At 72.5% G+C, this 48,278-nt stretch carries 42 protein-coding genes and 2 pseudogenes; 19 read left to right on the top strand and 25 right to left on the bottom strand.

Translation table 11 applies throughout. The features are described from left to right. Positions 1-49 precede the first annotated feature (49 nt). From AC069T_RS22780 to AC069T_RS22750, 7 genes are all read left to right on the top strand, one after another. A complete protein-coding gene (locus AC069T_RS22780; RefSeq protein ID WP_478784473.1) occupies positions 50-1,024 on the top strand; it encodes a hypothetical protein in 975 nt (324 codons plus the stop codon). Then, positions 1,021-2,301: a sensor histidine kinase gene (locus tag AC069T_RS22775; protein ID WP_478784472.1), complete on the top strand. Its 1,281-nt coding sequence runs from the start codon at positions 1,021-1,023 to the stop codon at positions 2,299-2,301. Before AC069T_RS22780 ends, AC069T_RS22775 begins: the two co-directional genes overlap by 4 nt. Then, positions 2,298-2,954, top strand: a complete 657-nt coding sequence (locus AC069T_RS22770; RefSeq protein ID WP_478784471.1) for a response regulator transcription factor — start codon at positions 2,298-2,300, stop codon at positions 2,952-2,954. Before AC069T_RS22775 ends, AC069T_RS22770 begins: the two co-directional genes overlap by 4 nt. A gap of 82 nt (positions 2,955-3,036) precedes the next feature. Then, positions 3,037-4,482: a peptidoglycan D,D-transpeptidase FtsI family protein gene (locus AC069T_RS22765; RefSeq protein ID WP_478784470.1), complete on the top strand. Its 1,446-nt coding sequence runs from the start codon at positions 3,037-3,039 to the stop codon at positions 4,480-4,482. A gap of 292 nt (positions 4,483-4,774) precedes the next feature. Beyond that, positions 4,775-5,341 carry a SigE family RNA polymerase sigma factor gene (locus AC069T_RS22760; RefSeq protein ID WP_478784469.1) on the top strand — a complete coding sequence of 189 codons (567 nt, stop codon included), beginning with the start codon at positions 4,775-4,777 and terminating at the stop codon, positions 5,339-5,341. Continuing rightward, a complete protein-coding gene (locus AC069T_RS22755) occupies positions 5,338-6,189 on the top strand; it encodes a hypothetical protein (protein ID WP_478784468.1) in 852 nt (283 codons plus the stop codon). The genes AC069T_RS22760 and AC069T_RS22755 overlap by 4 nt, the downstream gene beginning before the upstream one ends. A gap of 135 nt (positions 6,190-6,324) precedes the next feature. Next, complete coding sequence (locus AC069T_RS22750) at positions 6,325-7,155, top strand: pectate lyase (protein WP_478784467.1); 831 nt, start codon at positions 6,325-6,327, stop codon at positions 7,153-7,155. Between the two features lie 404 nt (positions 7,156-7,559). Here the strand turns inward: AC069T_RS22750 and AC069T_RS22745 are convergent, their stop codons facing one another. The 3 genes from AC069T_RS22745 to AC069T_RS22735 form a co-directional block, all read right to left on the bottom strand. Continuing rightward, positions 7,560-8,297, bottom strand: a complete 738-nt coding sequence (locus AC069T_RS22745) for an NADPH-dependent F420 reductase (RefSeq protein WP_478784466.1) — start codon at positions 8,295-8,297, stop codon at positions 7,560-7,562. A 113-nt stretch (positions 8,298-8,410) separates the two neighbouring features. Next, the gene (locus AC069T_RS22740; protein ID WP_478784465.1) at positions 8,411-9,004 is read right to left on the bottom strand and encodes a TetR/AcrR family transcriptional regulator; all 594 of its coding nucleotides are present in this window, start codon (positions 9,002-9,004) and stop codon (positions 8,411-8,413) included. A gap of 34 nt (positions 9,005-9,038) precedes the next feature. Then, positions 9,039-9,728 carry an MmyB family transcriptional regulator gene (locus tag AC069T_RS22735; protein ID WP_478784464.1) on the bottom strand — a complete coding sequence of 230 codons (690 nt, stop codon included), beginning with the start codon at positions 9,726-9,728 and terminating at the stop codon, positions 9,039-9,041. Positions 9,729-9,805: 77 nt separating this feature from the next. Here AC069T_RS22735 and AC069T_RS22730 point away from each other — a divergent pair. Further along, positions 9,806-10,086 (top strand): annotated as a pseudogene (locus AC069T_RS22730) (family 43 glycosylhydrolase); the annotation flags it as partial. 114 nt (positions 10,087-10,200) lie between these two features. Here AC069T_RS22730 and AC069T_RS22725 read toward each other — a convergent pair. The 13 genes from AC069T_RS22725 to AC069T_RS22665 form a co-directional block, all read right to left on the bottom strand. Then, positions 10,201-11,319, bottom strand: coding sequence for a pectinesterase family protein (locus tag AC069T_RS22725; RefSeq protein ID WP_478784463.1), 1,119 nt, complete (start codon positions 11,317-11,319; stop codon positions 10,201-10,203). Positions 11,320-11,460: 141 nt separating this feature from the next. Beyond that, positions 11,461-12,789 (bottom strand): pectate lyase family protein, encoded by a 1,329-nt coding sequence (locus AC069T_RS22720; RefSeq protein WP_478784462.1) that lies wholly within the window; start codon positions 12,787-12,789, stop codon positions 11,461-11,463. Positions 12,790-12,807: 18 nt separating this feature from the next. Next, positions 12,808-13,614, bottom strand: coding sequence for a rhamnogalacturonan acetylesterase (locus tag AC069T_RS22715; protein WP_478784461.1), 807 nt, complete (start codon positions 13,612-13,614; stop codon positions 12,808-12,810). A gap of 130 nt (positions 13,615-13,744) precedes the next feature. Further along, positions 13,745-15,097, bottom strand: a complete 1,353-nt coding sequence (locus AC069T_RS22710; protein WP_478784460.1) for an ABC transporter substrate-binding protein — start codon at positions 15,095-15,097, stop codon at positions 13,745-13,747. A gap of 138 nt (positions 15,098-15,235) precedes the next feature. Continuing rightward, the gene (locus AC069T_RS22705; RefSeq protein ID WP_478784459.1) at positions 15,236-17,239 is read right to left on the bottom strand and encodes a pectinesterase family protein; all 2,004 of its coding nucleotides are present in this window, start codon (positions 17,237-17,239) and stop codon (positions 15,236-15,238) included. A 40-nt stretch (positions 17,240-17,279) separates the two neighbouring features. After that, entirely contained in the window at positions 17,280-18,965 is a 1,686-nt protein-coding gene (locus AC069T_RS22700) for a glycoside hydrolase family 43 protein (protein ID WP_478784458.1), read from the bottom strand. Then, on the bottom strand, positions 18,962-19,804 hold the full coding sequence (locus AC069T_RS22695; protein ID WP_478784457.1) for a DUF6807 domain-containing protein: 843 nt from the start codon (positions 19,802-19,804) through the stop codon (positions 18,962-18,964). The genes AC069T_RS22700 and AC069T_RS22695 overlap by 4 nt, the downstream gene beginning before the upstream one ends. Further along, positions 19,801-20,976: a Gfo/Idh/MocA family protein gene (locus AC069T_RS22690; RefSeq protein WP_478784456.1), complete on the bottom strand. Its 1,176-nt coding sequence runs from the start codon at positions 20,974-20,976 to the stop codon at positions 19,801-19,803. The genes AC069T_RS22695 and AC069T_RS22690 overlap by 4 nt, the downstream gene beginning before the upstream one ends. Positions 20,977-21,085: 109 nt before the next feature. After that, positions 21,086-21,988 carry a carbohydrate ABC transporter permease gene (locus AC069T_RS22685; RefSeq protein WP_478784455.1) on the bottom strand — a complete coding sequence of 301 codons (903 nt, stop codon included), beginning with the start codon at positions 21,986-21,988 and terminating at the stop codon, positions 21,086-21,088. Further along, entirely contained in the window at positions 21,985-22,920 is a 936-nt protein-coding gene (locus AC069T_RS22680; RefSeq protein WP_478784454.1) for a carbohydrate ABC transporter permease, read from the bottom strand. The genes AC069T_RS22685 and AC069T_RS22680 overlap by 4 nt, the downstream gene beginning before the upstream one ends. Positions 22,921-23,036: 116 nt before the next feature. Further along, positions 23,037-24,758 carry an L-arabinonate dehydratase gene (gene araD, locus AC069T_RS22675; RefSeq protein WP_478784453.1) on the bottom strand — a complete coding sequence of 574 codons (1,722 nt, stop codon included), beginning with the start codon at positions 24,756-24,758 and terminating at the stop codon, positions 23,037-23,039. Further along, positions 24,755-25,663 (bottom strand): dihydrodipicolinate synthase family protein, encoded by a 909-nt coding sequence (locus AC069T_RS22670; RefSeq protein ID WP_358853850.1) that lies wholly within the window; start codon positions 25,661-25,663, stop codon positions 24,755-24,757. Before AC069T_RS22670 ends, araD begins: the two co-directional genes overlap by 4 nt. Then, positions 25,660-26,316, bottom strand: a complete 657-nt coding sequence (locus AC069T_RS22665; protein WP_476754542.1) for a GntR family transcriptional regulator — start codon at positions 26,314-26,316, stop codon at positions 25,660-25,662. The genes AC069T_RS22670 and AC069T_RS22665 overlap by 4 nt, the downstream gene beginning before the upstream one ends. 257 nt (positions 26,317-26,573) lie before the next feature. Here AC069T_RS22665 and AC069T_RS22660 point away from each other — a divergent pair, with 257 nt between their 5' ends. Next, positions 26,574-26,939 (top strand): hypothetical protein, encoded by a 366-nt coding sequence (locus tag AC069T_RS22660; protein ID WP_478784452.1) that lies wholly within the window; start codon positions 26,574-26,576, stop codon positions 26,937-26,939. Between the two features lie 28 nt (positions 26,940-26,967). Next, a complete protein-coding gene (locus AC069T_RS22655; protein ID WP_478784451.1) occupies positions 26,968-28,206 on the top strand; it encodes an MFS transporter in 1,239 nt (412 codons plus the stop codon). On the opposite strand, the gene AC069T_RS22650 is transcribed toward AC069T_RS22655, so the two are convergent. Next, the gene (locus tag AC069T_RS22650; RefSeq protein WP_478784551.1) at positions 28,140-29,309 is read right to left on the bottom strand and encodes a hypothetical protein; all 1,170 of its coding nucleotides are present in this window, start codon (positions 29,307-29,309) and stop codon (positions 28,140-28,142) included. The two genes, AC069T_RS22655 and AC069T_RS22650, sit on opposite strands and share 67 nt — an antisense overlap. Positions 29,310-29,335: 26 nt before the next feature. Next, positions 29,336-30,277: a 5-dehydro-4-deoxyglucarate dehydratase gene (locus AC069T_RS22645; RefSeq protein WP_478784450.1), complete on the bottom strand. Its 942-nt coding sequence runs from the start codon at positions 30,275-30,277 to the stop codon at positions 29,336-29,338. 287 nt (positions 30,278-30,564) lie between these two features. On the opposite strand from AC069T_RS22645, the gene AC069T_RS22640 reads away from it, so the two are divergent. From AC069T_RS22640 to AC069T_RS22605, 8 genes are all read left to right on the top strand, one after another. Beyond that, entirely contained in the window at positions 30,565-31,389 is an 825-nt protein-coding gene (locus AC069T_RS22640; protein ID WP_478784449.1) for an NAD-dependent epimerase/dehydratase family protein, read from the top strand. A 316-nt stretch (positions 31,390-31,705) separates the two neighbouring features. Continuing rightward, the gene (locus tag AC069T_RS22635; RefSeq protein ID WP_358853854.1) at positions 31,706-32,476 is read left to right on the top strand and encodes a DeoR/GlpR family DNA-binding transcription regulator; all 771 of its coding nucleotides are present in this window, start codon (positions 31,706-31,708) and stop codon (positions 32,474-32,476) included. 98 nt (positions 32,477-32,574) lie between these two features. Further along, positions 32,575-33,942, top strand: a complete 1,368-nt coding sequence (locus AC069T_RS22630; RefSeq protein WP_478784448.1) for an ABC transporter substrate-binding protein — start codon at positions 32,575-32,577, stop codon at positions 33,940-33,942. Beyond that, complete coding sequence (locus AC069T_RS22625; RefSeq protein ID WP_478784447.1) at positions 33,939-34,877, top strand: carbohydrate ABC transporter permease; 939 nt, start codon at positions 33,939-33,941, stop codon at positions 34,875-34,877. Before AC069T_RS22630 ends, AC069T_RS22625 begins: the two co-directional genes overlap by 4 nt. Next, complete coding sequence (locus AC069T_RS22620; protein ID WP_478784446.1) at positions 34,874-35,725, top strand: carbohydrate ABC transporter permease; 852 nt, start codon at positions 34,874-34,876, stop codon at positions 35,723-35,725. The genes AC069T_RS22625 and AC069T_RS22620 overlap by 4 nt, the downstream gene beginning before the upstream one ends. Then, positions 35,722-36,711 (top strand): zinc-dependent alcohol dehydrogenase family protein, encoded by a 990-nt coding sequence (locus AC069T_RS22615; RefSeq protein ID WP_478784445.1) that lies wholly within the window; start codon positions 35,722-35,724, stop codon positions 36,709-36,711. The genes AC069T_RS22620 and AC069T_RS22615 overlap by 4 nt, the downstream gene beginning before the upstream one ends. 42 nt (positions 36,712-36,753) lie before the next feature. Further along, positions 36,754-36,975: a hypothetical protein gene (locus AC069T_RS22610; RefSeq protein ID WP_478784444.1), complete on the top strand. Its 222-nt coding sequence runs from the start codon at positions 36,754-36,756 to the stop codon at positions 36,973-36,975. 64 nt (positions 36,976-37,039) lie between these two features. Then, positions 37,040-38,209 (top strand): TerD family protein, encoded by a 1,170-nt coding sequence (locus tag AC069T_RS22605; RefSeq protein WP_478784550.1) that lies wholly within the window; start codon positions 37,040-37,042, stop codon positions 38,207-38,209. Positions 38,210-38,677: 468 nt separating this feature from the next. Here AC069T_RS22605 and AC069T_RS22600 read toward each other — a convergent pair. From AC069T_RS22600 to AC069T_RS22575, 6 genes and pseudogenes are all read right to left on the bottom strand, one after another. Continuing rightward, a pseudogene (locus AC069T_RS22600) lies at positions 38,678-39,264 on the bottom strand (TetR/AcrR family transcriptional regulator). 70 nt (positions 39,265-39,334) lie between these two features. Next, positions 39,335-40,351 carry a 1-aminocyclopropane-1-carboxylate deaminase gene (locus tag AC069T_RS22595; protein ID WP_478784443.1) on the bottom strand — a complete coding sequence of 339 codons (1,017 nt, stop codon included), beginning with the start codon at positions 40,349-40,351 and terminating at the stop codon, positions 39,335-39,337. A gap of 27 nt (positions 40,352-40,378) precedes the next feature. Continuing rightward, positions 40,379-41,182 carry a GntR family transcriptional regulator gene (locus tag AC069T_RS22590; protein WP_478784442.1) on the bottom strand — a complete coding sequence of 268 codons (804 nt, stop codon included), beginning with the start codon at positions 41,180-41,182 and terminating at the stop codon, positions 40,379-40,381. A gap of 94 nt (positions 41,183-41,276) precedes the next feature. Then, complete coding sequence (locus AC069T_RS22585; protein WP_478784441.1) at positions 41,277-42,860, bottom strand: TROVE domain-containing protein; 1,584 nt, start codon at positions 42,858-42,860, stop codon at positions 41,277-41,279. A 515-nt stretch (positions 42,861-43,375) separates the two neighbouring features. Then, entirely contained in the window at positions 43,376-44,818 is a 1,443-nt protein-coding gene (locus tag AC069T_RS22580; protein WP_478784440.1) for an alkaline phosphatase PhoX, read from the bottom strand. Positions 44,819-44,984: 166 nt separating this feature from the next. Beyond that, on the bottom strand, positions 44,985-45,356 hold the full coding sequence (locus tag AC069T_RS22575) for a winged helix-turn-helix transcriptional regulator (RefSeq protein WP_478784439.1): 372 nt from the start codon (positions 45,354-45,356) through the stop codon (positions 44,985-44,987). An 84-nt stretch (positions 45,357-45,440) separates the two neighbouring features. Between AC069T_RS22575 and AC069T_RS22570 the strand changes: the two genes are divergently transcribed. Then, positions 45,441-46,349: an NAD(P)-dependent oxidoreductase gene (locus tag AC069T_RS22570; RefSeq protein ID WP_478784438.1), complete on the top strand. Its 909-nt coding sequence runs from the start codon at positions 45,441-45,443 to the stop codon at positions 46,347-46,349. Positions 46,350-46,499: 150 nt separating this feature from the next. Here the strand turns inward: AC069T_RS22570 and AC069T_RS22565 are convergent, their stop codons facing one another. Further along, entirely contained in the window at positions 46,500-47,924 is a 1,425-nt protein-coding gene (locus AC069T_RS22565; protein WP_478784437.1) for a hypothetical protein, read from the bottom strand. Positions 47,925-48,278 lie beyond the last annotated feature (354 nt).

Raw genomic sequence — 48,278 nt, 5'->3', positions numbered from 1 at the left:
CTTTCTTCTTCTCCCCCCTCTCCCTTGTCTTTGGCTGTTCTGCCTGTGTGTGCCTCCCCCCCCCCCCCCCCCCCGCCGCGTCCTGCGCGCCGTCGCCGTCGTCTCCTGCCTCCCGTATCTCGGCCTCAAGACCGCCTGGATCGCGGGCAGTCACCTCGGCATCCCCGAGGGCAGCTCCCTGCTGGAGCACCGGGCGCAGATGGCCGTGGCCAACGCCCTGACGGTGCTGATGGACGGCGCCGTCATCGTGATCGCCCTGCTCCTGACCCGGCCCTGGGGCCGGCGCGTGCCGGCGTGGCTGCTCGCCGTCCCGATGTGGGTGGCGACCGGGCTGCTCGTGCCGGTCATGACCGGGTATCCGCTGCAACTGCTGGTCAGGGCGCTCGGGGGTTCCGTGCCGGAGTCCGGGGACGCCGGCACGGAACCGTTCCTCGACGAGTGGGTGTTCGGGGTCGTGTACACGGGGTTCATCGTGCAGGGCCTCGCGCTGGGCACACTGTTCGCCCTGTACACGCGGGACCGCTGGGGGGACCTGTGGCGCGGCCGGGTACGGGAGCTGCCGGCGAGCGCCGTGGGGTCCGCCCAGCGCGCGACCGCCGTCGCCGCGGCGGTCCTCGCCCTGTTCCCGGTCACCGCGCATCTGCTGTGGGCCTGCGGCAGTTCGGCCGGACTGAGCACCGGCCGTGCCGCGGACCGCACCGGTGACTTCTACGTCCTCGAGGTCCTGGACGCCGTGTTCCTGCTGTCCGCCGTCGCCGGCGCCTCGCTGCTCGCGTTCCGGCGGGGGCGCGCACTGCCCGCGCGGGTGCCGCTGGCACTCGCCTGGACCGGTTCCGCGGCCACCGCCTGCTGGGGCGGCTGGCTGGCGCTGGCGAGCCTGGGCGGAGTGGACGACATTTCCAGGCGCCCCACGGAGGCGATGACCCTCACCTACGCTGGGCAGATGATCGTCGGCATGCTCGTGGTCACCATCGGCGCGCACTTCCTCGCGGAGCGGTCCGTCCGGGCGGAGCGGCCGGTGTGAGCGGGTTCATCCGGTTCCTGTTCGGACGGCGGGCGCGGCGGCGGTGGATCCACCTCATCCTCGGCGGCGCGCTCGCGATGCCGTACGTCTTCGTCGGCGAGGTCGTCGTGGGACCCCTGACGGACGCGCAGAACAGCTTCAACTCCCTCCCCCTCCAACTCGCCTCTTTCGCGGTCGGGTTGCCGCTCGCCGCGATCACGGCGCTCTTCCCGCCGACCCGGCCGCTGTCGGTGGCCGTCGTCCGGGCGCTGTGCGGTGTCGAGGGCGACGGGCTCGCCGAAGGACCCGCGCGCACCCGGGCGGCCCGGCGCCGCACCGCCGCCTGGTTCACGCTGCATCTGGGGCTCGGCGGGGTCATCGCCGGAATGTCCCTGGCCGTACCGCCGTTCGCGGCCGTGCTCATCGCGCTGCCCGCCGTCGCCCGGCTGCGTGACTCCCGTCTCGGGCTTCCCGAAGTCCTGGACGCGTCCTGGGCGTTGGCCCTCTCCCCGGTCGCCGGGGCCGCCGTGCTGATCGCGCTGGCTGCCTGCGCGGCCGGGGCGGGCCGTCTGCTGGCCCGCGCCGCGCCCGTCCTGCTGGGACCGGCCCCGGAGGACCGGCTCGCGGCGGCCGAACGGCGTGCCGCGGACCTCGCCGTACGCAACCGGCTCGCCCGCGAACTGCACGACTCCGTCGGCCACGCGCTCAGTGCGGTCACCCTCCAGGCGAGCGCCGCCCGGCGTGTCCTGGACACCGACCCCCGCTTCGTCCGCGAGGCGCTCGCCGCGATCGAGGACACCACCCGTCGCACGGTGGGTGAACTGGACGCGGTGCTGGGGATACTGCGGGAGGGCGACGCGCCGCAGGACGCCCAGGACGCGGACGCCGGTGCCCGCTCCGCCGCCCCCGCTCCCACACTCGCCGATCTCGACGGACTGCTGCGCCGCATCCGCGCCGGGGGACTCCCCGTCACGGCGGCCGTCGAGGCGGACCCCGGGTCGGTGCCCCCGCTGGTCTCCCGGGAGGCGTACCGCATCGTGCAGGAGGGACTCAGCAACGCGCTGAGGCACACCGGGCCGCGGACCCCGGTGCGCCTGCGCATCGCCCGCGACGGCGAGGAACTGGAGATCACCGCCGAGAACCCGGTCACGGGCGCCCCCGCGTCCCGTCCGGGCGGCGGTCACGGTCTGCGCGGCATCGCGGACCGGGCCCGGCTGCTGGGCGGCACGACGCAGGCCGGTCCGGTGGACGGGGTGTGGCGCCTGCACGTCCGACTCCCGCTGGAGGGACCCGCATGAGCGGCCCGACGATCCGCATCGTCCTCGCGGACGACGAGCGCATGGTGCGCACCGCGCTGCGCGCGATCCTCTCCGCCGAGGACGGCCTGGAGGTGGTCGGGGAGGCGGCGACCGGCGCCGAGGCGGTGTCGGTGGTGCGCCAGCTGCGGCCGGACGTCGTCCTGATGGACGTCCGCATGCCGGAGACCGACGGCATCCGCGCCACCGAGCAGATCCTCGCGACGCTCGCCGACCCGCCCCGCATCGTCGTGGTGACGACGTTCGAGAACGACTCGTACGTCTATGAGGCGCTGCGGGCCGGGGCCAGCGGCTTTCTGCTCAAACGGGCCGACGCGGACGCGCTCGTGCAGGCCGTCCGGCTGGTCGCGCGCAGCGACAGCCTGCTGTTCCCGGCGGCGGTACGGGCGCTGGCCGCCGCACACGCCCGCCCCGAGCCGCCCGCCTGGACGGCGAGACTCACGGACCGCGAGCGCGACGTGCTGCGGCTGATGACCACGGGCCTCACCAACGCCGAGATCGCCGCGCGGATGGGGGTGGGCCCCGCGACGGTGAAGAGCCATGTGGCGGCCGTGCTGGCGAAGACGGGCACCCGCGACCGCACGCAGGCGGTGATCGCCGCCTACGAGGCGGGCTTCGTGCGGAGCTCCGCCTGAGGGCTCCGCTTCATGAACGGCGGATGAGAAAAGCGGACGGAAGGGAACGATTCGCACCAGCCCGTTCGTCGTCCTGAGCGCAATGAACAAGACGATCAGGCGTGCCGCCGTCTTCACCCTGCTGCTCGTGGTCACCCTGCTGGTCAGGGCGACCTGGGTGCAGTTCTACGACGGAAAGGCACTCGCGGACGACAAGCGGCGGAACGCGATCGAGCAGTACGCGCACCCGCTCGGGGACATCATCGTGGCCGGCGACGCGATCACCGGCTCCGCACGGACGAAGGGCGGCGACCTCGCGTACAAGCGCACGTACACGGACGGCGGTCTGTACGCGGCGGTGACGGGCTACAGCTCCCAGGTGTACGGGGCGACGCAGCTGGAGGGCATCTACCGGACCCTGCTCGACGGCACGGACAACCAGCTGAAGAACCCTCTGGACACCCTCACGGACAAGCGCGCCGCCCCGGGTGACGTCGTCACGACGATCGACCCGGACGTGCAGAAGGCCGCGTACGAGGCCCTCGGCGACAAGAAGGGCGCGGCGGTCGCGATCGACCCCGGGACCGGCCGGATCCTCGCGGCCGTCTCCACGCCGTCGTACGACCCCGGCCGGCTCAGCACCGGGGACGACGCCGCCTGGAAGAAGCTGACCAGGTCCTCCGGCAAGCCGATGACGAACCGCGCGCTGCGCCGGCCGCTGCCGCCGGGTTCGACGTTCAAGCTGGTCGTGGCGGCCGCCGCGCTGGAGGACGGCCTGTACGCGGACGTGGACACGCGGACGGACAGCCCGAACCCGTACACGCTGCCCGGCACGACCCGGGTCCTGGCGAACGAGAACGCCTCCGCCCCCTGTGCGAACGCCTCGATCCGGGTCGCGCTCCAGTACTCCTGCAACAACGTCTTCGCGAAGATGGCCGTCAGTCTGGGCCAGGACAAGGTCCGGGCGATGGCGGAGAGGTTCGGCTTCGACGACGAGACGCAGGACGTGCCGGTACGCGCGTACCCGAGCGTGTATCCGAAGGACATGGACCCGGCGCAGACGGCACTGACGGGCATCGGCCAGTTCGACGTGACGGCGACCCCCCTCCAGATGGCCATGGTCTCGGCGGCGATCGCCAACGACGGCAAGCTGGTCTCACCGCACCTGGTGGCGCGGACCAGCGACGCCGACGGCAACGTGCTGAAGGACTACGAAGGCAGCACGGAGACCCGCAGGATCGTCAGCTCCGAAACGGCCGGGCAGCTGCGGTCCGCGATGCGCACGGTCGTCGAGGACGGCACGGGCACGAACGCGCGGATCGACGGCGCCACCGTGGGCGGCAAGACCGGTACGGCCCAGCACGGCGAGAACAACAGCAAGACGCCGTACGCCTGGTTCACGTCGTACGCGAAGTCGGACTCCAACGGCAAGGAGGTCGCCGTGGCGGTCCTGGTCGAGCAGTCCGACGCGGCCCGCTCGGAGGTCAGCGGCAACGGCCTGGCCGCCCCGGTCGCGAAGGCCGCGATGCGCGCGGCGCTGGAGGACTGAACCGCCCGCGCACCGACGAAGGGCCGCCCCCGCTCCCGGGGGCGGCCCTTCGTCGCGCTTCCTCCCGCCACGGACACCCGCCGGAGCGTTCCCGTGTCGCACCGCGTGCGGGCTTCTCCCGTGTCACGTCATCGAGTTCGGCCTGCCATACGCTGTTCGAAGACTCGTACGAAACGCTGGTACGCTCTCGGATCTCGCCCCGGCGGACCATCGGTCGGCGCCGGGGTCGAACGGGAGCCGTATACGCACGCACCCGCACCGGTTGCCGAGAAGCCGCGAGGAGAGGTCGCCCGTGGGCACTGTCGTCGACGACGCCGCCTCCGTGGAGTTCCACGCCTTCTTCGAGCGGCACTACGCGGAACTGGCCCGCCTGGCGCACCTGTTGACGGGTGAGGCGGACGCGGCCGACGATCTCGCCGCGGACGCGCTGCTCGCGCTGTGGCACCGCTGGGACCGGGTCCGCGCCGCGGACCGCCCGGTGGCGTACGCGCGGGGTGTGGTCGCCAACCTGGCCCGCAGCCGCATCCGCAGCGCGGTGCGCGAGCGCCGACGGGTCACCCTGTTCTGGTCGCAGCGCGAGGACAGGGTCGAGAACCCCGACGTACCGGGTGTGGTGGACGTCCAGGAGGCGCTGCGCCGGCTGCCGTTCCGCAAGCGCGCCTGTGTGGTGCTGCGGCACGCCTTCGACCTGTCGGAGAAGGACACGGCGCTCGCACTCGGGGTCTCGGTCGGTACGGTGAAGAGCCAGACCTCCAAGGGCATGGCCGAACTGCAGCGGCTTCTCGGCACGCAGGAGGCGCCGCAGCGCGTGCACGCGGCGGTGCTGCGGACGGGCGGAGCCGGAGGAAGGGACCGATGAGGGAGGCGCAGGACGTGCACGACGAGCTGCGCAGCGGGCTGCGGGCGGCGGCCGCGGCGCACGAGCCCGACCGTGCGCGCATCCTCGCCCGCGTCGAGCGCGGGATGGCGGGGGCCGACGAGCGGCCCCCGCGAGCGGCCCGTCCCCCGCTGCTCGGCTGGACCCGGGTCGTCGGGGCGACCGCCGCGGTCGCCGGGGTCCTCGCGGTGGGCGGCTACGCGGTCGCCTCGGCCGTGCGGGACGAGAGTCCCGCGCAGCGCGCCGCCGCGGTCTCGCCCGACCCGTCCCCGGGCGCGACGAGCCGGGCGCCGCTGCCGCCGGACCCCGCGCACGGCTCCGGTCCGCCGGAGCAGTCGCGCAAGCCCCGCACGCCCGCGTCCCGCACCCCGTCGGCCGGGAAGTCCGCGTCGGCGACGCCGCGCCCGCCCGCGGCGGGCGTCGAGGACGGCCCGCTGTGGTCGGACGGCTCGGTCGACCCGCACAGCAACGACTTCTGGGCGCAGAGCGACGTGACCCTCAAGACCGGTGTGCGACTCACCTCGCTCACCGTCGAGTTGAGGATCGCGCAGACCGGCGGGGTGACCTCGGCCGGCGCCTGGCGTTCGCTGCCCGAGGCCGACTTCACGCTGACGGTGGCCGAGCGCGAGGGTGTCCTCGTCTACACGTGGGTGCTGAAGTCCGGCCGCAGCGTGCCGCCCGGCGAGTGGGTGTTCGCGGGCCAGTACGACCATGCCCGCGGCGGCCGGGACGCGAAGGACGACAGCTACGCGGCGACCGCCGGGACCGCGGACCGGCCGCTGCGCGTGGCGGGCGACTTCGCGCGCCGGGACGCCGACGACGACTCCTGACGGCGACACGCGGAGTGGACGTCCGCGCCCCGCGGCGAGGTCGTGTGAAAAAGATCGGCGGACGCGGCAACCCTTTCCCGGCGGGCGGCGACCAGGAGACGTAAAGATCTCCTCCCACCCCAAGGAACACCGTTCATGACTGCACGAGTTGAACAGCGCGTACGCCACCGTCGCAGGGTCACCAGGCGGCGCGCGGTCGTCGGCGGCGCGGCCGCGCTGGGCCTCACCGGCGCGGCGATCGTCACGGCCTCGATGCTGGGCACCGCCGGCGCGGCGACCCCCTGGCCGGACGCGAAGGGCAGCAAGGCCGTGCCGGAGACGATCGAGGTCTCGGGCACGTACGACGGCAAGCTGCAGAAGTTCTACGGCAGCGGCGACCTCGGCGACGGCGGTCAGGACGAGGGCCAGGACCCCATCTTCGAGCTGGCGGACGGCGCGGTCCTGAAGAACGTCGTCATCGGCACCCCGGGCGCGGACGGCGTGCACTGCACGGGCAGCTGCACCCTGCAGAACGTGTGGTGGCTGGACGTCGGTGAGGACGCGGCGAGCTTCAAGGGCAAGTCGTCGTCCGCCACGTACACCGTGACCGGCGGCGGCGCGAAGTCCGCCTCGGACAAGGTGTTCCAGTTCAACGGCGCCGGCAAGCTGACCGTGACCGGCTTCCGGGTCGAGAACTTCGGCAAGCTGGTCCGCTCGTGCGGCAACTGCTCCAAGCAGTACAAGCGCACGATCGTCGTCAACGACGTCGACGTGACCGCGCCGGGCAAGACCCTGGTCGGCATCAACTCCAACTACGGGGACACGGCGACGCTCACCAAGGTGCGCATGCACGGTGACAGCGGCAAGAAGATCAAGCCGTGTGTCCGCTTCCAGGGCAACAACACCGGCAAGGAGCCCAAGCAGCTCGGCAGCGGCCCCGACGGCACCCACTGCAAGTACCAGGCGTCCGACGTCAGTTACGACTGACGTCCGCCCGGCTTCCCCGAGACCCGCCGGCCGAGCCCCCCTCGGCCGGCCGGAGGCACGCCCCCGCCGGTGACGACCGGCGGGGGCGTTCGCCCTCCCGGGTCCGCGCGGCCGGCCCCGGCCGTCGCCACCCGGCAGCGGCGGCCGAAGATTTCTCTCACACCGTCACGTCCGCGCCGATTGACGCACCGTCCCCTTGTCGGGAACGGAGCCCCGGTGTCGGTGACCCAGTTCCGGGGCTTGGTCCCCGCGGCGCGACCGGGGCTGCGCGGACCGCGCACGCGGTGGTGCAGGTGGGTGATGGCGGCCTTGCCGAAGTGAGCGCTGTTCTTCGTGTTCCTCGTGTACTCGTGGCGTGCCGACGCTGCCGCTCTCGTGCCGCTGCGTGCACGAGAGCCGGTGAGTCAGCGGTGGGCGGCGCGGTTCATCTCGACGACGTCGTCGACGGTGGGATTGGCACCGAGGGCGGCCAAGCGTTCCGGGAGGCTGTCGCGGATGGCCGCATCCCTGGCGCGGTCGGCCGCCGCCAGGGCCGTCGGCAGCTCATCGAGGGTCAGTTCGGTGCAGTAGGCGGGGCTGTTCGGCTGCTGCCGCCAGGAGTCGGCCAGTGTGCCGGCGTCGTAGGGGTCGAAGCCGGTGTCGTCCACCAGGCTCATGGCGACCTTCCGCGCCTCCTCGTAGTCGCCGGCGACGGGGATGGCGAGGCGGCCGGGCGTTCCGGCCGGGACGCCCTTGGTCCGCTGGGTCTCTGCCAGCGCGGCGTTCCACGCCTTGACCACGGGACGGCCGAGCAGCTCGGCGGTGTACACGCTCTCCACCTGGCCGTTGTCCACCGCCTCGATCGGCTCGCTGAGCATGCCGGGGTAGTAGTTCGAGGTGTCGATGACCACCGTCTCGTCGGGCACCGACGCGAACAGGTCCGCCAGCTGACCCGCCACCCCGAACGGGATCGACAGGACGATGACGTCCCGGTCCTGGACGGCCTCGGCGAGGTCCGCCACGCGGGCCCCGGACTCCAGCACCTCCGCCCGGACGGCATCGGGACCGCGGGCGTCGGCCACCTGAACGTCGTGACCCGCCGTGCTGAGCTTCGCGGCAAGGTTCCCGCCGATGGCACCGGAGCCTATGACAGTAATTTTCATGATTTGTTCCTTCGGAGGTTGTGCCGTCCCTGAGGGCAGCGCGGTGTGATGGCCGGGTGGGGGTGCCGCCTGGCGTTGCGGGGGTCGGGGCGGGGTGCCCGGCGGTTTACGGTTTACGCCGGGGTGTCCCGCTGGCGGTAGCCGCTCGCCATGAGCGTGCGGAGCCGGCCGAGCGACTCCTCCTCGGTACCGGTGCCCTTGATCCAGGCAACGGAACAGGCCGCGAGAAACAGGTCGTGCCCCCGTACCGACGCGCGCACGCGCCCCGCGAGCTGCGCGGCTCGCACGTACTGATCGGTGGCGGAGATGAGGATGTCGCAGGGAATCGTGAGCGGGTTGTCCGGCTCCTGCGCCCGGGCCGCGGCCATGAGCGGGTCCGGCAGCCCACTGAAGGCGCTGAAGTACTCCTCCATCGCGCGCAGCCACTGCTCCAGCGCCTCGGCGGGGTCGCCGAGCTGATCGATGTCCGCCTGGCGGGCCACCAGCTCCTCGGAGCGCGTCTGCAGCACCGCCGCCAGCAGCGCCTCCCGGGTGGGGAAGTGCCGGTACAGGGTGGCGGGCCCGACTCCCGCCTCCTTGGCCACCGCCTCGAGGGAAGTGCCGACCCCGTGCTGCAGGAAGTGACGCTGCGCGGTCTCCAGGAGGGCCACGCGGTTGCGCTGGACGTCCGCGCGGGGCTTGCGCCCCCGCAGTTCACCGGCGCTCATGCGCCCTCCTGGCTGCTGTGATCGTGCGGCCGCATCAAAAAACGGATGCTGCCTCCGTACACATCCGAGAGTAAAACGGAGGGGGCATCCGGTCAAACGGGCGGCACGACCACGGTGCCCGGACAAAGCAGGGAGCGACACGTCCGGCCGCAGGGCGCAGGGAACAAGCCGCGCGGGCTGCACCATGCCAGGGTGCCCTTGTTCGGCCCCTCCCGCGCCGAGCCCGGCCCGGTCCAGGACGTCGGGGGGTGAGCTGCTGGTGTCCGATGACGGAGAGCAGTTCGAGTTTGCTGTGGCTCTCCGCGCCGGGGCGAGTGGTCAGGACCACCAGGGTCTGGGTGCGGTTCCCGGTGTACAGGAGTTGGGCGTCGGCGTCGATGCGGCCGAGTTCGGGATGGAGGATGGTCTTGCAGTCGTCGTAGCGTCGGGCGACCTCCTGAAGCTCCCACATGCGCACGAACTCGGGGCTGTGCGCCTGGAGTTCGGCGAGGATCCGGGCGGCTCGGGGGGCTGCCGGCTGTGAGCGCGGCCCGCAGGCGTGCCGATTGGGCGCGGCCGTGGCGCTCGCGGCTCTCCTCGGGAACCATGCGACGTTCGACCGGGTCCATGAACCAGCGGCAGTAGGCGCTGCTCGGCGACCAGACCGGTGTGGCGGGTCTGGTCGCCGGGCAGCGCCACGGCCAAGGGGTTCATCGCGAGGGTGTGGACCAGATCGGTTGTCCATGGATCGACGGTCTCTGCCTCAGGAAGTGAACGCCGGCCGTCGGGCTGGGTCGTGCATCGCGGCTTGGGGGCTGGGAGCCGGTGGGCGCGGGCGGCTGGACCCGGCGAGGCACGAACCTGTCCAAGCGGCCGGAGTACGGCATCAGGGCACCGGCCACCACTCGGTGGTGAACGTCCCCAGCACGGACGACCGGTACCTCGCCTCTCACCGGTTCGCGGTGAACGGCCCCGGCAGGCCGGGCGGTGACGGCACGCACCGGGAGACCACCGTCAACCGCCTCACCTTCGCGGCCGACGGCACCGTCGAGCCGGTGGTGCCGACCCTGGAGTCCGTCCGCCCGGTACGCAGCGCCGGCTGAACGGGCGGGCCGGGCATGCCTGTTCCTCGTCGCTCCGACGGTCGTCGAACCCGTCGTCAGGAACGTCGTCGGGGTGGGGGCAGGGGGGTGCAGGACCGCGTTGGCGAGGGCAGGTCAGCAGCGTCCGCCGGGCCTCCAGTCACCGAGCTGGGCCGCACGCGTGTGTGACGCGGCTTCCGCGTCCGTGAGTTGGGGCCGGTTCTCCGGGACCGGCGCCGCGGCGCCCGGGCCCGTGTTGCGGTACTCGGCGAAGCGCTGGTTCTGCCAGGGGTGGGCGGCGGACATGTTCGCGTAGGGCGCGGCCGCGTCGATGCCGGCGCCGATGCGGGTGTCGCGGACGGTCAGCATCGGGCGGGCGGTGGTGTCCGAGCTGGGCACCCAGGGGCGGGCCAGCTTGTAGTACGCGTCCGGCGCCGCGCTCGTGATCCGGCTGCGGGTGACCAGGTAGCCGCGCGGGTTGGCGGCCGCGGTGGACGGGGCGAAGACGAAGCCGTAGGGGGCCGTGGCGAGGTCAGTGCGGTTCAGGGTGTGGAAGTGGCAGTGCTCGTACACCGCCGTGGCCCGGCCGAAGACGAAGTCCACGTCGCCCTCGACGTAGCAGTGGGCGAAGTACTGGCGGGCGAAGGTGCCGAGCGCCGCCGAGTCGGCGTACAGCGTGTCCTGGTGGCCGAGGAAGCGGCAGTGGTGGAAGGCGCAGCGGTCGCCCTGCACCTTGATCGCGACGGCCTGGGTGCCGGTGATCTCCGGGTGGCCGGCGCGCAGCCAGTCGTTGGCGAAGGTGATCCGGCGGGCGGTGAAGCCGTCGGCCTGCACGGTGGTGGTGGCGGAACCGCTGGTGCCGTAGGTGCCGCCGCCGGGCTTCGGGGTGCCGTTGGCGTTGTCGTACACGACGACGACGTCGCGCGGGTTCTCGGAGGCGCCGATCCAGGTCATGCCGGTGCGGGCGGCGTCGACGGCGACCGTCTCGCGGTAGGTGCCGGGGGCGATGACGAGCGTGGTGCCGCTCCCCGGCGCGGCGGTCACGGCGGCCTGGACGGTGGTGAAGTCGCCGGCGCCGGACGCGTCCACGTAGAGGGTCTGGGCGGTGAGGCGGGCGGCGGGCGAGCCGTACCGTCCGAAGGGGCGTCGAGTGGCGGCGCCCGCGGGGGCGCTGCCGAGTGCGAGAGCGGCCCCGGCACCGGCGACGAGGAAGGTCCGGCGGCTGGGGGCGGTGCGTGTGTGGTGCGAGAGCATGGCGATGCTCCTTCGCTGTGCGGCTCGGGGGTGTGCGGCGGATGCCGGAGGCGGTGATGGCGGCGGGGAGGCCTGCCGGAGCGGCACGCCCCGGGGTGCGGGGGTGTGCGGAGCCGCTCCGGCCGGCCGGGGTCGTGCGGGTCAGCAGATCTTTCCGGCGCCCGCGCGGTGGCCGACGATGCCCGGCACCGCCTTCGGCGAGTCGACCCTGGTCCGCAGGGTCGGCGTCCAGCCGGCCCCCGACTGGAGCGTCTCCGCCGGGATCTCCGCGTTGTGCACGGCGATCAGGTCGACGGGCACGCCGTTGACGTGGTTGCCGACGGCCGTGACCGGGGCCTCCTTCCACTTCTTCAGGATCCTGGCGGCGCTGATCCCGGCCGGCAGGGTGAACGCGTTCTTCTCGGCGACGAGCTGGGACTCCATGCCGATACCGAAGCTGTAGGCGTACGACGCGTCGGCGACGTAGTGGTTGTTGTACGCGTCGACCTGCCCGAAGCGGACGCGCGGGGCGCGCTCGACGAGTCCGGAGAACAGGTTGTGGTGCAGGGTGACCTTGAGGTGCCCCCGGTCGACGGCGGCCGTGGCCGCGCTGTCGCTGTTGCCGATCATCAGGGTCTTGTCGTGCTCGGTGAACACGTTCCAGGAGGCCGTGACGTAGTCGGCGCCCTTCACGATGTCGAGTTCGCCGTCGTGCTGCTGGTAGATCATGCCGAAGTACTTCGGCAGCGAACTGTCGGGGTGGGCGCCGTCGGTGAACGTGTTGTGGTCCAGCCAGACGTGCGTGGAGCCGTACACCACCGCGCTGTCGTACTCGGAGTTCCAGTTGCCCGTGGCGCCGTCGGTCGGGTCCCACTGCGGGAAGCAGTCGAGGGGGCTCTCGACGGCGAGGTTGCGGACGATGACGTTGTCGACGCCCGTGATCTGCAGGCTCGCCCCCTTCAGTCCGGCGTTCCTCCCCAGGCCGATGATGGTGGTGTTGGCCGGGACGGCGACCTTGATCGCCTGGGCCTGGTTGTCGGCGGAGACCCGGCGCAGGCCCTCCGGGCTGTCGGCGGGCTCGCCGTCCAGATTCGTGTCCAGACCCCACTTCTCCGGGGAGTACTTCTCCAGGTAGGCGTCGAAGTCGTAGCCGTCGGCCGCGAAGGAGGAGCAGCCGTCGGCGTTGGCGTCGATCGTGCCCCTGACCTTGATGATCTTCGGCGCGGTGCCGCCCTCCTTCAGCGCGGTCCTGAACTCGTCCCAGGTGGCGACGGTCCGTACGTGTGCGGCGTCGGCAAGGGCTCCGCCGGTGGTGCCCGTACCGGCGGAGCCCCAGCCGTCACCGGCGGCGAGGGTCTGGCGGCCGGGGTCGCGGCCCTGCGCCTGGGCGGGGGTGCCGGTGACGGCCAGCACCAGGGCGGTGCAGCCGGCCAGCGACGCGGCGACACGCATGCCACCCATGACACGTCCATGACATTTCTGTGTACTCATCGTGCGGCTCTCTCTCGGTCAGGCGGTGGGCCAGGTGATCCAGGACCCGGGGATCTCGTCGTCGAGCCGGCGCACGTCCCGGGGTGCGACGACCCGATGGCTCAGCAGCCCGCCCGCGACGAGGCGGGCCACGGCGATGGCGCCGGGCGGGTTGAAGTGCGTGTTGTCCTGCTCCGTCGCGGTCCAGTTGAAGTACGTCTTGGTCTCCTCGACGCCGAGCCTCTGCCACAGGGCGATCGACAGGGCCTGGATGTCCAGCAGCGCGACGCCCTCCTCCGCGGCGAGGGAACGCATCGCCGCCGGGTAGTCGCCGTGGGTCGGCAGGGCGTTGCCGGCCGCGTCGAACTTCCTGCGCTCGACGGAGGTGGCGAGCACCGGCCGCGCGCCGCGGGCCCGCGCCCCGTCGAGGTACTGCCGCAGACAGTCCTGGTACGTGGTCCAGGGCTCGGTGTAGCGGGTGGGGTCGGCGCTCTTCTCGTCGTTGTGGCCGAACTGGACGAGCAGCAGGTCCCCGGGCCGGATCGCGGCGAGGACGGCGTCGAGCCGGCCCTCGTCGATGAAGCTCTTCGAACTGCGGCCGTTGACCGCGTGGTTGGCGACCTCGAGGTCCTTGTGCAGGAAGAACGGCAGCGCCATGCCCCAGCCGGTCTCGGGCGCCGCGTCGGCGTACTTCTGGGCGGCCGTGGAGTCACCGGCGATGTGGAGGGTGCGCATGCGTCGGGATCCCGGCGACGAAGGAGCTGCGGATGCGGGGGCCGTCGCGGCGACGGCGAGCGGGACGGCGACGAGGGCCGCCGCGGTGGCCTGTCTGCGGGTGAGGGACACGTCGGGGTGCCTCGCTTTCGGCTCTTTCCAGGAGGAGTTCCGGGCTGGAGGAAGTGAGGGGCGGGGGCGGGGGGGGGGGGGGGGGCGCCCCCCCCCCCCCCCCCCCCCCCGCATCCGGGGAGCGGTGCCGCTACTTCTTCTGCTGCTTCCACTCCGCCTGGGCCTTGTTGAGCTGGTCGGCCAGGGTGTTCAGGAAGTCCTTGGCCGACATCTTGCCGAGCAGGACCTTCTGGAAGTTCGGCTCGTTGTCGGTCTTGGAGATGGTGTTCCAGTCCGGCAGGTAGTACGGCAGCTGCACGATCTTGGTGCTGCCGCTGTTCAGTGCCTCGGCCGCGAGCTTGGTCGGCTCGGCCTTCTGGATCCACGCGTCCTTGGCGGCCTCGGTGTTCGAGGGGATGGCGCCCGCCGACTCGTTCCACTTGCTGTTGGACTCGTGCGCGGCGGCGAACTCGATGAAGCGCCAGGCGGCCGACTTGTTCTTGCTGGACTTGAACAGGGCGAGTCCGTCGACGGGGTTGGAGACCTGGACGCGGGTGCCGTCGTCCGTGGTCGGGTTGGGCAGCCCGCGGAACTTGCCGTCACCGAGTGCCTTCACGTGGTCCTGGTAGGAGCCCAGGTTGTGGCTCAGCATGCCGATCTTGCCGCTGTCCCACTGGGCGACCATCTTGGTGAAGTCGTTGTTGACGTCCGCGGAGGGGGTGTTCTTCTTGTAGAGCGCGGCGTACTTCTCCAGCGCGGCCACGTTCTCCGGGTCGTTGACCGTCGTCTTGTCGCCGTCCCAGAACTCGGTGATCCCGGTCTGGCCGTACATCGCGTCCAGTGCCTGCGCGATGGAACCGGCGCCGCCGCGGATGGTGTAGCCGAACTCGTTCTTGCCCTTGTCCGTGAGCTTGTCGGCCGCCTCGTAGAACTTGGACCAGGTGGTGGGCGCCTCGAGACCGGCCGCCCGGAACAGGTCGGTGCGGTAGTACAGCACGCCGTTGCTGGCGGAGGTCGGGACGGTGAACAGCTTGTCCTGGCCGCCGGCGACCTTCACCGATTCGAGCATGCCCTGGTTCAGCTTGCCGTCGAGCGGGCTCTTCGCGAGGCGGGAGTCGAGCGGTTCGAGGGCGTTCTGCGCGGCGACCCCGGCGAGCATCGCGGCGCCGACCCCGCCGACGTCCGGCAGGCCGCCGCCCTGGATGGCGGTGTCGTACTTGGACTGGACGCTCTCGGCGGGGATCCCGACGTAGTTGACCTTGATGTCGGGGTACTTCTTCTCGAAGTCGTCGATGATGTCCATCCAGATGTCACGCCGGACGGCCGTGTTGTTGTCCCAGAAGGTGACCTCGCCCTTGCCCGAGCCCTCGTCGCCCTTGTCGCCGCCGGCACCGCTGCCGTCGTCGCCGCAGGCGGTGGCGGTCAGGGCGAGCACGGCGCTCGTGGCGACGGCCGCGGCGGCGCGGTATCCGCCTCGGCTGTTTCTCCGGATGCTGATCTTCATGGTCGGCTCTCTTCGTCTGGATCCAGCGGGGTGGTGGGGGTCTGCGGGTGGCGCCACGGACACGCGGTCCGCGGGCCCGGGTGGCGCCGCGCGGTCGGGCCCGGCCCGGGACTCGGCGTCCACGGGTGTGTCACGGCCTCAGCGACGGACATGGGGTGCCCAGCCGTCGTTGCCCGCCAGGTAGGCGGTGACCGTGCGGGTCGCCGCCTCGGCGTCCGACAGCTGCGGCCGGTCGGCGGTCACGGTCGCGCCGGGGCCGTAGGTGCGGTACTCGGCGAAGCGGGCGTCCTTCCAGGAGAAGCCGCTCATGTCGGTCCAGGGCGAGGACTTGACCGCGGCCGGCAGTTCGGTGTCCCGGATCAGCACCTGGGCGACGGCGGCCGGTTCGCCGCCGGGGTGCCAGGGACGGCCGAGGTGGAAGGAGCCCGCGGGCGCGTCGCTCACGATCCTCGACCGGGTGATCAGGAACCCGTACGGGTTGCCCTGCCAGGTCGAAGCGGCGGTGATGTAACCGTTGTTGGTGGCGGAGCCGCGGCTGAGCGCCCTGATGACGGAGCGTTCGACGACGGTGGTCGCGCGTCCGTAGAGGAAGTCGACGTCGCCCTCGACGTAGGAGTCGCGGACGTAGACCCGGCTGATCACGTCCAGCTTGGGGCTGTCGGTCATCAGGGTGTCCTGGTTGCCGAGGAAGGCGGTGTTCTCGAAGACGATCCGGTCACCCGTCGTCTTCATCGCGAGGGCCTGCTCGGCGCCGTAGTCGTACGCGGCCTCGTCGAAGTCGTTGCTGAAGGTGAGGTTCCGCGCGGTGACGTCGTTCGCGGCGATGCGCACGGTGGCGCTTCCCGTGGAGCCGCCGAACTGGGCCGGGGTGTCGTGGACGATGACGGTGTCGGAGCGGCTCCGCCCGGTGCCCTGAAGCACGATCCGCGGCTTGGCGGCCGGGACGACGACCTTCGCCCGGTAGGTGCCGGGGGCGATCGCGACGGTGACCGGGCTGTCGTTGCCGTCGGGCACCGCGTCCACGGCGGCCTGCACCGTCGGGTAGTCGGCGGGGACGTGCAGCACGGCCCCGATCCGCTCCTGGGGCCCGGAGAACCGCCGCAGCAGCGCCGGCACCGCGCGGGCCGGGTCCAGGCGGTAGTCGTAGAAGTCGCGCGGGTCGAAGGCGGTTCCCCACGCGTCGCGGCGGCCGGTGGTGTCCCTCAGGACCGAGCCCCGCTGCACCAACTCGGCGGTGGCGTCGGCCTGGTAGGGGTGCTGGACGCCGTCGTAGTAGCTGTTCTCGATGACCATCCTGGTGCGGCCGCGCGACCAGTTGCCGTACGTCCACACGGGGTCGCCGTCCTCGGCCTGCGCCGAGAGGTAGTTGTTGTACAGGTGCGCGTAGGCGCAGTTGTCGGCGGAGGGGTTGCGCTGCTTCGTGCCGGTGAACCAGTTGTGGTCGATGGTGATCTGCGTCTTGACGTTCTCGGTCCAGCCGATGCCGAACGCCTTGTTGTGGTGGTCGAAGCGGTTGTAGGACACGGTGACGTACTGGCTGTCCTTGCGGATGTCGAGCAGTCCGTCGCCCATGTGCGTGAACCGGTTGTGGTCGATCCACACGTGGTCGACGGTGTCCATCTGGATCGCGTCGAAGTCCTGCGTCTTGCCGTCCCAGTCGCCCTCGACGTACGAGTCCCGGATCGTCAGGTTGCGGATGATCACGTTGTGTGTGCCCGGCCCGAGGTGCAGCTCGCCGTGCACGATCTCGCCGGTGTCGCCGACGCCGATGAGCGTCTTGTCCGAGGCCACGACGATGTCCGATCCGAAGGGCTCGACGGCGATCGCCCCCTGGACCCGGATGACGTACGGCTCCTCGGCGGCCGCGTACCGGGCCAGCGCGTCCCGGTCGGTGACCGTGACCACCCTGCCGCCCGCGCCGCCGGTGGTGCCGCCGTCGAGGGAGGCGAAACCGTGGGCGCGGTCGCTCCAGCGGTCCGCCGTCCCCGCCCCGGCCGCCATGACGTCCTCGACGCCGGGCGCGGGCGCGGCCTCGGCCGGGGTGAGGGCCCCGAGCACCAGGGAGGCCACGAGGGCGGCGACGGCGGCCAGGGGGCTGCGCGGCCCCGGCCTCGGCAAGCGCTTGCTACGGAGGTGCGTCATTGCGGCTCCCAACAGGCGTACGGCGGAAAGGAGTCGACCCTCAGGGGGTCGCGGTGATGCGGAAGCGCGTGAACGTGGCCGTGCCGGCGTGGCCCGCGCCGGCGGGCGCGAGCGCGAACAGCCCGAGCAGGGCGCCGACCCAGCGCCAGGAGGTGGCGGCGAAGACCTGGCCCGAGGGCTGGGGGCCGTCTCCGACGTCGTAGGAGAAGCGGCAGCGCGCTCCCGGCCCGATCTCGATCAGCAGCCGCGCTCGCCCCCCGGGGGCGAGCCGCGGATGCGCGGCGTCCCGCTCCCGCTCGGCGACCGACTCGGCGAACCGGTGCACGAGGTGGACCGATCCGTCGGCGCCCCGCTGGAGCCCGATCCAGCTGAACGCGTCCCCGAGGACGGCGAGCCCGGCCCGCGCCCCTGCCTCCTCGCCCGTCAGCGCGAGTTCGACCTCGGCCGTGGCGGCGATCCCGGGCAGCCGCTGCGTGAGCACGTTCGGCAGCTTGCGCAGGTCGTGGGCGTCCGCCGTCCGTACGCAGGTCAGCCGCAGCCCGTCCGCGGAGTGCTGGGTGGCCCAGCCCTGCCGCGGGTTGGCGGTCCACTGCCACTGGCGCCCGAACCGCCCGCCGGGGAAGTCGTCGTCGGTGGCCGGCGCGGACGGCGGCTGCCGCGGCAGGTCCGGCTTGCGGTGCACGGCGACGGGAGCGCCGCCGTCACCGAGCACCGGCCACCCGGCCCCGGACCCCGTGCCCGGCCCCCCGCCGGACCTCAGGCCGGGGCTCCCGCCGGACCCCGTGCCCGGCGCCCCACCGAACCCCGTGCCCGGCGTCCCACCGGACCCCACGCCCGGGCTCCCGCCGGTTCCCGTGCCGTCGGGGCCGGCAGCGGTCTCCCAGCGCATCGGCTGGAGGTGGACGACCCGCCCGTAGGGGCCGCGCGCCTGGAAGTGCACGAACCAGTCCTCGCCGGACGCGGTGCGCACCCAGCCCCCCTGATGCGGACCGTTGACCTCCGTGTCCCCCTGCTCCAGCACGATCCGCTCCTCGTAGGGGCCGAAGAAGCCGCGGGAGCGGAAGACGCCCTGCCAGCCGGTCTCCACTCCCCCGGCGGGCGCGAAGATCCAGAACCAGCCGTCGTGCCGGTACAGCTTGGGCCCTTCGAGGGTGAACCAGCCGGGGATCCGGTCGGCGTCGACGATCACCTTGCCCTCGTCGAGCAGTCCGGTGCCGTCGGGCCGCATCCGGTGGCCGGTGAGCCGGTTCTTGACGCCGGAGCGCGACTTGGCCCAGGCGTGGACCAGGTAGGCCTCGCCACTCTCCTCGTCCCACAGCGGGCAGGCGTCGATGAGCCCCTTGCCCTCCTTGACCAGGTGCGGGCGGGTCCAGGGCCCGCGGATGCCCGGGGCGTTGACCTGGAAGACGCCGTGGTCGGGGTCGCCCCAGAAAATCCAGAACCGCTCGTCGTGATGGCGCAGGGAGGGCGCCCAGACCCCGCGGTCGTGCCGGGGCCCGGCGAACTCCGCCTCGGGTTCGAGGCGTTCGAGGGCGTGGCCGACGAGCGTCCAGTTGACGAGGTCGCGGGAGTGCAGCAGGGGCAGGCCCGGGACGCGGCCGAAGCTGGACGCGGTCAGGTAGAAGTCGTCGCCGACACGGATCACGTCCGGGTCGGACCAGTCGGCGTCGAGGACGGGGTTGCGGTAGGTCCCGTCACCGAGGTCCGCGCTGAAGGCGCTGTTCACGTGCCCACCGCCTTGTGCACCAGGGCCGCGGCCCCGTCCCGGTCCAGCCGCCCGTCGGCGACCACGGTGACGATCCGCCGGACGGCCGTCTCGCCGGCCCCGAGGGGCAGCCGGTCGTCGTGGGCCAGGGAGGAACCGACGCCCGGGTACTCGACGGCACGCACGAACCACGGGTCACGGCGGGTCTCCCGGGTGGCCCCGGCGAAGACGAGGGTCCAGGAACTGCCGACGAGGGCGAGCCAGTCGGCGCGGGAGCCGTGGACCGCCTCCTCCCCCTCCGCGCCGGCGGTGAACACGTGCGGCGCCCGTGCCTCCTTGCGGGCCCGCCAGAAGAAGCCGCCGTAGGCCGCGCCGGGGCGACCGTTGGTGGCGGGGCTGCCGATGGACAGCGGCCGCCCGGTCGTGTTGGTGAGGGAGAACGTGAAGTCCAGCGCCCACGCGGTGTCGCTCAGCCCGGTGGCGGCGACCGTACGGCGTTCGTGCAGCAGCTCGGCGCCCGCGGCGACCCAGCGCAGCTCCTCGACGAAGCCGTCGGGGTCGCGCAGCTGGAAGCCGCCGTGCCGCTGGGCGCCGTGGTTGTCCAGTTCGGTGGGGCCCCGGTCGCGCACATAGGTGCGTCCGCCCCAGAAGTTGTACCCCTCGACGTCGGGAACGGCGACACCGACGCCGAGGTGGTGTGCGTGGTCGGCGGGGCCGAGCTCGGTGACGGCGGTGCCCGCCAGCGTGGTGACCGGGTGCAGGTACGGGCGCGGCGAGAGCCGGGCCGGCAGCTCGGGCCGGGTGATGTACCGGCCGACCGGGCGGCCCGCGACGCGCAGCACCGGCGAGTCGTTGTTCATCGGCTGCTCACCTCGTTCGACAGCGCCCAGGGGGCGCCCAGTTCGGAGTAGAGGGCGAGGGAGTCGGCGGCGTCCGCCACGAGGGCGTCGATGCCGCGGACCACCCGGCGGTTCTCCCCGGGGACCGTCTCCCAGGCGTCCTTCGGCAGGGCGACCGGGTCCGGGGCCCGCCGGACCGCCTCGACGACCTTCATGAACGCGCCGGTCGACTCCGGCGTGACCAGCAGCCCGGTGCCGTCCGTCAGATGCGCGACGAGGTTCTCCAGCAGGTCCGTCCTGCCGTACTGGATCTCCTCCGGGCCGCGTCCGGACCGCTGTACGAGCACCCGGTCCTGCTTGTACCAGAAGGTGATCCGGCCGCGGCCGCCGTGCACCACGACGTACGGCTCGCCGGGGTGCTCGGCGCACAGCGTGACGGCGACGGCGATCCGGCCGCCGTCCCGCGTCGTCACGCGGACGCACGAGGTGTCGTCGGACTCGATGTCGTTGGCCCGCAGCAGCTCGGTCTCGATTCCGGCGACGTCCTCGGCGCGCGTGCTGCCGTCGAGCGCGAGCGCGGTGGCGACGGCGTGCGCGAGGGGGTTGGTCAGCACGCCGTCGACGACGTCGGTGCCGTTCATGCGGCGCCTGCCCGCCCAGGGGGCCCGCCGGTAGTAGGACTCGTCCCGCGCCCACGCCCCGGCCGCCCCGATTCCGGCCACCGGGCCGATGGCGCCCCCGGCGATCAGCTCGCGGACGGCGGGGACGGCGAGGGAGCCGAGGGACTGGAAGCCGATCTGACAGGCGACGCCCGCCGCGGCGATCCCGTCGGCCATCCGGCGGAACTCGGCGTACGACGGCGCGGGCGGCTTCTCCAGGAGCAGGTGCACACCCCGTTCCGCCGCCGTCAGGGCCAGGTCGGCGTGGGTGGGGATGGGGGTGCAGATCACGGCGACCGCGGCACCGGTGGAGTCGAGAAGGGCACCGAAGTCGGCGGACTGCTCGGGGAGTCGTCCCTCGCCGGTGAAGCCGTCCAGTTCCTCCTCGGTGAGCGGTGCCAGCTCGCAGACGCCCGCCAGCCGCACGAGGCCGAGGTCCTGGAGCCGGCGGATGTTCCGCAGGTGCCAGCGGCCGTGACCGCGGGCTCCGGCGAGGACGACGGGCAGCGGCGGGGCGTACGCACGTGTGGTCATCGGATCCTCCCCGCGCCCGCGCCGCGTTCCACGTCGCGGCCCTGGGCGTCGGCGGGCGTACCGAGCAGCGCCAGCAGGGTTCCGATCGCGGTCAGGTGCAGTACGCGCCTCATCCCTTCACCGCCCCCGCGCTGAAGCCGGTGATCAGCCACTTCTGGATGAACGCGAACACGATGACCACGGGTACGGCGGCGATGATGCCGCCCGCGGCGAGCGCCCCCAGGTCGACGCTGTCCGAGCTCATCAGGGTGTTGAGGCCGACGGGGAGGGTCTGCTTGTCCTGGTTGCTGAGGAACATCAGGGCGAACAGGAAGTGGTTCCAGGCGTGCACGAACGCGAAGGAACCGACGGCGATCAGGCCCGGCCGCAGCAGCGGCAGGACGACGATCCGGAAGGCGCTGAAACGGTTGCAGCCGTCGACCCAGGCGGCCTCCTCGAGCGAGTACGGCACGTTCCTGATGAACCCGCTGATGAGGATCATCGACAGCGGCAGCTGGAACACCGTCTCGGCGAGGACGACGCTGGCGATCGAGTTGATCATCTGCAGCTTGGCGAAGATCTGGAAGAGCGGCACCAGCAGCAGGGCACCGGGCACGAACTGCGAGCAGAGCAGCGCCAGCATGAAGGCGCGCTTGACCTTGAAGTCGAAGCGGGCGAGCGCGTAGCCGCCGGCCAGCGCGACGACCGTGGTCATCACGAGGGTGGTGACGGCGATGAGGACGCTGTTCTGGAAGTAGGTCCCGAAGCTGCGCTCGGTCCACACCTTGTCGAAGTGCTCGAAGGTCATCGGCCACGGCACCAGCGAGGTGGAGCCGGCGGGGCGCAGCGCGAAGAGCAGGATCCAGTAGAAGGGGATCAGGGTGAAGAGCAGGTAGAGCCCGAGGGGGAGGTAGATGTGCCAGCGGGGGACCTCGTCCCAGGCGCGGCGGGTGCCGCGCGGGCGTGGGCCGGGCTCCTCGGCGACCGGCGCGGGTACGGCCGGGGCGAGGGTCTCGACGTCCTTGGTGATCACTTGTCTCCGCCTCCGAACTTGCTCAGCCGCAGATAGACGATCGAGCAGAACAGCAGAATCACGAACGCGACCGTGGTCAGGGCCGACGCGTAGCCGAAGTTGTGGGCGTCGACGCTGGTGTTGGCGATGTAGAGCGGGAGCGTGGTCGTCTCGCCCGCGGGCCCGCCGCCGGTCAGGGTGTAGAGGAGGTCGACGTTGTTGAACTCCCACACCGCGCGCAGCAGCGTGGACAGGACGATGGCGTCCTTGATGTGGGGCAGCGTGATGTGCAGGAACTGCTGGAAGCGGCTCGCGCCGTCGACCTCGGCGGCCTCGTACAGGTCCTTGGAGACGGACTGGAGGTCGGCGAGGATGAGGATGGCGAAGAAGGGGACGCCGCGCCACAGGTCGGCGACCACGGCGGCCGGGAAGACGGTGGCCGTGTCGGACAGCCAGCTGGTGCCGTACTCGCCGATGCCCACGTCGGCGAGGTAGCGGGTGATGCCCGTCTGGGAGTTGTAGAGCAGCACCCAGATCGCGGAGGTCAGCACTCCGGAGACGGCCCACGGCGAGAACACCAGGGCCCGGCCGATCGCCCGCCCCACGAAGGTCTGGTTGACGATCAGGGCGAGGGCGAGTCCGAACAGCAGCTGGAGTCCGACCTCGACGACGACCCACTTGGCGCTGAAGGTGAGCGTGTCCCAGAACTGCGGGTCGTCGGTGAAGGCGTGCAGGAAGTTGTCGAAGCCGGCGTAGCCGTTGCGCCACGGTTTGGTGGGGTTGTAGTGCTGCAGGCTGTAGTAGAAGACGCTGATGACCGGGTAGGCGATGAAGCCCAGCATCAGCAGACCCGCCGGGGCGATCAGCAGATACGGCAGTTTGCGCGGCGTCGACGAGCCACGGCGCCGCCGGGGTGGCGCGGGCTGTTTCGCCACGGCTGCGGCTTGGGCCATGACTGTTCTCCGATCTCGGGGTGTGCGGGTGGCGCGGAACGCACTGCTCGTAGGAAGCGCTTTCTCGTACGGTGTGCGGGAGCCCGGCCGCCCGGTGCGGGGCGGTCGTGTGGCGGTCAGCCCGCGTACGGGTCCGGTACCTTGCCCGGCCTGGCCAGGAAGGCGAAGTCGCAGCCGGTGTCGGCCTGCGTGATCTGTTCGCTGTACAGGGCGCCGTAGCCCCGCTCGTACCGCTCGGGCGGCGGCGTCCACGCGGCCCGCCGTCGCTCCAGTTCGGCGTCGTCCACGTCGAGCCGGAGCGAGCGGGCCCCGACGTCGAGGGTGATGCTGTCGCCGGTGCGCACCAGGGCGAGCGGTCCGCCGACGTACGACTCGGGCGCCACGTGCAGGACGCAGGTGCCGTAACTCGTGCCGCTCATGCGGGCGTCGGAGATCCGCACCATGTCCCGGACTCCCTGCTTCAGCAGGTGGTCGGGGATCGGCAGCATGCCGTACTCCGGCATGCCGGGGCCGCCCTTGGGGCCGGCGTTGCGCAGCACCAGCACGCTGTCGGCGGTGATGCCGAGGGCGGGGTCGTTGATGGTCCGCTGCATGGTCCGGTAGTCGTCGAAGACGACGGCGGGGCCGGTGTGCTTGAGCAGGTGGGGCTCGGCGGCGATGTGCTTGATGACGGCGCCGTCGGGGCAGAGGTTGCCGCGCAGGACGGCGACTCCGCCCTCGGCCGCGACCGGGCGGTGCCGGGGGCGGATGACGTCGTCGTCGTGCACGGAGGCGGTCGCGAGCTGTTCGCGCATGCTGTCGTGCGCCACCGTCGGCCGGTCCAGGTGCAGCAGGTCGGTGATCCGGGACAGGAAGCCGGGCAGTCCCCCGGCGAAGTGGAAGTCCTCCATCAGGTACGGGCCGCCGCCGGGCCGGACGTTGGCGAGCACCGGTACGGTCCGGGCGATCCGGTCGAAGTCGTCGAGGGTGAGCGTGACGCCGGCGCGTCCGGCCATGGCGATCAGATGGATCACGGCGTTGGTCGAGCCGCCGAGGCCGAGGACGGTCGTCACGGCGTCCGTGAAGGCGTCCGCGGTGAGGATGTCGGACAAGGTGCGGCCCTGGTGGACGAGTTCGACGATCCTGAGCCCGGAGGCCGCGGCCATGCGGTCGTGTCCGGAGTCGACGGCGGGGATGCTGGACGCGCCGGGCACGGTGACGCCGAGCGCCTCGGCGGCGGCGGTGAGCGTGGACGCCGTGCCCATGGTCATGCAGTGACCGGGCGAGCGGGCGAGTCCGCTCTCCAGTTCGGCCAGCTCGCAGTCCCCGATGAGGCCGGCGCGCTTGTCGTCCCAGTACTTCCACATGTCGGTGCCGGAGCCGAGCACCTTGTTGCGCCAGTGGCCGGGCAGCATGGGCCCGGCGGGCACGAAGACGGCCGGCAGGTCGACGGAGGCCGCCCCCATCAGGAGTGCGGGGGTGGACTTGTCGCAGCCGCCCATCAGCACCGCGCCGTCCACCGGGTAGGAGCGGAGCAGTTCCTCGGTCTCCATCGCGAGCAGGTTGCGGTAGAGCATCGGGGTGGGCTTCTGGAAGGTCTCACTCAGGGTGGAGACCGGGAATTCGAGCGGGAAGCCCCCGGCCTGCCACACGCCCCGCTTCACCGCCTGCGCACGGTCGCGCAGGTGCACATGGCAGGGGTTGATGTCGGACCAGGTGTTCAGGATCGCGATGACCGGCTTGCCGAGGTGCTCCTCGGGGAGGTAGCCGAGCTGGCGGGTGCGGGCGCGGTGGCTGAAGGAACGGAGCCCGTCGGTGCCGTACCACTGGTGGCTTCTGAGGTCCTCCGGGCGCTTCATATGGACCACCCCGCGGCTATGGCGGCGACTTCCGACCGCTCGGTCTCGGGGAGCGGCTTGCTGGGGGCCCGGACGTCGCGGCGGCACAGGCCGAGCGAGGCGAGGGCCTCCTTGACGACGGTCACGTTGTTCGCGGAGCCGTTGGCGGCCCGCAGCTCCTCGAAGCGGCGGATCTGCTCCCAGACCTTCATCGCGGCCGGGTAGTCCCCCGACCGGAGCGCTTCGATCATGTTCAGCGAGACGGCGGGGGCGACGTTCACGAGCCCCGAGGTGAATCCCGTGGCGCCCGCGGAGAAGTACGAGGGCGCGTACGGCTCGGCGAGCCCGGCCACCCACACGAACCGTTCGAGGCCGGCGTCCCGGGCGAAGGCCGCGAAGCGTGCCGCGTCCGGGACCGCGTACTTCACACCGACGACGTTCGGGCAGGCGTCGGCGAGTTCGGCGAGCCGGGCGCCCGGGAGCAGCGGGTTGCGCAGGTACGGTACGACGCCCAGTTCGGGCACGGCCTCGGCGATGGCCCGGTGGTAGTCGACCCACCCCCCGTCGGACACGTACGGATGCACCGGCTGGTGGACCATCACCATCTGCGCGCCCAGTTCACGGGCGTGGCGTGCGGAGGCGACGGCGGTCGGCACGTCGTGGCCGACGCCCACCAGGACGACGGCGCGGTCCCCCGCCTCCTCGACGGTCAGTTCCGTGACGAGTTGCCGCTCCCCGGGGGTGAGGGCGTAGAACTCGCCGGTGTTGCCGTTCGGGGTGAGGGTGCGGACGCCGCCGTCGAGCAGCCGCCGCAGCAGCACCCGGTGGGTGTCGCGGTCGATCGTGCCGTCCTCGGCGTACGGGGTCACGGGGATCGCCACGACCTCGGCGAGCGCCGCCCGCTGGGTCTCGTACGTCGCTGTCATGCCTGACCGTCCTCTCCCTGGACCTCCGGGAAGGCCCGTTGCACGAACGACGCGATGTGCGCGTGGAGGGCGCCGGCCGCGCCGTCGGCGTCACCGTCCAGGGCGAGCCGCAGGATCTCCCGGTGCTCGGTCGCCTCGCGTTCCCAGGACGGGTCGGCGGCCCAGGCGACCGCGGAGACCAGGGCGGCCTGGTCCCGGACCTCGTCCAGCATCCGGCCGAGCAGCGGGTTGCCGCAGGACACGTACAGGGCGCGGTGGAACTCCCGGTTGGCGAGGGAGCGTTCGGCGGTGTCGGCGGCCTCGTCGGAACGGCCGAGGGCGTCGCGGGCCGCGTCCAGGGAGGCCCCGCGCCGCACCGCCCGCCGCAGCGCCTCCGGCTCCAGCAGCAGCCGCACGTCGTACACCTCGCGCGCCATGTCCGCGTCCACCATGCGCACCGTGACGCCCTTGTACTGGTTCATCACGACGAGCCCGGTGCCGGCGAGGGTCTTGAGCGCCTCGCGCACGGGGGTCTTCGACACCCCGAACTGTGCGGCGAGTTCGGTCTCGACCAGGGCCTGCCCCGGGGTCAGCTGCCCGGTCAGGATGCGGTGTTTGATGCCCTCCAGCACGTACTGCGTGCGGGACGGGATCGGTGTGGGCACAGAGGTCATGCGCGCCTCTCGGATCTCACATGCGGATCGCGTACATCTGATCTCGTGTATCGCGTCTCATATATGACGTACGAAGTACGACGCGTTGAAGCTAGAAGCGCGCCCGTGTTTCGTCAACGCTTCGGACAAAAGAAGTTCCGAGAAAAACGGCCGGGGACGGATTCCTACGGCTGCCGGCCGGGGTCACGGCCGCTCAGGCCGATCGCGCGGGCGAGGAGAGGCGCGCCGGCCGCTACGGGCCTGACGGGGAGATTCCGATGACCGGCACGATGGGCCCCGTCCGCGGCCGGGACGGCGCCGGACCCGTCGAGGGGGTCCGCGCGCGGGTGACCGGTGTCCGCGGCCCCGCCGGCGCGGACCTCGTCCGCTCCCCGGTGGCCGCCGGGGTCGTCGACCGTACCCGCGAGGACGTCACCGGGGGCCGTACCCGCCACGACGTCATCCTCGACGCGGCGGGCAACCGCCCGCTGCCGCGGCTGCGCCGCGTCCTCGCCCCGCGCGGGACCCTCGCCCTCGCCGGCCGTGCCGCCGACGCCGTCCGCCATCTGGCGGACGGCCGATCCGCCGGGGCGCGCCGGCCGTCACCGGCGCGGCCCGGTAGGGCAGTTGCCCGATCCCGGTGAGGGGGCCTTACGCGCACGATGACGGTCCATGACGACATGGACGGTGACGCGTGTCCTGCGGGACCGCGACGCGGGGCCGTACCTGGCCGCGGTGGTGGTGTCGGGGTTCGGCTCGTCGGCGATGTGGCTGGTGTCGGGCATCTGGGTCAAGGACCTGACCGGCTCCGACGGCCTGGCCGCGCTCTGCCTCTTCGCCCTCTGGGCCCCCACCCTGGCCGGCCCCCTCCTGGGCACCCTCGCGGACCGCGCCCGCCGCAGGCCGTTGCTGGTGTGGACGAACCTGGGCATGGCCGCCCTGGTCCTGCCCCTGTGCGCCGTCGACTCCGCGGACACCGTCTGGGTGCTCCTCGCCGTGCTCCTCGTCCATGGCGCCACGGGCGTCGTCCAGGACGCGGCGGAGGCGGCCCTGGTCGCGACGGCGGTCGACCGGAATCTGCTCGGCGACTTCAACGGCCTGCGCATGGCGGCCAACGAGGGCATGAAACTGGTCGCCCCGCTCGCCGGAGCGGGCCTGTACACGGCGTACGGCGGTACGCGGGTCGCCCTCCTGGACGCGCTCACCTTCGTGCTCGCCGGGGGCCTGTGCGCACTCCTGCGCGTCCGTGAGGCGAAGCCGCCGCCGCCCCCGGCGGATCTGCGCACGCGGACGGCGGAGGGGGTCCGCGCGCTCCGCGGTCATGCCACGCTGCGCCCGCTCGTCGTCGCGGGCGGTACGACCATGCTCCTCACGGGCGTCTGCGGCGCGCTGCTCCACGCGGTGGTGGCCGGCCTCGGCCACGCACCCGCGTACGCGGGCGTGCTCTACACGGTCCAGGGCGCCGGTTCGGTGCTCACCGGTCTGGCCTCGGGCCCCCTCCTGCGCCGCCTCGGCGCCCCGCGCTACGCGGCCTGCGGCATCGTCCTGACCGCCGTCGCCGTGGCGGCGCGGGCGGTTCCCTCCGATGCCGTGGCCCTCGTGAGCAGCGCGCTGGCGGGACTCGGTCTGCCCTGCGTCCTGATCGCCGCGCTGTCCGCGGTCCAGCGCGAGACACCGGACGCCCTGCTCGGCCGGGTCTCGGCGACGGCGGGCACGCTGCTGTTCGCGCCGAACGCGATGGGTCTGGCGCTGGGCGCGGGCCTGGTCGAGCTGGTCCCCCACCGGATCGTGCTGGCGGTGCTCGGCGTGGCTCTCCTGGTGACGCCCGTGCCGCTGCTGCGGGCTCAGCCGCGCCGGGCGAGCGCCTCCTCCACGAGCGACAGGTCCTCGTCGGACGCCAGTCCCGCGTGATACAGGCGTACTTCGGTGGCGCCGAGGGCCGCGGCCCGCGCCAGGTCCGCGCCCAGCGTCGCGGGGCTGCCGCCCATCCCGCGCACCACAGTGAAGTTGGCGGCGAGCACGCTCCCGGCGACGCGCTGCTCGGCGAAGGGGGTCAGCAGCCCGGGACCCCCGGAGCAGGGCACGACGACGCCGTCGGCGACCGACAGGATGTGCCCGGGATCCACTCCCGCGTTCGCGCCGCAGTGGTACGCCACCGGATCCGCGTGGAGCAGGATGCGGAACCCCTCGGGGGCGGCGGCGCGGACGGCGGTGACGGTCCGAGACTGGAGCGAGCGTGCGACGGAGTCCCGCCACGCACGTGTGGCCGCGGCGAGTTCGCCGCCGAGGAGCTTCTCCACCGCCTCCCAGCCCCCGCCGGGCGTCTCCCCCCGCCAGACCGGCTCCAGGGCGCGCCGCACCGCGGCCCCCGTGTCGTCCGGGTCCAGTCCCAGCTCCGCGTATCCGGCACGGCACGCGGGGCAGAAGCACAGCGACATCAGGTACTGCCCGGCCTCACCGAGGTCCACCCCCGCCGTCTTGTCGTGGGCGTGGAGGTGGGCGAGCCCGTACCAGCCGAGCGACTCCAGCTCGGTGCCGACGGCTCCGGGCCGCACCGCCGCCTCGACGGCGAGGTCGGCCAGGTACGCGCGCGTGCCGGTCTGCGCGATGCAGGGGGCCCACGGATAGCGGTCCCCGTAGGCGTTGACCACGGAGGTGTCCGGGAACTCCTCGCCCAGCCGGGAGTTGTGGGCGAGCACGACCCAGGTGTGCACGTCGAGCCCGGCGTCCGCGAGGGCGGCGGCGGCCTCCCCGTAGGCGTCCCCGGGCGCCCAGTCCCCGGCCGGGTACGGCCGCAGCCGGCGCCCGTTCCACCGCGCGGCGTCCGGCGGGTACAGCACGGCGGCGTGCGCGGCGGTGACGATCCGGTGCCGGGGGTGCCGGGGGGTGAGGGCGCGGGTGGAGTGGTAGGCGGAGGCGAGTGTCACCGCGCGCACGCCGAGCCGGGCGACGCGGGCCGGGGCGCCGGGGTCGCCGTTGACGTCCCAGGGGTAGACGAAGGCGGACGCCGGCAGCTGCCCCGTCCGGCCGTGCGGCCCGTTCACCGGCCCTCCTCGATCAGCGCGTGGCCCCGGTCGATCAGCTGGGCGAGCTGTTTGACGTGCTCCTCGGGCGGCTCGTGCAGCGGCGGCCGGACCTCTCCCACGTCGAGCCCCCGCAGGCGTACCCCCGCCTTGACGAGGGAGACGGCGTACCCGCGGCCGAGGGCGCGCAGGTCGACGAAGGGCCGGTAGAACCCGTCGAGCAGGCGGTTGGCGGTGCTGTCGTCGCCGGAGTTCAGCGCCGTGTGGAAGGCGAGCGCGATCTCCGGGGCGAAGCAGAACACGGCGGAGGAGTACAGGGTGATGCCGATGCCGCGGTAGGCGAGTCCGGTGAGTTCGGCGGTGGGCAGCCCGTTGAAGTACAGGAAGTCCCCCGGCACCTCGCAGCGCACCGCGCTCACGGTGCGCTGCATCAGGTCCAGGTCGCCGAGCCCGTCCTTGAAACCGATGATCCCTTCGGTGCGGGCCAGTTCGACGACGGTCCCGGGCGTGAACACGGCGTTGTCGCGCTGGTAGACGACGACGTCGAGAGCGGTCGCGGCGGCGAGTTCCCGGTAGTGCCGCAGCAGGCCCTCCTGTCCGGCGACGACGAGGTACGGCGGCATGGCGAGCAGTCCGTCCGCGCCGGCCGCCTCGGCGAGCCGGGCGAAGCGGACGGCGAGCGCGGTCCCGTAACCGGCGCCGGCGACGACCGGCACCCGTCCCCGCGCCGCCTCGACGGCCGCCCGCACGCACGCCTCGAACTCCTCGGGGGTGAGCGCGTGGAATTCTCCCGTGCCGCAGCAGGCGAAGACCGCCGCGGCACCGGCCTCGACGCCGCGGCGGACATGCTCGCGGTAGACGTCGAGGTCGACGGAGCCGTCGGGGCCGTACGCGGTGACGGGGAAGAACAACGGGCCGCTGGGGGCACGCAGTCGGGCGGCGAGCGGGGCTGGCGTCACGGGCTCTCCCTGAACAGGCACGGCGCCCGGCGCGCCGCGCCGTCCCCGGCGCTCACGCACACACCACACAGTGCACGTCTCTGATCCACGTCTATATTTCTGAACGCGACCACGCTAAGCCGCGACCTCGGGGCCGGTCAAGCGCGCAAACCCGCAACCCAGCGGCGGATCGGCCGCCGCCGCGGGACACTTGACGCGGGGCGCCGCCGATCCCTAGCGTGTCCATGAATGTGAATGTCATACACGCATACGTATGATTGCGGCTGCCGACCCAAGGAGATCCGAGGATGCCCGCTCCGCGAACCGTTCTGCTCACCGGCGCCGCCGGCGGACTCGGCACCCTCATGCGGGAACTGCTGCCGCGGTACGGATACGAGCTGCGGCTCCTCGATGTGCTCCCCGTGGACGGCGAACCGGGCGCGATCACCGCGGACCTCTCGGACCGGGTGGCCCTGCGCGAGGCGGTACGGGGCGTCGACGCGATCATCCACCTCGCCGGCATCTCCCTGGAAGCCTCCTTCGACAAGATCGTCAAGGCGAACATCGAGGGCACCTACAACCTGTACGAGGCCGCCCTCGAAGAAGGGGTCCGCCGCATCGTCTTCGCCTCCTCCAACCACGCGGTGGGCTTCACCCCGCGACCGCGGGGAGAGGCGCCGTTCGCCCCCGGCGAGCTGATCCCCGTCGACACCCCGCGCCGCCCCGACACCTTCTACGGCCTCTCCAAGTCCTTCGGCGAGGACCTCGCCCAGTTCTACTGGGACAAGCACGGCCTGGAGACGGTCTCCGTGCGGATCGGCTCCTGCTTCGCCGAGCCCACCAGCGTCCGCATGCTCTCCGTGTGGATGAGCCCCGCGGACGGCGCCCGCCTCTTCCACGCGGCCCTGACCGCGAAGGACGTCGGGCACACCGTCGTCTACGGCTCGTCCGCCAACACCCGCCTGTGGTGGGACCTCACGAGCGCGCTGGCGCTCGGCTACGAACCGCAGGACGACTCCGAGCCGTACGCCGGCAAGCTCGTCGCCGAGCAGGGCGAGCTCGACCCGGACAACCCGGACCACGCGTACCTGGGCGGCCACTTCGTCACCGACCCGCCGATCTGGCCGCACTGACCGGGTGACAGGAGCGCAGCAGCGGGGGGGGGGGGGGGGGGAGGGGGAGTCGAACTCCCCCCCCCCCACCACGCCACAACCCCCACCCCCCCCCCCCCCCCCCCCCCCCCCCCCCCCCCGCCGTCCGGGCACGGCGACTGCCCGAATCCACCCCCCGCCGGGCTCCGCCGCAGGTCCGGCACGGTCAACCCGCCTGTGAAACGGGCACAGCCGGGCGCCATCGGGCACGCAACAGGCCTGGTCACCGGCCAGAACCCTGTGTAGAACTTCCCACGTGGGCCTCACCGGGCCCGAACGGGCAGTCCAGCAGGGAGCAATGACCGCCATGACCGCGGAAGAACGTCAGCGCGAGATCGTCCGGGCCGCGCGCCGCACCGGCGCGGTGGACGTCACCACGCTCGCCGCCGAACTGGGCGTCGCCAAGGAGACCGTCCGGCGTGATCTGCGCACCCTGGAGGACCACGGTCTGGTGCGGCGCACCCACGGCGGCGCCTATCCCGTGGAGAGCGCCGGCTTCGAGACGACGCTCGCCTTCCGCACCACCAGCCATGTCCCCGAGAAGCGCCGTATCGCCGCCGCGGCCGCCGAACTGGTCGGGGACGCCGAGACGGTCTTCGTCGACGAGGGGTTCACCCCGCAGCTGATCGCCGAGGCGCTGCCCCGGGACCGGCCGCTGACCGTGGTCACCGCCTCGCTGGCCACGGCGGGCGCACTCGCCGAGGCCGACAACACGACCGTCCTGCTGCTCGGCGGCCGGGTCCGCCCCGGCACGCTCGCCACCGTGGACCACTGGACGACGAAGATGCTCGCCGGCTTCGTCATCGACCTGGCGTTCATCGGCGCCAACGGCATCTCCCGCGAACGGGGCCTCACCACACCCGACCCGGCGGTCAGCGAGGTCAAGGCACAGGCGATCCGGGCCTCCCGGCGCACCGTCTTCGCGGGCGTGCACACCAAGTTCGGAGCGGTCAGCTTCTGCCGGTTCGCCGACGTCAGCGCGCTGGAGGCGATCGTCACCAGCACCCTGCTCCCCTCCTCCGAGGCCCACCGCTACTCGCTGCAGGGCCCGCAGGTCATCCGCGTCTGACCAGTTCCCCGGCCCCCGCTCACCGCACCCGACGCGCCGTGCAGGGCCCCGCCATGCCCACTGCCATCCCTTGACTCCCCTACGTCCAGGAGCGATCCATGCGAACCCAGAGCCGACGGAGGCCGCGCGCGCTCGCCGCGGCCGCCGCAGGGACGCTGCTCGCCCCGCTGCTCTCCGGCTGCTGGGCCGGGGCGGGCGGAGCCGGCTCCGGCGGCAACTCCATCAACGTCCTGATGGTCAACAACCCCCAGATGGTCGAACTGCAGAAGCTCACCGCCGCCCACTTCACCAAGGAGACCGGCATCAGGGTGAACTTCACCGTCCTCCCCGAGAACGACGTCCGCGACAAGATCAGCCAGGACTTCGCCAACCAGGCCGGCCAGTACGACGTCGCCACCCTGAGCAACTACGAGATACCGATCTACGCCAGGAACGGCTGGCTGCACGAGATGGACTCGTACGTCCGCGAGGACCCCGCGTACGACGAGAAGGACGTGCTGAAGCCCATGCGGCAGTCCCTGACCGCCGACGACGGCAAGCTCTACGGGCAGCCCTTCTACGGCGAGTCGTCGTTCCTGATGTACCGCAAGGACGTGTTCGCCGAGAAGGGCCTGAAGATGCCCGCGCACCCGACCTGGCGGCAGGTCGCGGACCTCGCCGCGGAGGTGGACGGCGCCGAGCCCGGCATGCGGGGCATCTGCCTGCGGGGACTGCCCGGCTGGGGCGAGATCATGGCGCCGCTGACGACCGTCGTGAACACCTTCGGCGGGACCTGGTTCGACCAGGACTGGCAGGCCCGGCTGGACTCCCCCGAGTTCCTGAAGGCGACGAAGTTCTACGTGGACCTCGTCCGTGAGCACGGCGAGTCCGGCGCCGCGCAGTCCGGCTTCGCCGAGTGCCTCAACAACCTCACCCAGGGCAAGACAGCCATGTGGTACGACGCCACCTCCGCCGCCGGTTCGCTGGAGTCGGCCAAGTCCCCGGTCAAGGGCAGGATCGGTTACGCGCCGGCACCGGTCGAGAAGACCGCGAGTTCCGGCTGGCTCTACACCTGGGCCTGGGGCATGCAGAAGGCATCCCACAACCCGGACAAGGCCTGGAAGTTCGTCTCCTGGGCGTCGGGCAAGGAGTACGAGCAGCTCGTCGGGGAGCAGGTCGGCTGGTCCGACGTCCCGGCCGGCAAGCGCGCCTCGACGTACACGAACGCCGCGTACCGCAAGGAGGCGGCCGCGTTCCAGGACATGACGCGGGCGGCCATCGAGGGCGCCCGGCCCCGCGACCCGGGGGTGCAGCCGCGGCCCGCTCCCGGCATCCAGTTCGTCGGCATCCCCGAGTTCACCGATCTCGGCACCAAGGTCTCGCAGGAGATCAGCGCGGCCGTCGCCGGACGCCAGTCCGTCGAGTCGGCCCTGAAGAAGTCCCAGCGGCTGGCCGAGCAGATCTCCGAGGAGTACGAGGGACGATGACCGCCACGACGACAGCCCCGATCGCCACCGCTCCCGCGCGCACCACCCGCGAGCCCTCCGGGCGGCTGCGCGCCTGGGCCACCCGGGCTCCCCTGCTCCCCGCCCTGATCTTCATGATCGCCGTGACCCAGCTGCCCTTCGTGGCCACGCTGGTGATCTCCTTCTTCGACTGGAACTCCCTCTATCCGAAAGCCCGTCACTTCACCGGCTTCGCCAACTACGCGGACGTCCTCACCGACCCGGACCTGCGCAAGTCGGTCCTCACCACGATCCTGCTGACCGCCGCCGTGGTCGTCGTCAGCCTGGTGGCGGGCCTCGGCCTCGCCCTGCTGATGGACCGGAGGTTCCGCGGCCGGGGCCTGGTCCGCACGCTCCTCATCGCCCCGTTCCTGGTGGTCCCGGTGGCCGCGGCGCTCCTCTGGAAGCATGTGCTCTACAACCCGGAGTACGGCCTCTTCAACGGGCTCCTGCACTATGTGGGCGGCCCCCAGCCCGACTGGATATCCAACACCCCGCTGCTGGCGGTCGAGGCCTCACTGATCTGGCAGTGGACGCCGTTCATGATGCTGATCCTGCTGGCCGGGCTGCAAAGCAGCTCCCACGAGCAGGTCGAGGCGGCCCGCGTCGACGGCGCGAGCGACTGGCAGGTCTTCCGCCACCTGACACTCCCCCACCTGCGCCGCTATCTGGAACTCGGCGCCCTGCTGGGCTCGATCTACATCGTGCAGAACTTCGACGCCGTCTTCACCATCACCTCAGGCGGCCTCGGCACCGCGAACCTGCCCTACACCGTCTACCAGAGCTTCTACCAGGCCCACGAGAACGGCCTCGCCTCCGCCGCGGGCGTCCTCGTCGTCATCGGCTCGATCATCATCGCGACCTTCGCCCTGCGCGTGGTGTCGTCCCTGTTCAGCGAGGAGGCGTCCCGCGCATGAGCGCCACCGCCGCACCCGTACGCAGCCGCCGCACCCGCGGCGCGGGCCTCGGCCTGCTCGCCTGGCTGGCCGGCCTGGTCTTCTTCCTGCCCGTCGCCTGGATGGCCCTGACGTCCTTCCACTCCGAATCGGACGCGGCGACGAACCCGCCGTCGTTCGCCGCCTCCCTCACCCTCGACGGCTACCGCGAGTTCTTCGGCTCCGGCGGCGGCGCGAGCCCCTGGCCGTCCCTGATCAACTCCACGGTGGCGTCCGTCGCCTCCACGCTGTGCGTGCTGCTGCTGGCGCTGCCCGCCGCGTACGCGCTGTCCATCCGGCCGGTGAGGAAGTGGACGGACGTCCTGTTCTTCTTCCTCTCCACGAAGATGCTCCCGGTGGTCGCGGGCCTCCTGCCGATCTACCTGTTCGCGAAGAACACCGGCCTGCTCGACAACATCTGGCTCCTCGTCATCCTCTACACCTCCATGAACCTGCCGATCGCGGTGTGGATGATGCAGTCCTTCCTCGCCGAGGTCCCGGTCGCGGTCATCGAGGCCGCGCGGATCGACGGCGCCCGGCTGCCGACGGTCCTCACCCGCATCGTGGCCCCGATCTCCGCCCCCGGCATCGCGGCGACCGCGCTGATCTGCTTCATCTTCAGCTGGAACGAGCTGCTCTTCGCCCGGGTGCTCACCGGAGTGGTGGCCGAGACGGCGCCCGTCTTCCTGACCGGCTTCATCACCAGCCAGGGCCTGTTCCTGGCGAAGGTGTGCGCCGCGTCGCTCGTCATCTCCCTGCCGGTGCTCGCCGCGGGGTTCGCCGCCCAGGACAAGCTGGTCCAGGGCCTGTCATTGGGAGCCGTGAAATGAAGGCCGCCGTCATCGAGTCCGTGGGCAAGGCCGTCGTCGCCGAGGTCCCGGACCCGACGCCAGGGCCCCGCGAGGTCGTCGTCGAGGTCGCGGCCTGCGGTCTGTGCGGCACCGATCTGCACATCCTCCAGGGTGAGTTCGCCCCCCGGCTGCCGATCGTGCCGGGACACGAGTTCGCGGGCGAGGTGGTCGGGATCGGCACCGGGGTCACCGAGCTCGCGATCGGCGACCGGGTGGCGGTGGACCCGTCCCTCTACTGCCACGAGTGCCGCCAGTGCCGCAACGGCCACAACAACCTCTGCGAACGCTGGGCCGCCATCGGCGTCACCACGGCGGGCGGCGCCGCCCAGTACGCACTGGCCCCGGTGGCCAACTGCGTGAAGCTCCCCGAGCACGTCCGCACCCAGGACGCGGCCCTCGTCGAACCCCTGTCGTGCGCGGTCCGCGGCTACGACGTCCTCAACTCCCGCCTCGGCGCCCATGTCCTGATCTACGGCTCGGGCACGATGGGCCTGATGATGCTGGAGCTGGCCAAGCGCACGGGCGCGGCGAGCGTGGACGTGGTGGACCTCAACCAGCAGAGGCTGTCCACCGCCCAGCTGCTCGGCGTCTCCGCGTCCGCCACCAGCGCCGACGAGCTGGACCGGCCCCAGGGCTGGGACGTGGTCGTCGACGCCACCGGCAACGGCGCCGCGATCCAGGACGGCCTGGACCGGGTGGCCAAGGCCGGGACCTTCCTCCAGTTCGGCGTCGCCGACTACGCGACCCGCGTCACCATCGACCCGTACCGCATCTACAACCAGGAGATCACCATCACCGGCTCCATGGCCGTCCTGCACAGCTTCGAGCGGGCGGCCGAGCTCTTCGCGAACGGTGTCCTCGACCCGGACGTCTTCATCAGCGACCGGCTGCCGCTGACGAGCTACCCGCAGGCCCTGGAGCAGTTCGCCGCGGGCGTGGGCCGCAAGATCGTCGTGACCCCGTGAATTCCCTGTCCCCGGTCATGGCCGGGCGCCCAGCATCCGGCCATGCCAGCACCCCAGGGATTCCGGTACGAGGAGCACGCCGACGGCACGGTCGTGATCACGCATCGCGGCCGCCCCGCGGGCACGCTGCGCGGCGCCCGGGCCGGGCGGTTCCTGGCCGAGATCGCGGCCGGGGACCCGCAGCTCGTCATGGCCCGCTGGACCGGGAACTACCGGCACGGCAACGAACGCACGGCCCGCGACCACCCCCGCAACCGACGATGACCCGATTGGCCGTCGGGTAAGGGAACGGTAAAGCGGTGTCGGTCGTTCACCCGGCATGACAGTCATGACCCCCGGCTCGAACATCCCTCTCCCCGTCACCCGCGTGACGGTGGACGTCGCCGCTCCCGTGCGGCTCGACGTTTCGGGCCTGCTGCTCACCGCCGACGGCAAGGTGCGCTCCGACGACGACTTCATCTTCTACAACCAGCCCGCGGGCCCCGGTGTCACCTACCGCTCCGGCGGGGGTTCGGCACCGGACGCGATCACCGTCGACACGGCCGCGGTCCCCCCGGGCATCGAGAAGATCGTCGTCACCGCGAGCCCCGACGCCGCGGGCCAGTCCTTCCAGGGCGTCGAGCCCACGGCCACCATCCGCAGCGCGGACGACAACTCCGTCCTGGCGTCCTTCACCCCGCCCCGGCTGGGCACGGAGACGGCCCTGGTGATCGTCGAGATCTACCTGCGCAACGGCGCCTGGAAGGCCCGCGCGGTCGGCCAGGGCTATGCGAACGGCCTCGCCGGCATCGCCACGGACTTCGGCGTGACGGTCGAGGAGCCGGCGCCCGCCGCCGCCCCGGCCCCGCCGCCGGCGCAGCCCGCGGTCGCCCCGCCGGCCCCGGCCGCGCCGCCCGCCGCCGCGCCCGCACCCCCGTCCGGGAAGATCAACCTCGACAAGGGCCGGGTGAGCCTCCAGAAGAACCAGACGGTGTCCCTGGTCAAGGGCGGCCGCCCGCTCCTTTCCCAGGTCAAGATGGGCCTCGGCTGGGAGCCCGCGTTCCGCGGCAAGGACATCGACCTGGACGCCTCGGTCATCGCGTACGGACCGCAGCGCAACCACATCGACAGCTGCTACTTCGGCAAGCTCTCCATCGTGAACGGCGCGATCAAGCACTCCGGCGACAATCTCACGGGCGAGGGCGGCGGTGACGACGAGGTGATCGTCGTCGACCTCGGCCGGCTCCCCCAGGAGGTCACCGGGCTCGTGTTCACGGTCAACTCCTTCTCCGGCCAGAAGTTCACCGAGGTCGCCAAGGCCTACTGCCGCCTGATCGACGCCGCCTCCGGCGAGGAGCTGGTCCGCTTCGACCTCACCAACGCCGAGGCGCAGACCGGCGTCATGATGGCCAAGCTGATCAAGCAGTTCTCCGGCGAGTGGGAGATGACGGCACTGGGCGACTTCGTCAAGTCCCGCACGGTCCGCGGCATGGTCAAGCCGTCCGCGGGCGCCCTGTAGCCCAGGAGCGCCGGGCGCCCCCTGTGCACCAGCCCCTCGACGCGTTCAGCGGTCGCCGGGGCGGCAGGGGAGCCCGGCGCCGACAGGGTGCCGCCCGCGCCCACCGTCCCCGGCAAGCTGAACGGACCCGCTGCCCGGGGAGGCCGGCCCCGGCCCGTTGCCCGCACCGCAATCGGTACGGCCGGCACCCGCCCCGCTACAGGAGGGGCCGTGCCGGTACATCAAATGCCCGTTGCAGGTCGGGCAGGAAGCGCCGGCCCACCCCCGTGGCCAAGCCGCACGCCCGACATGCAACGGGCGGATGTACCGGCGCGGCCCCGACCCACCCACCGCAGCGAGGGCGCCCACCCACCGGCGTGGGCGCCACCCTCCGAAGCCAAGGCACCCCACCCCGGCCCACGCGGACGCACCGGCGCGAGCCGACCCCGGGCGGCAAGGGCACCCGCCCCGCACCCCGGCCGACAAGGCCTACCCCGGCCCCCGCAACCCCTCCGTCAGCAGCGACAGATACCGCCGGATGCACGTCCCCCCACCGCTGCCCAGCTCCGACGCCGTCACCACCCCGTGCACCAGCCGCAGCACCTCGACCGGCTCCACGTCCCCCCGGAGCGTCCCCTCCCGCTGAGCCGCCCCCACCAGCCGCCCGGCCGCCCCCTTCACCGAGTCCCCGCACGTACTCAGCACCGCGGCACTCCCGCCCGCGACAGCCGGCCCCAGCAGCGCCCTCAGCCGCGGACCTGGATCATGCCCTCGCCGAGCTCGTACAGCCACTCCACCAGCGCCTCGCCCGGCGGCAGCTCCCCCGCGATCTCGTCCGCCCGCGCCGCGATCGCCTCGACACGGTCGACGTACACCGCCTCCAACAACGCCTGCCGCGTGGGGAAATGCCGGTACAGCGTGCCGGACCCGACCCCCGCCCGCTTGGCGATGTCGTCCAGCGACGCACCCGCCCCGTGCTCGGCGAAAGCGGCGGCGGCCTCCTTGAGCAACCGCTCGTGGTTCCGCCGCGCGTCGGCCCGCATCGGCTTGGCCGCACCCGCGCCCACCTGTGCCATTCAGCTGCTCCTCGCCAACCGGGGACCCTCTCCGCATCCTAGCCAGCCCTGGACGGAGGCAGCCCCCGGCTCAGAACAGCGCGCTGTAGGCGTTCAGAGCGGGCTGCCCGCCGAGGTGGGCGTACAGCACCGTCGAGTCCCGCCCGATCTCGCCGCGCGCGACCAGGTCGACCAGGCCGGCCATCGACTTCCCCTCGTAGACGGGGTCGGTGACCATCCCCTCGGTGCGTGCCGCGAGCCGCATCGCCTCCAGCGTGGCCTCGTCGGGCACGCCGTACGTGCCCGCGTGGTATCGCTCGTCCAGCTCGACGTCGGCCTCCGTCAGCTCCGCCTCCACGCCGATGAGCCGGCCCGTGTTCCGTGCGATCCGCGCGATCTGCTCGCGGGTGCGGGCGGGGTCCGCCGACGCGTCGATCCCGAGGACGCGCCGCGGCCGTCCGCCCGCCTCGGCGAGCGCGGCGAATCCGGCGACCATCCCGGCCTGGGTGGACCCGGTCACCGAGCACACCACGACGGTGTCGAAGAAGACGCCCAGCTCCCTCTCCTGCCCGGCGACCTCACGGGCCCAGCCGGCGAAGCCGAGGCCGCCGAGCGGATGGTCCGAGGCCCCCGCCGGAATGGCGTACGGCCTGCCTCCCGACTCCTCGACCTCGCGCAGCGCCCGCTCCCAGCTCTCCTTGACCCCTATCCCGAACCCGGCCCGTACGAGTCGTACGTCGGCGCCCGCGAGCCGGCTGACGAGGATGTTGCCGACCTTGTCGTACACGGCGTCGGGCCAGTCCACCCAGCTCTCCTGCACGAGGACGCACTTGAGACCGGCGCGGGCGGCGCAGGCGGCGACCTGGCGGGTGTGGTTGGACTGCACCCCGCCGATGGAGACCAGCGTGTCGCACCCCTGGGCGAGCGCGTCGGCGACGAGGTACTCCAGCTTGCGGGTCTTGTTGCCGCCATAGGCGATACCGGAGTTGCAGTCCTCCCGCTTCGCCCACAGCGCGGCGCCCCCGAGGTGTCCGGTCAGGCGTTCCAGCGGATGCACGGGCGAGGGCCCGAAGAGCAGCGGGTAACGCGCGTACGAGTCAAGGGACATGGGGTCCTCCCCGGTTCGGGCGCCGGCTCAGGAACCGGCACGGGCACGGGCACGGCTCTCACCGGCACCGGCACCGGCACTGGCACTGGCACTGGCACTGGCTTCAGCACCGGTACCGGTACCAGTACCGGTGGCGACACCTGGATCGGCACCGGTACCGGCCGCGACACCTGGATCGGCACCGGCATCGACATCTGCCAGTTCTTCGAGGGCACGCCAGATCTCCGCCGTGACGCGGACGGCCTCGTCCACGTCACCGTCGGCACAGGCGTCGATCAACCGCTCGTGCAGCCCTGCCGAGCGGCAGTTGCCGCCCTCGCCGAAACGGAGCCGCTCCAGCCGCCGGATCAGCGGGGTGTAACGGGCGGCGGTGGCGGCGGCCGCCCGATTCCCGCCGGCCCGCAGCAGGACGTCGTGCAGCTCGTCGTCGGCACGCAGCGCGGCGTCCACGTCTGCGTCCCGAACCGCCCGCGCGAACCGCGCGTTGGCCTCGCGCATCGCCTCGATCTGCCGCGCGTCGAGCCGGGGCACCGCCGTGCGCGCCGCCAGCACGTGCATGGCGCCCACCACGGCGGCGGCGTCCCGCACGTCGGCGGCGACCACGGGAGTCACGCGGGTGTGGCTCTGCGGCTTGGACTCGAGCAGTCCCTCGGCGACGAGCCGGGAGAACGCCTCGCGCACCGGTGCGCGCGACAGCCCGAGCCGCTCGGCGAGCTCGGCGTCCCGCACCACCGCGCCCGGCGCGATGTCACCGGCCACGATGGCGTCCCGTATCGCTTCGTACGCCCGGTCCCTGAGCAGGCTCCGGCGCACGGGTCGTATCGCCTCCACGAACTGAAATGTTAGATGTCGGCTTCCCCGGCCCACAAGAGGGCGGCCCGCCCCGGGACGGATGTCCACGGGGCGGACCGCCGTCGTACGGAGCTCAGGCGACCCACGGCCACTCGGCGTCCCGCGCCCCCTCCAGCAGCGGCACCATCCGGAAGGCCGCGTCCGAGAGTCCCCCGAAGGTGTGCCGGTTCGGCCTTCCCGAGGGGCCGTGCCCCGGACGGTAGCCCGCCAGGTTCCACGTGTAGACGGGGACATCGGCCGGGACCTGCTGGGTCGGATCGCCGTAGTGGCTGTACATGGCCTGCTCGTCGGTCACGATCAGCACCCGGTCGTGCCTGCGGTAGTGCCGGCGCACCGCCTCGACCGTGTCGGTGCCGCCGAGGTCGCCGAAGCGGTCCAGAACCTTCAGCACCGACTCGCCCCTGCGGAACGGCACTCGGTTGCTCGACGTCCCGAACTCGACGAGGTCCGCGTCCGCCGCGCGCAGCGCGAGCGCCGTGCCGAAGACCGCGGCCGCGTCGGCCCAGTTGAGCTCGGAACGCTCCGAGAGCCGGGAGTGGAACATCGAGCCGGACCGGTCGACGAGGACGAGCGTCCGTCCGCCCAGCGTCGGCACGTTGGCCAGCGAGTGGGCGAGCGCCTGCTCCAGCGGGTACGACCAGCGCAGCGACGGCGCGTGCCGGTACGCAGCGAGGTAGCGGAAAGGGAACTGGCGCGAGCGCGCCACCTCCGCCGGGTCGCTGATCCTCGCGGCGACCCGCGCCGCCACCTCGTCCCCGACCCCGGCCTCGTCGAAGTTGCGCAGGTTGCGCACGAGGGCCATCGCGCCCATGGACGGGATGACGGCCTCCCAGGCCGCCCTGTCCATCGGCCCCTGCAGCCATCCCGCCAGCGCCTCCCACGTCAGGCCGGCCGCCGCGAGCCGCTCGGCACCGTCGGGCGCCGTCACCACGGCCCGCCGCTCCCCGAGCGGCAGCGCCATCAGCTCGCGGTGTGCGACGAGCACCCGGTTCGACGCGGGCGGGACGGCGGTGTCGGGGTTGTGGCGCCGGTCCAGCGCGTACCGGAACAGGTCGCCCTGCCACGGCTTGTCCGGGTCCGGCGCCGCGTGCACCAGGTTGAGGATGTCGCCGAAGCGGTACCCCTTGGACGCGGTGTCGTACTTCAGCAGCGACTTGCCGTGGTACAGACGCCGTACGGCGTCGGCGACACCGCGCTTGACGGGCTTGGGGACGTTGCGGCCGTAGCGGGAGGTCCAGTACGCGAGCAGTTCGCCGGGCTCGTCGGGGCGTCGCAGGACGGAGGCGACGACCTGGCGGTTGGCGGGCCCGTCCGTGGCGCCCGCGCCGAGACGCGCCTTCACGTACTCGGCGGCGCCCACGAGGGAGGCCGTACGGAGATTGCCCTCCCCGCGCAGCCAGCCGAGCAGTCCCGCCGTCCACGACGGGTCCTCGACGGCGAGTGTGCGCACCAGGGCGGCGAACCGGACGTCCCGGTCGGCGCCGGACTCGTAGAAGGTGTTCTGCGAGACGAAGTTCGCTGTCGCCAGCAGGAAGAGTTCGGAGCGCGCGTCGCGCTCCCGGCCGCGGCCGCCCTCGTAGGTGCGAAGGACGCGGCCGGTCGAAGTGACCCGCGACGTGCTCTTGGGCCTGGCGGTCCTGAGGTTGAATCGCGCCATGATGAATTCCCCCGAATTCGTCGGCGACGGTGACGTCGCTTTTCCGGAGGGAGGCGCAGCGAATGGAGGGTGCCCGAGATCAGGGGTCGGCGACGGACCTTGCCGGATGCTCCACCGATGGAGCTACCTCGGCCCTGGGCCGATGACGGGACTCGAACCCGCAGCCGTCCGATCCGAATGAAGTAACCGTTGCCTGCGCACCGGGCACCCACCATGAGCTGCGCCTCCCGAGATCAAGTCGGCTGCGGCGGGGTTCTTTTGGAGTGAAGTAGCCGCGGCCCGCGCACCGGGAGGTGCATGAAGTTGTGGTGTCCAGAGTTCAGGTCGGCGGAACCGACGTAGGTGCTCTGCCCCTGAGCTACACCGGCGCGTTGTACCGGTGACGGGATTCGAACCCGTGGCCGCCCCATTATGAGTGGAAGCAGGTCCTGCCTTCGCACCTGGACACGCATCACTCTAAGAGGGCGGCCGCGGCACCGGCCAACGAATTAAATCACCCGGCTGCCGACGGGACTTCAGCCGCGCTTCTGGCGCTTCCAGGGGCCGGTGATGGCCAGCATGATGCCCGGCGTCTGGATGTTGGCGAACAGGGTCCGGCCGTCGGGCGAGAAAGTGACACCGGTGAATTCGCTGTATTCCGGGGCCTCTTCGGTGCCGATGTTCAGCTCGTTGCGCGCGATCGGATACGTGCGGCCGCTGTCGGTGGCGCCGAACAGGTGCTGGACGCCCTCGCCGTCCTCGGCGATGACGAGTCCGCCGTACGGGGAGACGGTGATGTTGTCGGGGCCGTCGAAGGCGCCGTCCTCGGCGGGGGCGGTGTTGACGCCGAAGAGGACCTTGAGGGTCATGGTGCGGCGCTTGGGGTCGTAGAACCAGACCTGGCCGTCGTGCTGGACGGGGCTCTCCGCGCGGGCGAAGGAGGAGACGATGTAGACGCCGCCGTCGCCCCACCACATCCCTTCGAGCTTTCGGGCCCGGGTGACCTGGCCGGCGCCGAACTGCTTGCGCACGGACACGGTCTTCGCGTCGCGGTCCGGGACGTCCACCCAGTCCACGCCGTAGACGGTGCCGATCCGGGTGGCACGCGAGAGGTCGTCGACGAACTGGCCGCCGGAGTCGAAGCACTTGAACGCCTGGAGCGCGCCCGCGTCGTCGGCGAGGGCGCGCAGCCGGCCGTGGCCGTGCTCGAAGCCCTGCGGCGGGGTCCAGCGGTACAGGAGGCCGTTCGGGTTCGAGGCGTCCTCGGTGAGGTAGAGACGGCCGCGCCTCGGGTCGACGACGACCGCTTCGTGGGCGTAGCGGCCGAGGGCCTTGACAGGCTTCGGGTCGCGGTTGCGGCGGCGGTCCTCGGGGTCGACCTCGAAGACGTAGCCGTGGTCCTTGGTCATGCCGTTCTGGCCGGCCTTGTCCTCGGTCTCCTCGCAGGTGAGCCAGGTGCCCCAGGGAGTGCTGCCGCCCGCGCAGTTGGTGGCGGTGCCGGCGATGCCGACCCATTCGGCGACCTGGTCGTGGCGCACCTCGACGACCGTGCAGCCGCCGGACGCCGCCGGGTCGTAGACCAGGCCCTCGGTGAGCGGGACGGGGTACTGCCACTTGGACCGGGCGCCGCCCAGCTCGTGGTTGTTGACCAGCAGGGTGGCGCCGCGCGGCCCGTCGAAGGTGGCCGTGCCGTCGTGGTTGGAGGGGGTGAACTCGCCGGACTCCAGCTTGGTCCTGCCGCTGTAGGTGATGACGCGGTACTTGAAGCCGGCGGGCAGTGCGAGCAGGCCGTCGGGGTCGGGGATCAGCGGTCCGTAGCCGACGCCCCCGTGCCGGTCCGCCGACTCGTCGCCCTGCTCGGTGTCGGTGGACGCGAGGGCGTTCGGCGCGGTGGCGAGGGCGCCGACGCTGCCGGCCAGGGCGACACCGGCGCCGGTGAGCGCGGATCGTCTGGCGAAGTCCCTGCGGGTGAGCGACATGCTGTCTCCTGTGACGGTGGAGTGGGACTGCGTGCGGGGGGTGGCGCGCCTCGTTGTGGCGCCACCGTCCCGCCCGTGCCTGAACGGGAGTTGAACACGGCCCGACGTCAGGGGGCCCCCTTGCGTGAATCCACCGGCCACCGGCGGCCGGCGCGGCCGGGGACACCTACCCGGGCAGGGTCCCGGCCGCGTCGGCCGTCTCCGAATCCTCGCGGCGCATCCGCTCGCTTCCCCAGGCACCGAGCGGCCCGAGCGCCTGGTTGAGCGTGCGCCCGTGCTCGGTCAGGGAGTACTCCACCCTCGGCGGCACCTCGGCATACACCTCGCGGTACACGAGGCCGTCCTCCTCCATCTCCCGCAGGTGCTGCGTCAGCATCTTCTCGCTGACTCCCGGCAGGCCGCGGCGGAGCTGGGCGAAGCGGCGTACGCCGTGGGCGTCGAGTTCCCAGAGGATCAGCCCCTTCCACTTGCCGCTCACCACGTCCAGCGCGGCGTCGATGCCGCAGATGTACGGCCCGCGTCTCGGTGCCTTGGCCATCACTGATCCCCCTTACCAAAAGGTGAGTACCGCAGGAAATAGTAGGTACTTCCGAGAAAGGCGGCCTTCTTCGAGCATGGCGGGGTGAACGAACGACGGAACCACACCCATCCGCAGCACAGCGCGGTCACCGTGATCGGGCTCGGCCCGATGGGCCGGGCGATGACCCGCACCCTCCTCGCGGCCGGCCACCCGGTCACCGTCTGGAACCGCACCGCCGGCCGGGCCGACGGCGTCGTCGCCGACGGGGCGACGCTGGCGGCGACTCCCGGCGAGGCGGTCGAGGCGAGCGACCTGGTGATCCTCAGCCTCACCGACTACCGGGCGATGTACGGCATCCTCGACGGCGCCACCGCGTCGCTCGCCGGGCGGACGCTGGTCAATCTGAGCTCGGACACTCCCGACCGCTCACGCGGTGCGGCGGCCTGGGCGGCGGGCCACGGCGCCGCCTTCCTCACCGGAGGTGTCATGGTCCCCGCGCCGATGGTCGGCACGGAGGCCGCCCACGTCTACTACAGCGGCCCCGACGAGGCGCTGAAGAGCCACCTGCCGGCGTTGGAACTGCTCGGGACACCGCGGTATCTGGGCGAGGACCCAGGCCTCGCCCAGATGATGTACCAGGCCCAACTCACGGTGTTCCTCACCACCTTGTCCGCACTGATGCACGCCACCGCGATGCTGGGCACCGCGGGGATGAAGGCCCGGGAGGCGCTGCCCGAGTTGCTCTCCTCCGCCGACTCGATCGGCGCCGTCCTGCGGGCCGGCGAGGAGAACCCCGGCGCCGCGCTGGACGCCGGAGAGCATCCCGGCGACCTCAGCACGGTCACCATGATGGGCGCGACGGCCGACCACATCGTCGAGACCAGCAGGTCACTCGGACTCGACCCGGCTCTGCCGCTGGCCGTGCAGGCCCACTACCGGCGCGTGATCGAGAACGGACACGGGGGCGACAACTGGACCCGCATCATCGACAGCATCCGAGGGCCGCGCTGACCGGACGCGGGCGTGACGACGCCCGAAGGGGGCTGCGGCGGCCGGCCCGGCGCAGCCCTTCCCGCCGGGCCGGCCCGCGCAGGTCACTGCGCCGCGGGCGCCCCCGGCCGGCCTCGACCCAGCAGGGGGTTGAGGGCGCCCCCGGCCGGCCTAACCCCCCTGCTGCGACCGCGCCTTGAACGCGGCCTTGCGGGCCTCCTTGGCCACCTTCCGGTCCGGGTGCAGCCGCCCCATCGCCTCCAGGACGTCCGGCGTCGCCGGGTGGTCGACCCGCCAGGCCGTCGCGAAGAAGCCGCCGTGCTGCCGGGCGAGCCCCTCCACGAGGCCCTGCAGCTCGTCGGAGTTGCCTTCGGCCGCGAGCTGCGCGGCCAGGGTGTCGATGGTCAGCCAGAACACCATCGACTCGGAGGGCGCCGGCACGTCGGCCGCACCGCGCTCCGTGAGCCAGACCCGCGCCAGCCCTCCGAGTTCCGCGTCGTCGAGCACCTCTCGCAGGGCGGGCTCCGCCTCGGGCCCCACGAGCGACAGGGCCTGCTGGCAGCGCAGCCGGCGCAGGGGCGCGCCCGCGTCGGTGCCCCGGGCCGCCGCCAGCAGTTCCCCGGCCGCGGCGAGCGCCTCCCGCCGGGCGAGCCACTGCTCGGTCTCGGCCTGGGCGGCCGCCGCGGGAAACGCGGACGTGCCGTCCAGCAGCGCGTCGGCCCCCTTGTCCGAGAGGTCACCGACCGCGGGCGCCTCGATCCCGGACTCCAGCAGCCGGGCCCGCAGCCCGTACAGCCCGAGCGGCGTCAGCCGCACCATCCCGTAGCGCGAGACGTCCGTCTCGTCGATCGTCGCCGGTTCCTCGTCGGCGTCCGCCATCAGCGCCTCGTCGACGGGCTGGAACTCGACGAGTCCGATCGGTTCGAGGAGGCGGAACTGGTCGTCGAGCCGCATCATCGCGTCCGACACCTGCTCCAGCACGTCGTTCGTGGGCTCGCCCATGTCGTCGGGGACGATCATCGACGCGGCCAGCGCCGGCAGCGGCACCGGGCTGCCGCCGGGGCCCTCGCCGCCGACGGTCAGCAGGTAGAGGTTGCCGAGCACGCCGTCGAGGAACTCGGCCTCCGCCTCGGGGTCCCAGTCGAGTGCGGAGAAGTCGACCGTGCCGTTCTCGTCCATCGCGCCGACCAGGTCGTCGAGGTCCGGCACGCTCGCGTCGGCCAGCACCGTCTCCAGGGCGGCGAGCCAGACGCCGAGCACGTCGTGGGGCGCCCCGGCGGTGAGCTGTCCGAGGTCGGCGCCCGCGGCGACGGTGCCCTCCTCCTCGTCCACGACCTCGACGAGTCCGGCGTCCACGGCCACCCGCCAGGCCTCGCTCGCGAGGGCCACCGCCTCGTCCCCGGTGAGACCGAGTTCGCCGGCCGCCCGCGGGAGCTGCTCCTCGACGAGTTCACCGCCCGCGCCCACTCGCGTGTCCGGCCCGGCCCAGCGGGCGAGCCGCGCGGCGCGGGAGAGCAGCGGGGTGGCGAGCGCGTCCCGCGCCAGCTCCGCTTCGGACGACAGGAGCACGGGCGGCAGGGGGGAGCTGTCTGACATCGGCTGAATCTCCTCCGGACAAGCAGGACAGGCGGGGGGTTACGGCGTACAGGCGGAAGAACGGACGGACGACGGGCACGGCCGGAGCGGAACCGGCGGGCACCACAGGGGCCGCGAGCGGCCGGGGAGCGAGCGGTACGGGCGCCACCGGCGGGCACCCCGGACGGGCGGGCACCACTGACGGACGGACGGGACGGACGAGGGGGACGGACGGGACGGGCCGGGCACGGCGGGGCGGACAGAACGGACAGAACAGGGCGGTGGGGGGGGGGGGGGGGGGGGGGGGGGGGGGGGGGGGGGGGGGGGGGGGGGGGGGGGGGGGGGGGGGGGGGGGGGGGGGGGGGGGGGGGGGGG

The sequence above is a fragment of the Streptomyces sp. NPDC043867 genome (assembly GCF_056435845.1).
The sequence above is the reverse complement of the archived record's forward strand: the minus strand, read 5'-3'. Positions and strand labels throughout refer to the sequence as shown.

What these genes read in the sequence shown, in the direction of transcription:
- AC069T_RS22610 (WP_478784444.1), top strand. Translation starts at nt 36,754, where the DNA reads ATGCCAGCACCCCAGGGATTCCGGTACGAGGAGCACGCCGACGGCACG.
- AC069T_RS22620 (WP_478784446.1), top strand. Translation starts at nt 34,874, where the DNA reads ATGAGCGCCACCGCCGCACCCGTACGCAGCCGCCGCACCCGCGGCGCG.
- AC069T_RS22770 (WP_478784471.1), top strand. Translation starts at nt 2,298, where the DNA reads ATGAGCGGCCCGACGATCCGCATCGTCCTCGCGGACGACGAGCGCATG.
- AC069T_RS22630 (WP_478784448.1), top strand. Translation starts at nt 32,575, where the DNA reads ATGCGAACCCAGAGCCGACGGAGGCCGCGCGCGCTCGCCGCGGCCGCC.
- AC069T_RS22695 (WP_478784457.1), bottom strand. Translation starts at nt 19,804, where the DNA reads ATGAACAACGACTCGCCGGTGCTGCGCGTCGCGGGCCGCCCGGTCGGC.
- AC069T_RS22565 (WP_478784437.1), bottom strand. Translation starts at nt 47,924, where the DNA reads ATGTCAGACAGCTCCCCCCTGCCGCCCGTGCTCCTGTCGTCCGAAGCG.
- AC069T_RS22680 (WP_478784454.1), bottom strand. Translation starts at nt 22,920, where the DNA reads ATGGCCCAAGCCGCAGCCGTGGCGAAACAGCCCGCGCCACCCCGGCGG.
- AC069T_RS22740 (WP_478784465.1), bottom strand. Translation starts at nt 9,004, where the DNA reads ATGAGCGCCGGTGAACTGCGGGGGCGCAAGCCCCGCGCGGACGTCCAG.
- AC069T_RS22575 (WP_478784439.1), bottom strand. Translation starts at nt 45,356, where the DNA reads ATGGCCAAGGCACCGAGACGCGGGCCGTACATCTGCGGCATCGACGCC.
- AC069T_RS22595 (WP_478784443.1), bottom strand. Translation starts at nt 40,351, where the DNA reads ATGTCCCTTGACTCGTACGCGCGTTACCCGCTGCTCTTCGGGCCCTCG.
- AC069T_RS22605 (WP_478784550.1), top strand. Translation starts at nt 37,040, where the DNA reads ATGACCCCCGGCTCGAACATCCCTCTCCCCGTCACCCGCGTGACGGTG.
- AC069T_RS22750 (WP_478784467.1), top strand. Translation starts at nt 6,325, where the DNA reads ATGACTGCACGAGTTGAACAGCGCGTACGCCACCGTCGCAGGGTCACC.
- AC069T_RS22665 (WP_476754542.1), bottom strand. Translation starts at nt 26,316, where the DNA reads ATGACCTCTGTGCCCACACCGATCCCGTCCCGCACGCAGTACGTGCTG.
- AC069T_RS22765 (WP_478784470.1), top strand. Translation starts at nt 3,037, where the DNA reads ATGAACAAGACGATCAGGCGTGCCGCCGTCTTCACCCTGCTGCTCGTG.
- AC069T_RS22745 (WP_478784466.1), bottom strand. Translation starts at nt 8,297, where the DNA reads ATGAAAATTACTGTCATAGGCTCCGGTGCCATCGGCGGGAACCTTGCC.
- AC069T_RS22755 (WP_478784468.1), top strand. Translation starts at nt 5,338, where the DNA reads ATGAGGGAGGCGCAGGACGTGCACGACGAGCTGCGCAGCGGGCTGCGG.
- AC069T_RS22690 (WP_478784456.1), bottom strand. Translation starts at nt 20,976, where the DNA reads ATGACCACACGTGCGTACGCCCCGCCGCTGCCCGTCGTCCTCGCCGGA.
- AC069T_RS22720 (WP_478784462.1), bottom strand. Translation starts at nt 12,789, where the DNA reads ATGAGTACACAGAAATGTCATGGACGTGTCATGGGTGGCATGCGTGTC.
- AC069T_RS22705 (WP_478784459.1), bottom strand. Translation starts at nt 17,239, where the DNA reads ATGACGCACCTCCGTAGCAAGCGCTTGCCGAGGCCGGGGCCGCGCAGC.
- AC069T_RS22735 (WP_478784464.1), bottom strand. Translation starts at nt 9,728, where the DNA reads ATGGACAACCGATCTGGTCCACACCCTCGCGATGAACCCCTTGGCCGT.
- AC069T_RS22655 (WP_478784451.1), top strand. Translation starts at nt 26,968, where the DNA reads ATGACGACATGGACGGTGACGCGTGTCCTGCGGGACCGCGACGCGGGG.
- AC069T_RS22670 (WP_358853850.1), bottom strand. Translation starts at nt 25,663, where the DNA reads ATGACAGCGACGTACGAGACCCAGCGGGCGGCGCTCGCCGAGGTCGTG.
- araD (WP_478784453.1), bottom strand. Translation starts at nt 24,758, where the DNA reads ATGAAGCGCCCGGAGGACCTCAGAAGCCACCAGTGGTACGGCACCGAC.
- AC069T_RS22640 (WP_478784449.1), top strand. Translation starts at nt 30,565, where the DNA reads ATGCCCGCTCCGCGAACCGTTCTGCTCACCGGCGCCGCCGGCGGACTC.
- AC069T_RS22585 (WP_478784441.1), bottom strand. Translation starts at nt 42,860, where the DNA reads ATGGCGCGATTCAACCTCAGGACCGCCAGGCCCAAGAGCACGTCGCGG.
- AC069T_RS22710 (WP_478784460.1), bottom strand. Translation starts at nt 15,097, where the DNA reads ATGAAGATCAGCATCCGGAGAAACAGCCGAGGCGGATACCGCGCCGCC.
- AC069T_RS22615 (WP_478784445.1), top strand. Translation starts at nt 35,722, where the DNA reads ATGAAGGCCGCCGTCATCGAGTCCGTGGGCAAGGCCGTCGTCGCCGAG.
- AC069T_RS22660 (WP_478784452.1), top strand. Translation starts at nt 26,574, where the DNA reads ATGACCGGCACGATGGGCCCCGTCCGCGGCCGGGACGGCGCCGGACCC.
- AC069T_RS22725 (WP_478784463.1), bottom strand. Translation starts at nt 11,319, where the DNA reads ATGCTCTCGCACCACACACGCACCGCCCCCAGCCGCCGGACCTTCCTC.
- AC069T_RS22625 (WP_478784447.1), top strand. Translation starts at nt 33,939, where the DNA reads ATGACCGCCACGACGACAGCCCCGATCGCCACCGCTCCCGCGCGCACC.
- AC069T_RS22580 (WP_478784440.1), bottom strand. Translation starts at nt 44,818, where the DNA reads ATGTCGCTCACCCGCAGGGACTTCGCCAGACGATCCGCGCTCACCGGC.
- AC069T_RS22635 (WP_358853854.1), top strand. Translation starts at nt 31,706, where the DNA reads ATGACCGCCATGACCGCGGAAGAACGTCAGCGCGAGATCGTCCGGGCC.